At 69.8% G+C, this 53749-nt stretch carries 57 protein-coding genes and 3 pseudogenes (1 of these 60 cut by a window edge); 42 read left to right on the top strand and 18 right to left on the bottom strand.

Annotation, left to right across the window (positions count from 1 at the left end; genetic code table 11):
• Positions 1-350 precede the first annotated feature (350 nt).
• Positions 351-1244, bottom strand: coding sequence for an NADP-dependent oxidoreductase (locus ABZ923_RS12245; protein ID WP_361470097.1), 894 nt, complete (start codon positions 1242-1244; stop codon positions 351-353).
• Positions 1245-1313: 69 nt separating this feature from the next.
• Between ABZ923_RS12245 and ABZ923_RS12240 the strand changes: the two genes are divergently transcribed.
• Complete coding sequence (locus ABZ923_RS12240) at positions 1314-1919, top strand: helix-turn-helix domain-containing protein (RefSeq protein ID WP_361470096.1); 606 nt, start codon at positions 1314-1316, stop codon at positions 1917-1919.
• 389 nt (positions 1920-2308) lie between these two features.
• Here the strand turns inward: ABZ923_RS12240 and ABZ923_RS12235 are convergent, their stop codons facing one another.
• Entirely contained in the window at positions 2309-3160 is an 852-nt protein-coding gene (locus tag ABZ923_RS12235; RefSeq protein ID WP_361470094.1) for a LysR substrate-binding domain-containing protein, read from the bottom strand.
• 81 nt (positions 3161-3241) lie between these two features.
• On the opposite strand from ABZ923_RS12235, the gene ABZ923_RS12230 reads away from it, so the two are divergent.
• From ABZ923_RS12230 to ABZ923_RS12215, 4 genes and pseudogenes are all read left to right on the top strand, one after another.
• Positions 3242-3736: a cupin domain-containing protein gene (locus ABZ923_RS12230; protein ID WP_361470092.1), complete on the top strand. Its 495-nt coding sequence runs from the start codon at positions 3242-3244 to the stop codon at positions 3734-3736.
• 176 nt (positions 3737-3912) lie between these two features.
• Positions 3913-4272: a DoxX family protein gene (locus ABZ923_RS12225; protein WP_361470091.1), complete on the top strand. Its 360-nt coding sequence runs from the start codon at positions 3913-3915 to the stop codon at positions 4270-4272.
• 287 nt (positions 4273-4559) lie between these two features.
• On the top strand, positions 4560-5090 hold the full coding sequence (locus ABZ923_RS12220) for a DUF6584 family protein (RefSeq protein WP_361470089.1): 531 nt from the start codon (positions 4560-4562) through the stop codon (positions 5088-5090).
• 43 nt (positions 5091-5133) lie between these two features.
• Positions 5134-5217: pseudogene (locus ABZ923_RS12215) on the top strand (IS5/IS1182 family transposase); the annotation flags it as partial.
• Positions 5218-5437: 220 nt separating this feature from the next.
• Here the strand turns inward: ABZ923_RS12215 and ABZ923_RS12210 are convergent.
• Together ABZ923_RS12210 and ABZ923_RS12205 are read right to left on the bottom strand one after the other, a co-directional pair.
• Positions 5438-5923, bottom strand: a complete 486-nt coding sequence (locus ABZ923_RS12210) for a GNAT family N-acetyltransferase (protein WP_361470101.1) — start codon at positions 5921-5923, stop codon at positions 5438-5440.
• Positions 5924-6253: 330 nt separating this feature from the next.
• Positions 6254-7477 carry a saccharopine dehydrogenase C-terminal domain-containing protein gene (locus ABZ923_RS12205; RefSeq protein ID WP_361470087.1) on the bottom strand — a complete coding sequence of 408 codons (1224 nt, stop codon included), beginning with the start codon at positions 7475-7477 and terminating at the stop codon, positions 6254-6256.
• 132 nt (positions 7478-7609) lie between these two features.
• Between ABZ923_RS12205 and ABZ923_RS12200 the strand changes: the two genes are divergently transcribed.
• Entirely contained in the window at positions 7610-8332 is a 723-nt protein-coding gene (locus ABZ923_RS12200; RefSeq protein ID WP_361470085.1) for a TetR/AcrR family transcriptional regulator, read from the top strand.
• Between the two features lie 250 nt (positions 8333-8582).
• Here the strand turns inward: ABZ923_RS12200 and ABZ923_RS12195 are convergent, their stop codons facing one another.
• On the bottom strand, positions 8583-8723 hold the full coding sequence (locus ABZ923_RS12195; RefSeq protein WP_361470083.1) for a hypothetical protein: 141 nt from the start codon (positions 8721-8723) through the stop codon (positions 8583-8585).
• 235 nt (positions 8724-8958) lie between these two features.
• Here ABZ923_RS12195 and ABZ923_RS12190 point away from each other — a divergent pair, with 235 nt between their 5' ends.
• Positions 8959-10368, top strand: a complete 1410-nt coding sequence (locus tag ABZ923_RS12190) for a hypothetical protein (RefSeq protein WP_361470081.1) — start codon at positions 8959-8961, stop codon at positions 10366-10368.
• Positions 10369-11464: 1096 nt separating this feature from the next.
• On the opposite strand, the gene ABZ923_RS12185 is transcribed toward ABZ923_RS12190, so the two are convergent.
• Positions 11465-11863 carry a VOC family protein gene (locus ABZ923_RS12185; protein WP_361470080.1) on the bottom strand — a complete coding sequence of 133 codons (399 nt, stop codon included), beginning with the start codon at positions 11861-11863 and terminating at the stop codon, positions 11465-11467.
• Between the two features lie 93 nt (positions 11864-11956).
• Here ABZ923_RS12185 and ABZ923_RS12180 point away from each other — a divergent pair, with 93 nt between their 5' ends.
• Positions 11957-12946, top strand: coding sequence for a YafY family protein (locus ABZ923_RS12180; protein WP_361470078.1), 990 nt, complete (start codon positions 11957-11959; stop codon positions 12944-12946).
• Between the two features lie 561 nt (positions 12947-13507).
• Positions 13508-14146 carry a transglycosylase SLT domain-containing protein gene (locus ABZ923_RS12175; RefSeq protein WP_361470099.1) on the top strand — a complete coding sequence of 213 codons (639 nt, stop codon included), beginning with the start codon at positions 13508-13510 and terminating at the stop codon, positions 14144-14146.
• A gap of 779 nt (positions 14147-14925) precedes the next feature.
• On the opposite strand, the gene ABZ923_RS12170 is transcribed toward ABZ923_RS12175, so the two are convergent.
• Positions 14926-15258, bottom strand: a complete 333-nt coding sequence (locus ABZ923_RS12170) for a putative quinol monooxygenase (protein ID WP_361470076.1) — start codon at positions 15256-15258, stop codon at positions 14926-14928.
• A gap of 261 nt (positions 15259-15519) precedes the next feature.
• On the opposite strand from ABZ923_RS12170, the gene ABZ923_RS12165 reads away from it, so the two are divergent.
• The 4 genes from ABZ923_RS12165 to ABZ923_RS12150 all read left to right on the top strand — a co-directional run bounded on the left by ABZ923_RS12165 (position 15520) and on the right by ABZ923_RS12150 (position 19028).
• Positions 15520-16554, top strand: a complete 1035-nt coding sequence (locus ABZ923_RS12165) for an NAD(P)-dependent alcohol dehydrogenase (RefSeq protein ID WP_361470075.1) — start codon at positions 15520-15522, stop codon at positions 16552-16554.
• A 131-nt stretch (positions 16555-16685) separates the two neighbouring features.
• Positions 16686-17411: an MIP/aquaporin family protein gene (locus ABZ923_RS12160; RefSeq protein WP_361470073.1), complete on the top strand. Its 726-nt coding sequence runs from the start codon at positions 16686-16688 to the stop codon at positions 17409-17411.
• Between the two features lie 172 nt (positions 17412-17583).
• Positions 17584-18384, top strand: coding sequence for an IclR family transcriptional regulator (locus ABZ923_RS12155; RefSeq protein ID WP_361470071.1), 801 nt, complete (start codon positions 17584-17586; stop codon positions 18382-18384).
• Positions 18385-18479: 95 nt separating this feature from the next.
• Positions 18480-19028: a hypothetical protein gene (locus tag ABZ923_RS12150; RefSeq protein ID WP_361470070.1), complete on the top strand. Its 549-nt coding sequence runs from the start codon at positions 18480-18482 to the stop codon at positions 19026-19028.
• A 12-nt stretch (positions 19029-19040) separates the two neighbouring features.
• Here the strand turns inward: ABZ923_RS12150 and ABZ923_RS12145 are convergent, their stop codons facing one another.
• The 3 genes from ABZ923_RS12145 to ABZ923_RS12135 form a co-directional block, all read right to left on the bottom strand.
• On the bottom strand, positions 19041-19907 hold the full coding sequence (locus tag ABZ923_RS12145) for a hypothetical protein (protein WP_361470068.1): 867 nt from the start codon (positions 19905-19907) through the stop codon (positions 19041-19043).
• A gap of 294 nt (positions 19908-20201) precedes the next feature.
• Positions 20202-20747: a hypothetical protein gene (locus ABZ923_RS12140; protein WP_361470066.1), complete on the bottom strand. Its 546-nt coding sequence runs from the start codon at positions 20745-20747 to the stop codon at positions 20202-20204.
• A 184-nt stretch (positions 20748-20931) separates the two neighbouring features.
• Positions 20932-21519 carry a GNAT family protein gene (locus tag ABZ923_RS12135; RefSeq protein ID WP_361470064.1) on the bottom strand — a complete coding sequence of 196 codons (588 nt, stop codon included), beginning with the start codon at positions 21517-21519 and terminating at the stop codon, positions 20932-20934.
• A gap of 147 nt (positions 21520-21666) precedes the next feature.
• Between ABZ923_RS12135 and ABZ923_RS12130 the strand changes: the two genes are divergently transcribed.
• The 8 genes from ABZ923_RS12130 to ABZ923_RS12095 all read left to right on the top strand — a co-directional run bounded on the left by ABZ923_RS12130 (position 21667) and on the right by ABZ923_RS12095 (position 29632).
• Complete coding sequence (locus ABZ923_RS12130; RefSeq protein WP_361470062.1) at positions 21667-21789, top strand: hypothetical protein; 123 nt, start codon at positions 21667-21669, stop codon at positions 21787-21789.
• A gap of 278 nt (positions 21790-22067) precedes the next feature.
• On the top strand, positions 22068-22223 hold the full coding sequence (locus ABZ923_RS12125) for a hypothetical protein (RefSeq protein ID WP_361470060.1): 156 nt from the start codon (positions 22068-22070) through the stop codon (positions 22221-22223).
• A gap of 148 nt (positions 22224-22371) precedes the next feature.
• The gene (locus tag ABZ923_RS12120) at positions 22372-24084 is read left to right on the top strand and encodes a serine/threonine-protein kinase (protein ID WP_361470058.1); all 1713 of its coding nucleotides are present in this window, start codon (positions 22372-22374) and stop codon (positions 24082-24084) included.
• 103 nt (positions 24085-24187) lie between these two features.
• Positions 24188-24907 (top strand): FCD domain-containing protein, encoded by a 720-nt coding sequence (locus tag ABZ923_RS12115; RefSeq protein ID WP_361470056.1) that lies wholly within the window; start codon positions 24188-24190, stop codon positions 24905-24907.
• A complete protein-coding gene (locus tag ABZ923_RS12110; protein WP_361470055.1) occupies positions 24904-26352 on the top strand; it encodes a hypothetical protein in 1449 nt (482 codons plus the stop codon). Before ABZ923_RS12115 ends, ABZ923_RS12110 begins: the two co-directional genes overlap by 4 nt.
• The gene (locus tag ABZ923_RS12105) at positions 26349-28196 is read left to right on the top strand and encodes a GMC family oxidoreductase (RefSeq protein ID WP_361470053.1); all 1848 of its coding nucleotides are present in this window, start codon (positions 26349-26351) and stop codon (positions 28194-28196) included. Before ABZ923_RS12110 ends, ABZ923_RS12105 begins: the two co-directional genes overlap by 4 nt.
• 493 nt (positions 28197-28689) lie before the next feature.
• Positions 28690-29205, top strand: coding sequence for a GNAT family N-acetyltransferase (locus ABZ923_RS12100; RefSeq protein WP_361470051.1), 516 nt, complete (start codon positions 28690-28692; stop codon positions 29203-29205).
• Positions 29206-29446: 241 nt separating this feature from the next.
• Entirely contained in the window at positions 29447-29632 is a 186-nt protein-coding gene (locus ABZ923_RS12095) for a hypothetical protein (protein ID WP_361470050.1), read from the top strand.
• Here ABZ923_RS12095 and ABZ923_RS12090 read toward each other — a convergent pair.
• A complete protein-coding gene (locus ABZ923_RS12090) occupies positions 29572-30186 on the bottom strand; it encodes an isochorismatase family cysteine hydrolase (protein WP_361470048.1) in 615 nt (204 codons plus the stop codon). The two genes, ABZ923_RS12095 and ABZ923_RS12090, sit on opposite strands and share 61 nt — an antisense overlap.
• A gap of 112 nt (positions 30187-30298) precedes the next feature.
• Between ABZ923_RS12090 and ABZ923_RS12085 the strand changes: the two genes are divergently transcribed.
• Together ABZ923_RS12085 and ABZ923_RS12080 are read left to right on the top strand one after the other, a co-directional pair.
• Positions 30299-31000 (top strand): GntR family transcriptional regulator, encoded by a 702-nt coding sequence (locus ABZ923_RS12085; protein ID WP_361470046.1) that lies wholly within the window; start codon positions 30299-30301, stop codon positions 30998-31000.
• Positions 30997-32367, top strand: a complete 1371-nt coding sequence (locus tag ABZ923_RS12080) for an FAD-linked oxidase C-terminal domain-containing protein (RefSeq protein WP_361470044.1) — start codon at positions 30997-30999, stop codon at positions 32365-32367. The genes ABZ923_RS12085 and ABZ923_RS12080 overlap by 4 nt, the downstream gene beginning before the upstream one ends.
• A gap of 5 nt (positions 32368-32372) precedes the next feature.
• On the opposite strand, the pseudogene ABZ923_RS12075 reads toward ABZ923_RS12080, so the two are convergent.
• Positions 32373-32453 (bottom strand): annotated as a pseudogene (locus ABZ923_RS12075) (IS5/IS1182 family transposase); the annotation flags it as partial.
• A 106-nt stretch (positions 32454-32559) separates the two neighbouring features.
• Between ABZ923_RS12075 and ABZ923_RS12070 the strand changes: the two are divergent.
• Positions 32560-33672: a catalase family protein gene (locus tag ABZ923_RS12070; RefSeq protein ID WP_361470043.1), complete on the top strand. Its 1113-nt coding sequence runs from the start codon at positions 32560-32562 to the stop codon at positions 33670-33672.
• A 203-nt stretch (positions 33673-33875) separates the two neighbouring features.
• On the opposite strand, the gene ABZ923_RS12065 is transcribed toward ABZ923_RS12070, so the two are convergent.
• The 3 genes from ABZ923_RS12065 to ABZ923_RS12055 all read right to left on the bottom strand — a co-directional run bounded on the left by ABZ923_RS12065 (position 33876) and on the right by ABZ923_RS12055 (position 37132).
• A complete protein-coding gene (locus tag ABZ923_RS12065) occupies positions 33876-34970 on the bottom strand; it encodes a DUF3533 domain-containing protein (RefSeq protein WP_361470041.1) in 1095 nt (364 codons plus the stop codon).
• 454 nt (positions 34971-35424) lie between these two features.
• The gene (locus tag ABZ923_RS12060; protein ID WP_361470040.1) at positions 35425-36198 is read right to left on the bottom strand and encodes a hypothetical protein; all 774 of its coding nucleotides are present in this window, start codon (positions 36196-36198) and stop codon (positions 35425-35427) included.
• 52 nt (positions 36199-36250) lie between these two features.
• A complete protein-coding gene (locus tag ABZ923_RS12055) occupies positions 36251-37132 on the bottom strand; it encodes an alpha/beta hydrolase (protein ID WP_361470038.1) in 882 nt (293 codons plus the stop codon).
• Positions 37133-37407: 275 nt separating this feature from the next.
• On the opposite strand from ABZ923_RS12055, the gene ABZ923_RS12050 reads away from it, so the two are divergent.
• The 11 genes from ABZ923_RS12050 to ABZ923_RS12000 all read left to right on the top strand — a co-directional run bounded on the left by ABZ923_RS12050 (position 37408) and on the right by ABZ923_RS12000 (position 48057).
• A complete protein-coding gene (locus ABZ923_RS12050) occupies positions 37408-38607 on the top strand; it encodes an acetyl-CoA C-acyltransferase (protein WP_361470036.1) in 1200 nt (399 codons plus the stop codon).
• Positions 38608-38729: 122 nt separating this feature from the next.
• Positions 38730-39359 carry an HAD family phosphatase gene (locus ABZ923_RS12045; RefSeq protein WP_243769022.1) on the top strand — a complete coding sequence of 210 codons (630 nt, stop codon included), beginning with the start codon at positions 38730-38732 and terminating at the stop codon, positions 39357-39359.
• 183 nt (positions 39360-39542) lie between these two features.
• Positions 39543-41069 (top strand): AMP-binding protein, encoded by a 1527-nt coding sequence (locus tag ABZ923_RS12040; protein ID WP_361470034.1) that lies wholly within the window; start codon positions 39543-39545, stop codon positions 41067-41069.
• A gap of 127 nt (positions 41070-41196) precedes the next feature.
• Positions 41197-41394 carry a hypothetical protein gene (locus ABZ923_RS12035; RefSeq protein ID WP_361470033.1) on the top strand — a complete coding sequence of 66 codons (198 nt, stop codon included), beginning with the start codon at positions 41197-41199 and terminating at the stop codon, positions 41392-41394.
• A 32-nt stretch (positions 41395-41426) separates the two neighbouring features.
• The gene (locus tag ABZ923_RS12030) at positions 41427-42113 is read left to right on the top strand and encodes a TetR/AcrR family transcriptional regulator (protein ID WP_361470032.1); all 687 of its coding nucleotides are present in this window, start codon (positions 41427-41429) and stop codon (positions 42111-42113) included.
• A 236-nt stretch (positions 42114-42349) separates the two neighbouring features.
• On the top strand, positions 42350-43168 hold the full coding sequence (locus ABZ923_RS12025) for an SDR family oxidoreductase (protein WP_361470030.1): 819 nt from the start codon (positions 42350-42352) through the stop codon (positions 43166-43168).
• Entirely contained in the window at positions 43165-43977 is an 813-nt protein-coding gene (locus tag ABZ923_RS12020) for an enoyl-CoA hydratase-related protein (protein ID WP_361470028.1), read from the top strand. Before ABZ923_RS12025 ends, ABZ923_RS12020 begins: the two co-directional genes overlap by 4 nt.
• Positions 43964-45193: an acyl-CoA dehydrogenase family protein gene (locus ABZ923_RS12015; RefSeq protein WP_361470026.1), complete on the top strand. Its 1230-nt coding sequence runs from the start codon at positions 43964-43966 to the stop codon at positions 45191-45193. The genes ABZ923_RS12020 and ABZ923_RS12015 overlap by 14 nt, the downstream gene beginning before the upstream one ends.
• Before the next feature lies 1 nt (position 45194).
• Positions 45195-45977, top strand: coding sequence for an SDR family oxidoreductase (locus ABZ923_RS12010; protein ID WP_361470025.1), 783 nt, complete (start codon positions 45195-45197; stop codon positions 45975-45977).
• Positions 45970-47004: a phosphotransferase family protein gene (locus ABZ923_RS12005; RefSeq protein ID WP_361470023.1), complete on the top strand. Its 1035-nt coding sequence runs from the start codon at positions 45970-45972 to the stop codon at positions 47002-47004. Before ABZ923_RS12010 ends, ABZ923_RS12005 begins: the two co-directional genes overlap by 8 nt.
• A gap of 219 nt (positions 47005-47223) precedes the next feature.
• A complete protein-coding gene (locus tag ABZ923_RS12000) occupies positions 47224-48057 on the top strand; it encodes an acyl-CoA thioesterase II (protein ID WP_361470022.1) in 834 nt (277 codons plus the stop codon).
• 280 nt (positions 48058-48337) lie between these two features.
• Here the strand turns inward: ABZ923_RS12000 and ABZ923_RS11995 are convergent, their stop codons facing one another.
• Entirely contained in the window at positions 48338-48778 is a 441-nt protein-coding gene (locus ABZ923_RS11995; protein WP_361470020.1) for a MarR family transcriptional regulator, read from the bottom strand.
• 120 nt (positions 48779-48898) lie between these two features.
• On the opposite strand from ABZ923_RS11995, the gene ABZ923_RS11990 reads away from it, so the two are divergent.
• Together ABZ923_RS11990 and ABZ923_RS11985 are read left to right on the top strand one after the other, a co-directional pair.
• Positions 48899-49882, top strand: coding sequence for an SMP-30/gluconolactonase/LRE family protein (locus tag ABZ923_RS11990; RefSeq protein WP_361470018.1), 984 nt, complete (start codon positions 48899-48901; stop codon positions 49880-49882).
• A gap of 274 nt (positions 49883-50156) precedes the next feature.
• Complete coding sequence (locus ABZ923_RS11985; RefSeq protein WP_361470017.1) at positions 50157-50339, top strand: hypothetical protein; 183 nt, start codon at positions 50157-50159, stop codon at positions 50337-50339.
• 330 nt (positions 50340-50669) lie between these two features.
• Here the strand turns inward: ABZ923_RS11985 and ABZ923_RS11980 are convergent, their stop codons facing one another.
• Complete coding sequence (locus ABZ923_RS11980) at positions 50670-50885, bottom strand: hypothetical protein (protein ID WP_361470016.1); 216 nt, start codon at positions 50883-50885, stop codon at positions 50670-50672.
• A 200-nt stretch (positions 50886-51085) separates the two neighbouring features.
• On the opposite strand from ABZ923_RS11980, the gene ABZ923_RS11975 reads away from it, so the two are divergent.
• The 3 genes from ABZ923_RS11975 to ABZ923_RS11965 all read left to right on the top strand — a co-directional run bounded on the left by ABZ923_RS11975 (position 51086) and on the right by ABZ923_RS11965 (position 52369).
• The gene (locus ABZ923_RS11975; RefSeq protein ID WP_361470014.1) at positions 51086-51334 is read left to right on the top strand and encodes a hypothetical protein; all 249 of its coding nucleotides are present in this window, start codon (positions 51086-51088) and stop codon (positions 51332-51334) included.
• A gap of 43 nt (positions 51335-51377) precedes the next feature.
• Positions 51378-51764, top strand: a complete 387-nt coding sequence (locus tag ABZ923_RS11970; protein ID WP_361470012.1) for a TraR/DksA C4-type zinc finger protein — start codon at positions 51378-51380, stop codon at positions 51762-51764.
• A gap of 284 nt (positions 51765-52048) precedes the next feature.
• Positions 52049-52369, top strand: coding sequence for a DUF2795 domain-containing protein (locus ABZ923_RS11965; protein WP_361470010.1), 321 nt, complete (start codon positions 52049-52051; stop codon positions 52367-52369).
• A gap of 59 nt (positions 52370-52428) precedes the next feature.
• Here the strand turns inward: ABZ923_RS11965 and ABZ923_RS11960 are convergent, their stop codons facing one another.
• Positions 52429-52554 carry a hypothetical protein gene (locus tag ABZ923_RS11960; RefSeq protein WP_361470107.1) on the bottom strand — a complete coding sequence of 42 codons (126 nt, stop codon included), beginning with the start codon at positions 52552-52554 and terminating at the stop codon, positions 52429-52431.
• A gap of 28 nt (positions 52555-52582) precedes the next feature.
• Between ABZ923_RS11960 and ABZ923_RS11955 the strand changes: the two are divergent.
• Positions 52583-52714: pseudogene (locus ABZ923_RS11955) on the top strand (IS5/IS1182 family transposase); the annotation flags it as partial.
• A 250-nt stretch (positions 52715-52964) separates the two neighbouring features.
• Positions 52965-53749 carry the 5' portion of a Vms1/Ankzf1 family peptidyl-tRNA hydrolase gene (locus ABZ923_RS11950; RefSeq protein ID WP_361470008.1) on the top strand. Its footprint extends 358 nt past the window's final position, so 785 of the gene's 1143 nt are visible here — the first part of the coding sequence; the start codon lies at positions 52965-52967; its stop codon lies beyond the right edge, outside the window.

Genomic DNA, 53749 nt, shown 5'->3' with positions numbered 1-53749 from the left:
CGGGCGCCGGTGTCGGCGTTGGCCGTGCCGAGGGTGACCAGGACCTTGGCCCGGCCCTGGTCCAGCCGTTCCCAGGGGAAGTCCGGTCCGGCCGGCACCGGGGTTCGCCTCGGGTGACGTAGGCCCAGACGAAAGCGGAGGCCTCCCGACGCTTGCCGTCGTCCATATTGGTGTGGACGGGCCCATGGGCTGGCGGCAGTTCAGCGATGACCGAGCCGGCGAGGTTGATTCCATGAGAGTCGGCGGCGTGACAGGGTGACCAGTTGGCGCCACCAAGCGCGTCCCACCGACCAGAAACCACCCGCCGGCGTCACCGTCACCTTCTCCTTGAGGGCGACGCATCGCTGGCTTCAGACGACCAGAACCCGGCGCCCGCGGGTATGTCCGGCCTGGCTGTCGGTGTGCGCCGCCGCGGCCTCGGCGAGCGTGTACGACCTCTCGACCGGGATGTGGAGCCTTCCCCGCGAGATGAGGCCGACGGCCTCGGCGAGCGCTTCCGGCATGCTCCCGGCGACGCCGGAGAAGCGGACACCGAACTCCGGCGCATCAAGATCGGCGATGGATACCACCCTCTGCGCATCCCCGGTCAGCTCGACGAGCTCGCGGATCACACCCGAGCCGGCCACGTCGAGAGCCGCGTCGACATGGCCGAGCTCCCGCACCCGAGCGACCCATCCCTCGCCGTACGTCGTGGCGACGGCACCCAGGCTCCGCAGGTAGTCCTGGTTCGCGGCGCCCGCCGTGCCGATCACCCTGATGCCGCGGTCACGGGCGATCTGCAGCACCGCCGATCCGACTCCACCGGACGCACCGCTGACCAGCAGTGTCTGCCCGGACTGCACACCGACCTCGCGGATGATGCGCAGCGCGGTCTCCACCACGGAGGGATAGCCGGCCGCCTCTTCGAACGTCAGCCCCTCGGGCATACAGGCCCAGGCCGACAACACGGCGAACTCGGCATACGTGCTCGAACCTTCGCCGAACACGCGGTCGCCGACCTCGACCCCTTCGACGCCTTCACCGACCTCGTCCACCACCCCGGAGGCGTCCAGTCCGACTCCGGAGGGCAACTCGGTCGGATGGGCCCCCAGGACCTGGCCTTCACGGATCCTCCAGTCGACGGGATTCACGCCAGCCGCCCGCACGGCGATGCGTATCCGGCCGGGGCCCGCGTGGGGCTCCTCGGCATCTATGAGGTGCAGGACGTCCGGACCGCCGAACTCGGCGAAGCTCACCTTCTTCATGCGGCGACCGTAGCACTAACGGATAGTCTTTTGAACCTGTTATGGATTTGCACCTGATAGCGTCGTAGCATGACCGTTCCGACCGGACGCCGTGAGCGCAAGAAGGCCCTGACCCGTCAGAAGATCGCTGACGCCGCCCTGCGGCTCTTCCTGGAACGCGGGTACGACGCGGTAGGCATCCGTGACGTGGCTGCCGAGGCCGACGTAGCGGTCACCACGCTCTTCTCTCACTTCGCCTCGAAAGAGGCCCTGGTGTTCGAACAGGACGAAGACTTCGAGCAACGCCTGACGCGAGCGGTCACCGAACGGCCGCCGCACGAGCCGCTCATGCCCGCACTGCGCCGTGAGATCCAGGCCCTGGTGCGTCACTGCACGGCGGACAGCGCCGCCCCGATCTGGCGCATGATCGACGAGTCACCCGCCCTGCGGAGGTACGAGGAGTCGATGAGGCTGCGCCACGCGGAGTCGTTGGCAGCGGCCATCGCCGCCGATCCCGACCTGTCACGGACCACAACGGCCTGCCGGGCGATCGCGCGGTTTGTGATCGACGCCTATTCGCTGGCCCGTGAGGCGGCCGATCCGAAGGCCGCGGTGGACGAGATCTTCCAGATGATCGAGGCGGCCTGGGAGGTCACCTGCCCCTCTACTAACTCCACCGGTACGGCCGCACCGTAGTCGGGACTCGACCCCGTCCGGCGCCGAGGTGGTCGGCGTCAGCTCGTCGTGCCGGTGGGCTAAGGGCATACGCGTCTTCGCACCGCAGGCAGGAGTCACGACCCGGGACGCGGGCAGTTGCTGGGCGGGGGCTGGGACGATTACGCCAACTGGCCCGGCTGCCGCCGCCTTGACGCGGACGACCGCACAGTGCGCCCGGCTCGCGTAGGCGAGTTCCATGCCATCGACCACGAACAGTGGCTGGGGCGCCGGGTTCACCGCCGATCGGCCGAGACGCTCGTCGACCGTCATCAGGGCGTCGGCGCCATCGGCGATGAGCGGATGTGCGGAGAGGGTGGCGCGACGACTCCGAACCGTTCGCGAGTTGGGGCGACTGTGGTTGCCGTTGCTCAGTGACGGTACGCGGCTGTCGCGATCTCGACGAAGGATCGGATCAGCGGATTGGTGTCTCCCTCGTTCCACACCGCCACCACTCGGCTGGGCGGCATGTCGATCAGCGGTATCACGGCGAGCTCCGCGGGCAGGTCGTGTCCGAGGGGGGCCAGGCCGACCGTACCGTTCCACAGCACGGCCTGCAGGCACTCCTGGACGGCGCGCACCACAGGGCCTTCGCGCGGCCTGCCACCGTTCCAGTACGACTGCCAGACGGGGTCGGTGCCCTGCGGGAACTGGAACCAGCGACGATCGCTCAGCTCGGCCAGCCGCAGCCTGTCGCGGTGGGCCAGCGGATCGTCGGCGCGCAGGACCACGCCGACCGGATCGGTCCGCAGTGCACGCACCGTCAGAGCGGTCTCGTCGAACGGTGATCGAGTCAACGCGACGTCGACCAGTCCGGCGCGCAGTCCGCACGTCGGATCGGTCAGATCGGTGTCGCGGATGCGGATGTCGATGCCGGGGTGGCGTCGGCGGTAGGCGGCGGCCAGCCTGGCGACTCCCGGGTCGGTGCCGTCACCCAGGATGCCGATGGTGAGGGTCGCGCCGCCGGCCGCCGTGCTCACGCGTGCCCGGACCCGGTCGGCATGGTCGAGTAGAGCCCGCGCCTCGTCGAGCAGCACCGAGCCCACCGCAGTGAGGGTGACCCCCGTGGGTGAGCGGGAGAAGAGCCGGGCCCCGACATCGGCCTCCAACTGCTTGATCGCCCGGCTGAGCGGTGGCTGACTCATGTGCAGTCGGGCGGCGGCCCGGCCGAAGTGGAGTTCCTCGGCGACCGCCACGAAGTAGCGCAAGGTCCGTAACTCCACGCTGCAACGATACCCACGAGGTATCGGCGCCGCGGGATGGGTCTTGGACACGGGCAGGCCCGCGGCGGTGCACTCGTGAGCATGACCGAGGAAGCGAAGAACAGCGAGCCGCAGACCGACCCCGCTGTGTCGGTGGTGGGTCCCGGCGACGGCGAGACGATCGTTCTGGGCACCACGCACATGCGCATCCTGGAGGACGGCAGCCACACCGGACACCGCCTCGCGATCGCGGAGTCCGTCCTCGCCCCGCACACCCAGGGACCGCCGCAGCACCGCCATGCCCTACACGACGAGGGCTTCTACGTCCTTTCCGGCACCGTTCGGTTCACCGTCGGGGACGAGGACTACGACGCCACCACGGGCACGCTCGTGATGGTTCCGCCCGGTACCCCGCACACCTTCGCCAACCTGACCGACCAACCCGCCGTCCTGCTCAGCACCTTCACCCCCGACCTGTACGTGCAGTACTTCCGAGAACTCCAGGAGGTGCTCGTCAGCGGCCGGCCGCTCACGCCACAGGCCAACATCGAAGCGATGAGCCACTACGCGACCGAGCCCGCCGCCGACCCCGCCTGAAGCCGACGGCACACCACGGCCCGGCCGGGCCGTCCCCCTTGCGGTCGGCAAGGCGGTGACACCGTCGCTTTCCGGTGTCCGCCGTCCCTCGGACGACGGACCGGGCCTCCAGGGCTGTTGTGGCAAGCGAAGCAATCGACGGGCCGCCGTGAACCGGTGGCCCATGAACGGAAACCATGAACATCGCCTACTGGATCGTCGCGGCACTGCTCGCCCTCTTCTACTTCTACGCAGGCACACTGAAGATGATCCGCAGCCGCGATCAACTCCGACCGATGATGGCCTGGGTCGACCGCATACCCCTGCCTGCCATCAGGGCGCTGGGAGCGGTCGAGATACTCGGCGCGACCGGCCTGATCCTGCCACCGCTCACCGGCATCGCTCCCTGGCTGGCGCCGGCCGCGGCCATCGGCTTCGTACTCCTGCAGACCGGCGCGATCGCCGTCCACCTGACCGGCGAGGACCGCCGGATCGCACTCAACGCCGGGCTCACCGTCACCGCGGCGGTGACCATCTGGCTGGCCACCGGGCTGTGACCGAGCCCAGTCCCTCGATCGCTGGATGCGAATACAGGGCCGGCCGCTTAACGGCCGCCCCCCTCACCGACGGCTTGTGGACATCGGTGATCCTTGTGAAGACCACGCCCTCCACCCGGATTCCGAGCAGCCGTCGACACGACAGCGACGAACGGCTCGGTGGCAGTTGCTTTCGTGGGTGTCGGCCGACTGAGAGCTGCCGGTTCAGCCGACGCCGTTGTGAGCGAGCGGGTGCTGAGCGGCAAACCAGGTCGACGTGGATCAGTGCGGTACCTGATCATGTGTTCATGCCTTTGGGAGAGACTCTTGCCCGCGTCGACGCGGACCTGGCCGCCGGCCGGGTTCCCCTCGCGCGTCAGCGTTTGCGCGGTCTCGTGTCGTCCTTCCCGTACGACTTGACGCTGCGCCGGCGTCTGGCCGAGGTGTACCGGCTCTACGGCGATGCCGCCGAGGCTGGACGCTGGATGTACCTCGAAGAGGACCGCAACGCCGACGAGACCGCCGCCTTCGAGGCGCGGTACGGATCTCCCGGGTGGCGGATGAAGGCCCTGGCCTGGCGCGGCCCCGAGGCGTTGGCTGCCACTTCTTTCGCCGAAGGGCAGCTCGTCGCGGTGCGGACCGCCTGCGCCGAGGAGTTGGGGCACCCCGTCGACTGGGACGACCCTGCCTCCTACCGGGACGGCCTGGAGGAAAAGTACGAGGAGGCGCCCTCCGAGCCGTGGACGGTCGGCGGTGTACTGGCGGGCAGCGGCTGCCTGGTGGGCGCCCTGGCGTTTCTCGCGATCTGGGTGAACGGGGTCGTTGCTCTGTTCGACTGAACCAGGTCACCGAGGGGCCGGCGAGGGCGCTCGAGGTTCTGTACTGCGGCAGCTCGTCCCGCTCTTCGGTGTCTCGCAGTCCGCGGCTGTCCGGATCATCAGCCACCTTGGTCCCCTGCTCGTGCTCAAGGCCGGACGAGATCGGGTGCAACGGGTGCGGTGCCGTCGCTGAATCGAGCGACGGTGCCTTCCTGTTGAGACCACGTCCTCACATCACTCGGCGATGTCCGGACCGTTGGTAGGCTCGGTGGCGCGGTTGGTTCCTGAGCGGTGGGATGGTCTTCGGCTCCCGGGTGGCTGGCTGAGCGGGTACCACGGCGGAGCCGGGACGCACGGCAGCGCGTTTCCTAGGGCAGGGAACGAGTGAGCCACACCAGTTCGCCACTGTCGTCAACAGAGACGTGATCGCGCTGGAATCCAAGCTTTTCGAGGACGCGAAACGAGGGCGCGTTCCAGGGACGCACCGTCGACCAGAGCCGTTTCCGCCCAGTCGCGATCGCCGCGTCGAGCACCGCGGACGCCGCCTCGGTGGCATAGCCCTGCCCGTGCACGCGCCGGAACAGCTCATAGGCTATCTCCGGCTCGTCAACGGAGGCCCGACCGACAGTGAGCCCGCAATACCCGATGAAGTCACCCACATCGCGTCGGATGACGGGCAGCAGAGCGATTCCTGTCAGCGCCGAGGCGGCCAGCTGATCCTCGATCATCCGCCGGTTGTCCTCAATGGACGGCATGCCACCACCACGTTCGGCGACGAGCACGCGATGGGCGTCGATGTCGGATTCGGTCCACTGACGTAACGTCAGCCGAGCGGTTTCGAGTTGGAGCGGCATCGGAGAATAGAGCACGGCGACACTCTATCCACGCGCCGCTTCCCGAGATGGGGCAGCCGAAATCTACGTTGCCCCCTGTAGGGGCTGAATGAGACGGCTGCTGGACGGCGAGATCGTCGCCGTGGTGCGCGGGAAGGTCCCGTTCGCGGCGGCGCCTCCGTCGTTGCTTTCCGGCGGGCTTCAGCCTGTCGTCATCTCGGGATCCGGGCCGTACCCGTCGTCTGGTCACCCGACTGGCTGCCCCGGACCCCACCATCGGGCTGGCCCCATCGCGCGGCCACCCCGATTGCCGCCCGGGTGTGGTCGTCGGGGCCCGGTGCCTGCGTGGTGTCAGCCCTGCTCGCGCAGGCCCCAGGGAGAGCCGTATTCGGTGAGCAGGTCCAGGAAGGGGCGGGGCGGGAAGGCCTCGGGACCGAGGACGCCTGCGCCCGTCCAGACGCCGGTGGCGAGCAGTTCGAGGGCGACGACGGGGTTGACGGCGGTCTGCCAGACCACTGCCTGGGAACCGTACTCGCGCATGGACCACTGGTTGTCGACCACGTGGTAGAGGTACACCTCGCGTGGAGCGCCGTCCTTGGTGCCCTTCACCCAGGTGCCCGCACAGGTCTTCCCCGTCATCCGCTCGCCGAGCCCGGCGGGGTCGGGCAGGCAGGCGGCGACGACGTCGCGCGGGGACACCTTGACGGGCCCGTCCTCGCCCGGGACGGACACCTTGGCAGTGGAGTCGAGGCCCAGCTCGTGCAGGGTCTTCAGCTTGGCGATGAAGTCGTTGCCCAGGCCGTACTTGAAGGTCACCCGGCGAGCGTCCACCCAGCGGGGGATCAGCAGCACCTCCTCGTGTTCCACGTTCACGCACTCGACCGGGCCGATGCCCTCGGGGAAGTCGAAGACCTCGGGTTCGCTGAACGGCGCGGTGGTGAACCAGCCGCGGTCCTTCTCGTAGACGACCGGGGGATTGAGGCACTCCTCGATGGTGGTCCAGATGCTGAAGGAGGGGGCGAAGTCGTAGCCCTCCACGGTCAGGTCGGCTCCGTCACGCACACCGATCTCCTCGATCTTGTCGAAGAGTTCGTCCGCGGCGTACCGGGCGAAGACGTCGGACAGGCCGGGTTCCACGCCCATGCCGACCAGGGCCAGACGGCCGGCGTCCGCCCACCGATCGGCCAGCTCGAACTGGTCGTCGCCGAGCTTGACTCCGCAGTCCTCGTGCGGGCGTTCTGCGTGCGGGGCGGACAGGGACATCGCCATGTCCAGGTAGTGCGCGCCCGCCGCGAGCGCCGCGCGGAACAGGGGCATCACGAACCGGGGGTCGGTCGCGTTGAGCAGAACGTCGCAGCGCTCCTCGGTGAGCAGCCGGCGCACTGCCTCCTCGTCGGAGGCGTCCAGGCGCCGGGCGCTGAACCGGTCGCCGTGCTCCTCGAGCGCGGCGACGGCCGCCTCGGCCCGGTGCGGGTCGTAGTCGGCCACGGTCATGTGGGTCAGAAAGCCGCGACGGGCCGCGATCCGGGTGACGGCCGTGCCGACACCGCCCGCGCCCACCAGGAGTACACGCATGTCAGATCAGACACCTTTCCTGTGCAAGGGCACGAGCCCTGGGATGCCCTGATGCAACGGGATGGCGCGATGTAAGGTCAACAGTGTTGGCATAAGAGTCGCCGTCGCGGCGGTGGAGAGGGCGTGGTCCGCATGGCCAAGCAGGTGGTGCCGGAGTCGGCGCGACGCAGGCGCCGGCCGACCCGGCAGGGCACCGTGCTGTCGGAGAAGCTGATCGTGGAGACCGCGTTGCGGGTGCTGCGCGAGCACGGCACCGCCGGCCTCACCGCGCGTCGCCTGGGCAGGGCCCTCGGCGCCGACCCCAGCACCCTCTACCGGTACTTCTCGGGCATGGACGACTTGATTCGGGCCATCGGTGAGGAGCTGATGGGACGGGCTTGGGACAACTGGTCCGCCACCGGTAGGTGGCAGGCCGACCTGCGGTCTCTCGGGCTGGCCATCCATGCCTCGTACCTCGCCCACCCGCAGGCCGCTGCGCTGACCGCGAGCCGGGTCACCGGCCGGCCGCGGGAGATCGCGGTCGACGAGACGATCCTCGGCATCCTGCGCACGGCCGGCTTTTCGGACGCCGCCGCCGTCCGCCTCTACCACGCCTTCATCGACCTGAGCCTGGCCTTCGCCGCCCTCGATGCCGGAGCACTTGTCCTGACGGAGGAGGCCCGGACGAGGGACGAGGAGATGTGGACCTCCACGTACGCCCGGCTGCCCGCCGAGTCCTACCCGAACATCGCCGCGACCGCCCCTCTCCTGGCCGCCCGCATGCCCCACAGCGCCTATCCGGTGGTCCTGGACACCCTGCTGGAAAACGCCGCCGCACAGCTGGCCGCCGCCCCGGGCGCGGGCTGCGGGAGATAACGGGGGGCCGCCCGGGGCGGCGCGTGTCCGCCCCTCTCCGGGCCGAGGCGCCACCCTCGTCGACCGCGCGCCTCACCAGAACCTCGTCTACCGCCTGCCCGTTCTCGTGTGGCGGCCATACCGAAACCAGACCCGGACCTGGGCGAGCGGGTGTGCGTGGTGGCGGTGGTCGAACCAGGCACTGACCTGACGGTCGTGGACGAACCTCCACGACTCCTCGTCCAGTCCCGCTGCCCGGAAGCGAGCCGATTCAGTTGATCGGTTTGCCGTTGTAGTCGCCGTCAACGCAGATCCAGGAACCTTTGGTGGACTCGTACTCCACGGTTCCGCCGCCGTCCATACACGTCTGCCCGTCGATGGTGGGCACGGCAGCGTGTGCGACAGGGGTCATGGTGCCAAGAGCGGCCAATATCACGGCGGTGACGAATCCGAGAAGTCGTGTACGCATCAGGACCTCCGACAAGGACGAGCGACACGGTCGTGACGAGCTTCTCCCGAACGGTTTCCAGGTGCGCACCCGGTTACTCCATTCGGGTGACGGCTACGTCCCCGTCATTGCGCGGTTGGGCACTCCCGGGGCACGTGCTCCAGGCGCATTCGTCCAAGTGCGGGGGCAGGCTGATGTCATGGAGACCAAGCCCGCTGTGATCGTGCAGCCACCGGACGACATCGGCCTGCGGAAAGTTGTGATTGACGGCAAGATCGAGGGAAAGGTGTGGTGCCCCCACGAACTGCACCAAGTCCTGCATCGTGCCGGTGTGCCATCCGAGGTCGACATCGAATGGCGCGGTGGAGACAAAGATGTCTGGCCGGCTCGCAATTGGAGGCGGCGGATCAGCGGCACCCTCATGGCGGTTGGCTTCCTGGCGACTGCGTGCATATGCACCTGGATAGGCGTGAAGGACTCCCTTGATGCTCTCACCTTCGCTGGTCGGGTAACGGGAGTCCTTTTCCTGTGCATGGCCGTCGTGGAAGTGATCGCCTTCGTGGCTGTTTTCGACTATTGGCGTAAGCGGAGAGTAATATACTCCGGTCCGGCCCTTATGCTCGGGGCGTTGGTCGAGCTGTTGGTCGGTTTGGTGCTGTTCGCGATGTACTTCGTCAACAAGGACAGGCCGACGTACGAGCCGCGTTTGGTATTGTGGTCGGTCCTCCTGATCTCCTCTTCCTTCGCTCTGTGGATGCTCTGGCGCCGCCGGGTGTGGAAGGTGCTCCGCTACCCTGGACGAATTGCCGTTGGGGCGATCGTCTCCACCGTCCTCGTGATCACCAACTTGGCGTATACGCAGGTCTACCTTCCCTCTGTGTCGCGTCCGCTGGTGCAGGGCGCAGCTGAAATAGGAAAGCCGAGTTTGAGTGAGGACGGCAAGAAGATGTACGTGCCGATCCGTCTACGCCTCAAGAATTCCGGCCAGGTTCCGGTCAACATCCTCGGCAGCATCTATTGGATCCATGTCAAGCTCGCGAGTGATCCGAAAGACAAGTACCAACTGCTCAAACCTGGCGAGCTGGTCAAGCCGCCGGGGCGGGAGTTGAGTCCGCAGGAGGAAATTTCGGAGGATGTGGTAGCTGAGATCACTGACCCAGGAAGCCGTCACTATGAAGCAGTGGCGGCCCAGGTCGAAGCTTACGCGGTCAGGCAGGACAGAATGATAATAGAGGCCAGTTATGAAAGGTCCGGAGAATGGCGGGGCAAACTCAAGAAGGAGGGAAAGGATGACGAGCCTCCGGCGCCTCCGCCCGTCGACAAGGAATACTTGAGATATCAGTCCGTCATATCCCAAAGCAGTGAGCTGCTGAATTTGACTCGAGGTCGGCAGCGTGTGACGGTCTGGTGGTTGTATCGTCCCAGGCCGGTCGTTTATGTGAAAGTCGCGAGTCCGGATGACAGGAAGGACTTTGACCTCAACAATCCTGAAGAGCAGAGGCAGGCTGCCGACCGATACGGTCTGGCATTCGTACGTGGCGCAATGGTCCAGACACCGTACGCGCAACTCCTGAAGGAGGCTGAGGAACAGCGCCCACGCTCACGATGACCACCGGCAGGCGGACGGCGCTGCGGCGGGGGCGTGCCGCACACACCGCTCGCAATGGGTCCAAGGAGCCCGCAGAGTTCTCCGCGTCCCTTTGTGGGAAGCCGTCTCCGCCGTACGCTCCCAGCGCCGCACTGGTCCTGTCGCCGACGGGCTGAGCTGGACCGTCGAACGGCGTGGCCGACTCCGGGACCCCGGCACACCTCGCCTTCGCCGGCGCGCGAAGGGCCCCTGGGCTTCCCGTTAGCTGGCACACGTCCCGGTTCCCTGCCCAGGCCCTCTCCCGCTGTAGGACGGCCTTGGTGTCTGCCTGCAACGGGAGAAGGAGGAGGTGAGCGTCCCTGGTGCCGGCTTGACGGTGGGCTCCACTCTCATGCGCACCACGATGCCCGCCTCCGCATCGGTGCGCGCACCGTCCCGAGGGGATGCCTGCAGGGGCCCGCCGCCGCGCTTCGCGCGCCTGGCGCGGTGCGACCTTGCGCGATGCGGAGTGCGCATTGAGGGCCTGACCCACACCGACGGCCTGCAGCTGCTCCAGGACGTCGGCGACGTTCTCCTGGTCCTCGGTGAGGATCCCTTAGTGAAGCCGATGATGGCTCCAGCGGTGCCCTTCGCTGTTCTTGGGCGGGACCGCTCCCAGGCGCGCAGGGTGCGGATGAAGATGCGTCCGAGCGCCTCCAGGGCGAAGGTGTCCGCGCAGGGTTCGCCCGCAACTTGGCAGGGCAGCGCGGTGACTGGGGCTGCCTCACCCGTGGATGAATTCCGCCGCCGGGCGGGGGAGGGATCACCCCTCCACCTGCGCTGTGACGACGACCGATACGGCCCGTCTGAGAGAGATGGCCTACGCGAACGCTCGCCACCCTTTGGTCTGCGTGCTCGTGGACGTCCTGGGCCGAAGGGCGGTACCTGAAGCCCGTCAACGGGCCACCGCCGATACGGATGGCAAGGGAGTGCCGGCTGGCGCGAAGGAGAACAGAAGGCCCGAGAGCTGTTACGACAGCCGCCCGAGCTCCCATAGCCCCAAGGAGAGGACACGGTGGCCGCGTTCACGGGGAGCCGTGGGGCCTCAGGGCTTCCGCGTGAGCGGCTGTGCGGGGCGTCAGCGCGCGAACTTCTCGATGGCGGCCGGGGAGACGGGGGTGAAGAAGTTGACGAGGTTGCCGTCGGGGTCGCGGAACAGCAGCGACCGGTTGCCCCAGGGCATCGTGGTGGGCTCGGTGACGAAGTCGGTGACGAAGCCGGTCAGGTTCCGGTGAACGCGGTCCACGTCGTCGACGAGGAACTCGGTGATCACGCTGTGGTTGTCCGCCGGTCGGGCAGAGCCCGGGGCGAACAGCGGGACCGTGCGGGTGCCGGCGATCGCGAGGGTGGCGCCCGCGGTCTTGAGTTCGGCGAAGTCCTCGGTGGCCCACGTCGCCGGCGCCCCTGTGGCTCGCTCGTAGAAGTCCACGAGGCGTGCGACGTCGCTGGTGATGATGCGGATCGAGACGAAGTCCATGGGAATCTCCTTGGCTGTGCTGGAGGCGTGCACGTCGCAGGCTAGGAGAGATAGTGGACAGAATCGGTCCTGTATTCGCATTAGGCTGCGGACATGTCTCGACCCACTGGCCGCGTACTGACACTCCTGGAGCTGTTGCAGTCGGGTGGCACCCGGACGGTGGCCGAACTCGCCGACCGGCTCGGTGTCGAAGGGCGCACCGTGCGCCGCTATGTGGACCAGCTGATCGATCTCGACGTGCCCGTGGAATCGGTGCGCGGCCGCTACGGCGGCTACCGGCTCGCCCCCGGCTACCGCCTGCCTCCGCTCATGCTCAGCGACGACGAGGCACTCGCCGTGCTGCTCGGCCTGGTCGCCGGCCGCCGGGCAGGGTTGACAACGAGGGAGCACACGGCAAGCGAGACGGCATCGGCGAAGATCCGGCGGGTGCTGCCCCGGCACATCGCCCGCCGGCTCGACACACTCCTGGAAGCTCTCGCCTTCACGGACCAGCCTGGCGAGTTCGACACCCCTGACGCTGGGCTCCTGCTCACGATCGCCGATGCGGTGCGCCACCACCGACCGGTTTCGATCCGTTACACCGACCGTGACGGACGGCGCAGCGAACGCACGCTGCACGCTCACGGGATCGTCGCCCATGCCGGCCGCTGGTACGTCACGGGCAAGGACGCCCAGATCGGCGAGGACCGAACCTTCCGGCTCGATCGCATCGCGGACGCGCGGACCCTGCCCGGCTCGTTCGAAGCGCCCGTGGGTCCCGGTCCGGCACAGCGGGTGTTGGCAGGGTTCGCCACGGCCGAGTACCGGCATGAGGTGACCTTGCGGATCCACGGGACGATTGAGCAGATCCGTGAATATCTTCCGGCCGGCGTTGCGAGCCTGGAGGAACACGACGCCGCGGGCGGCGGGGATCGGGCGGCCGAGCGCTGGCTGCGCGTCGAGCTGAGGGCGGAGCGGCTCGACTGGTTGCCTCCGGTACTGGCATCGCTCGACCGGCCGTTTGTCATCGAGCGCCCCGATGAACTCCGCGACCTCGTCATCGCGCTCGCCGATCGCCTCACGTCCTGCGCCCGCCGAGCCTGACAGCGAGGAACCAATGTCGTGAGACGGCACAACGGGGTCGGGTGTGACACCTGGCGCACCGGCATGCCGGCCTACGGCCCCTCGCTGCGACCGCCGGGTCCCGGTCCTCCTGTCAGAGCCGAGAGTCGAAACCGGACAGAATCGGATCATTATTCGCACGCATGTACATCGGCACGGGCCGGCCGGGCTGGCGGGTGGCGCCGCCTCGCCACCCGGTGTGGCAAGACCGCCACCGTCTACCTGGCAGCACTGCGCATCACGGCGTCTTCGTCTGGTCCGCGCGGTGATCCAGACGGGGTGGGGAGTCCGGCTCGCTCGGGGGGGCGAGGGGCCGGATCGGGGGCGGATTTACCCGGGCAACGGGTGACGCGGCCCATAGGGCCCATGTCACGTCCTAAGGGGGATCGTAGTGGCGCGCTCCGGCAAGCAGGCATGAAAGCCGCTAAATGCCCGCTTTGTCTCATTTCTCCGACGCTGGATAGTACGTCACATTCTTGCCTTGGCCTCGGCGGGCCCCTAAACATGTTTCTCGTTGCCGCAAGCCGCGGGGCCGACCGGGCGTTGATCGCCGGACGCGCCCGCTGCGCCGTGCAGCACAGGGCCTCACGCCGACGCCCTGCAGGCCGCGACCGGGTACTTCCGGCCGGCGCCTCGAAAGACGTCCTACAGGAGAGTCCCTTTTTCATGACCGCGATCACCGCCACCCGCCGCCTTGCCCGCCTCCGCTCCCTCGCGCTGACCGGCATCGCCACGACCGGCGCCGCGGCCGCTGCCCTCACCCTGATGCCGGCCTCCGCGCATGCCGCCGAGGCACCGCAGGCCGCCCACGGCGTCGCCGCTCCCTCGCGGGACAGCCGCACCGACTCCGCCGCCGGTGCCGCGAACAACCTCGATGGCTGGATCAAGAAGTCCCTGGCCATCATGAAGGCGAAGGGCATCCCCGGCAGCTACGAGGGCCTGCACCGCAACATCATGCGTGAGTCCGGCGGCAACCCCAACGCCCAGAACAACTGGGACGTCAACGCGCAGCAGGGCACTCCGTCCAAGGGCCTGCTGCAGGTGATCGAACCCACCTTCAAGGCCTACCACGTCGACGGGACCGCCAACAGCCTCACCGACCCGGTCGCGAACATCACCGCGGCCGCCAACTACGCCGCGGACCGCTACGGCTCCATCGACAACGTCAACTCCGCGTACTGAGCCACTTCCTGGACCGCCACGCCGGGCTGCGCCAATGCACGACCGGCCGGCTCCCCGCGCCACGCCCTGACGCCCACGGACCAGACATCCGTGGGCGTCAGCACGTACGCATGCGGGCATGTCGCACTTGTGTCGCGTACGGGCCAGTCAGGTGACAGGTGGTCAGGTGCACGGCCGGTGCCTCGGCCTGCCTGAGGTCGATCTGCTCGAGTTCACAGTGTGGGAGTTCCAGCGTGCACGACAGCTTGGTGGAGCGAAGATCCAGGTGGCCGTCGATTCGTGCATTTTTGAGCCGAAGCCGATAGGGCGCCCCCACGAAGCCATTCCCCAGGACGACATCCCGGATGAGGCCGGCGCGCACCCTCGACCTTCAGCGGCGTGCGGGCGGCGACCCTGATGCGGGCGAGCCAGGTCTGGCTGGGCATCAGGATCGCCAGCTCTGCCTCCGGATGGGGTGCGGACCAGCCGCCCCTGCCCAGCTAGGGGCGGAGGCCACCGCACGTGCCGGGTCACCGAGCAGGCTCGCCGGGCGGCCGCAGTGCGGGTCGGTGCCGCCGACCGGCGCCTGCGGGACGCTCTGCAGCAGGCACCGGAACGGCAGGCTCTGAGTCGCCGGTTGCGCGTATGCGCCGGCCGTCCACCACACCGTGCCGCCCGGGCCTGCACGTGGGTGCACACGCCCGTGGAGGATCCACCCGGTGAAAGCCGGGATGTGGTCGGGCTCGCGGGCCGCCTTCCCCGTAGCCGATCCTCAGCCGGGGCCGGCTGGAGGACTTGACCTAGTCCTGCTCGGCGACGGCCATCTCACCGAGGAGGGACCAGTCGTCCTGCGGAACCGTCGTGTTCACGATGCGAGGGGTCTCCGCCAGGTGGCGCGGCAGCGTCTGCTGCGCGGCCTTGAAGTGCGCGGACTGCACGTGAGCGGCGCCCGCCTCGTCATCGCGGAAGGCTTCGATCAGGACGTACTCCGTCGGGTCCGCCAGGCTTCGCGACCATTCGAACCACAGGCAGCCGGGCTCGCCGCGCGTGGCCTCGGTGAAGTCGGCGGCGATCTGCGGCCACCGGTCGGCATCGTCGGGAAGGACTCGGAACTTGGCGGTGATGAAGATCATCGTGCTCTCTCTTCGATGCGTGCGTGCTCTGCGGGCCCCTTCTCGTGCCGGGCCCCGTCGCGACACGAGCGTACGGCGCCGGACGAGCCCCGCAGGCCCCCACGCGCCCGATGAATCACCGATCGATGCGCTCTGTGGTGATCTGTCTGTTTTCTCGGTGGGTGGAAATCTGCGAGATGCCACCCCGTTGACCGTGTGGCCGAAAAAGAATGACCATCTCTTCGCACCGCTTACGGGATTCAGACACAAGGAGTGTGCGAAATGAAGGCAGTACGTGTGCACGAATATCATGGGCGGCCCATTGTCGAAGACGTGCCGGAGCCCCGGATCACTTCTCCGCAGGATGTGATCGTGGAAATCGGCGGGGCCGGTCTGTGCAGAACCGACCTGCACGTCATCGAGGGCCAGTGGCGGGAGAAGTCCCAGGTGTCCCTGCCCTATACGTTGGGCCACGAGAACGCCGGATGGGTGCGGGAGGTCGGCCCCGGTGTCTCCCACCTGGCAGTCGGCGACCCCGTGATCCTCCATCCGCTGATGACCTGCGGCCTGTGCCGCCCATGCCGCTCCGGGGATGACGTGCACTGTGCGAACAGCGCCTTCCCGGGCATCGACTGCGACGGCGGCATGGCCGAGTTCATGCGCACCAACGCGCGTTCCTGCGTGAAGCTCGACCCCGGCCTCCAGCCCGCCGACGTGGCCGCCCTGGCCGACGCCGGTCTCACCGCGTACCACGCCGTACGGAAGGCGGTGCCGCTGCTGTACCCCGGTGCCTTCGTCGTCGCCATCGGCGCCGGCGGCCTCGGGCACATCGGCATCCAGGCCCTGGTGGCCCTCACCGCGGCCGAGATCGTCGTCGTGGACACCTCCGAAGCGGCCCTGGAACTCGCCAAGAGCCTGGGTGCGCACCACACCGTGCGCGCCGACAGCGACCCGGTGGCCGCGGTACAGGAGATCACCGCAGGCCGAGGGGCCCATGTCGTCATCGACTTCGTGGGCGAGCGAGGCACCGAGGACCAGGGGGTCGCCATGCTCCGCAGAGCCGGTTCCTATTTCGTCGTCGGATACGGCGGACACGTCCACGTGCCGACCATCGACATCATCTCGAACGAGATCAACGTCATCGGCAACCTCGTCGGCAGCTACAACGACCTGGACGAACTCATGACGCTCGCCGCCCAGGGCAAGGTGCGGCTGCACACCACGACGTATGCGCTCGACGCCGTGAACGACGCCGTGGCCGACCTCGACGGGGGACGTCTGCAGGGCCGCGGGATCCTCGTGCCCGGCGCTCGGTGACACCCCTTCCGCACCCCATGCGGCGCCCGCCGCGCAGGTCGTGAACAGAGTCCCGGAGCGGGCCCGCTGAACAACCGGACGCACACACAACAGAGGGGTTGGGGTCGGGGCAGCTGCCTCCGGCGAAATCCATGAAAGAAAACACTTATATCCAACGGCTGCTCGCAGAATTCCTCGGCACTGCTTTTCTGGTCTTCCTCGGGGTCGGCTCCATTCCGGTCACCCTCATGCTGCAGAAGACCGGGAAAACCAGCTTCACGATGGCCGACCTCGGCGTGATCGCATTCGCGTTCGCCATGGTCGTGGTCGCCGCCGTGTTCGCGATAGGCCATGTATCGGGCTGCCACATCAATCCCGCCGTCACCCTCGCCCTCGCCGCGACGGGCAGGATCCCCCGGCGCGAGGTGGCGGGCTACGTCCTGTCCCAGTGCGCGGGAGCGGTGGCCGGCGCGGGCGCCATCGTCGCCGTGCTCGGCACCCGGGCGGTGCACCTGGGCCTCGGTGTCGCCGCCTACGCCCGTCCCACCTCCGCCTCCCAGGCGTTCCTCGCGGAGGCGCTGGGCACCTTCATCCTGGTCTTCGTCGTGTTCGGGGTCGTCGACCAGCGGGCCCCGGGCGGCTTCGCCGGCCTGCCCATCGGCTTCGCGGTCTTCGCCATCGCCGTCGCCGTGGGCCCGGTCACGGGGGCGGCGCTCAACCCGGCACGCACCATCGGGCCCATGCTGGTGTCCGGCCCGGCCGGGGGACCGGTGGACTGGTCCCAGCTGCCCGTGTACCTCGGGGCGCAGGTACTGGGGGGCCTGCTGGCCGGTCAGGTCTACGTGGCTATGAACCGGTTGCGTACCATCGCTGCATGACCGTCGCACGACAGACAGGCTCCGGCCGCCCGGGGCGGCAGACCTGTCCGGCCCGGCAGAGCGCCGGCGCCGCCTCCGTACGGCCGGCTCCGAGGCATCTTCCGCCCGGAGCCGGCCGCCCGGGTGGCGGTACGGCGATACGGCTCGCTTCCCCGAGCCGCACAGGAGACGCATGATGCACGGCAACGAGATGCACGCCGCCGGTGCCGGAGACCTGCTCGGATCGGTCCGGCGGGCGCTGAGGGTGCTCGAGGCGGTCGCGGCCGGCGGTGACGGCATCACCGCGAAGGCCGTCGCCCGGCGCGCAGGCCTCACGCTCCCGACGACGTACCGCCTGCTGAACACCCTCGTGCACGACGGCTACCTGGTGAGGCTGAACCAGTCCCGCGGGTACGGCCTGGGCTACAAGCTCACCGGGCTGCACCGCCGCTTGTGCCAGCAACTGGAGGTGACCCCCGGCCTGCTGGGCGTGCTCCACCAGGTCCACGACGAGTGCGCCGCCGCCGCGTACTACACCGTCTTCCGGGACGAGGAGATCGTCGTCGCCGAGGTCGTGGACTCGCCCTCGGCGCCCCGGGCACAGCCGCTCGACGTCGGCTTCCACCAGGCCCCGCACGCCACGGCCTTCGGCAAGGTCATGCTGTCGTCGCTGACCGCCGCGCGGCGCCATGACTACCTGCGGCAACAGGGGCTGACCCGGCTCACCGACCGCACCATCACCGCGCCCGATGTCCTGGAGGAGCATCTGGAGCGGGTCCATGCCTCCGGCGTGGCGGTCGAGGTGGGGGAGTTCCAGGGCGGTCTGTCCTGTCTCGCCGCCCCCGTTCTCGACGCGGACGGGAGGGTCGCGGGAGCCGTAGCCACCTCCGTCCCCGTTGAGCTGTTCGAACAACGGCAGTCCCGGCTGGAAGACGCCGTACGCGTGGGCGCCGCCCGCGTCTCACGCCTGCTCGCCGCCACCGCGTCGCCCTAGGACAGGCATCGACCTCGCGTCCGCGGGTGGGTTCACCCTCAGAAGACCGGCTGAGCGACGCCCATGACGACCGGCCGGCCCGGGAGCCCGACGCCGTGAGAAGGCTCGCAGCCCTGTGCGGTTGCCTGCCGTTGTCCCTGCGCATGGTGGCCGGCGTCCTCCGGAAGCAACGCCATCGTGCGCTCTCCTCGCTGGTGGAGGAGATCAGCGTCGCGAGCGACTCGACCCGAGCCCTCGGCGTCCGCTCGGTCCTCGACATCTCGTACGCCCGGCTGCCCAGGGCGCAGGCCCGGCTGCTGCGGCTGCTCGCACTCGCGCCCGTCGCCGACATCTGCACGGAGGCAGCGGCCGCGCTGGTCCGCCGACCACCCGATCTCGTACGCGGTCTGCTGGAGGAGCTGGCCAACGTTTACCTGATCACTGCCGTCCCGGACGGCGCGCGGGACCTGAGGTGGCGGTCGCACGACCTCGTACGCGCCTCCGCAGGCGCCTGGTACGCCTCCGCGGCCATCGGTCCGGCTCTGAGCCTGGCACCGTTTCTGGCCTTGCGACGGCACTTCAGGGCTCTGGGCGAACGATGCCTGAGCCGCCGGGGCCCGGCCGGCCGCCGCGAACCGGACCCGCAGGCGCCTGCCATGGAATGACCGAGGAGTACGTCAGGGGCGCCAGTCCGCCTCCATGTCGTGGGAGTCGGTCTTGGTGAGCTTGGTCGTTCCGGTGCCGTCCGCGCGGACCAGGTACAGGTGTTCGGGGTCCGCGTCGTCGCCCCCACCTCGGGTGAAGACCAGACGGCTGCCGTCCGGGGACCACGAGGGGTACTTGTCGTTGAAGCGGGCCGAGGTGATGCGGTGCACTCCGGTGCCGTCGGGGCGGACGAGGTAGAGATGTGCGAAGCCCGAGGAGTCGACCCGGCTGAAGACGATGCGGTTGCCGCGCGACCAGTCCGGCGTCCAGTCGTGGGAGCCGGAACCGGTGACCGCCGTCTGCGCCAGGGTGGACAGCCGAATCCGCATCACCCTGCTGTGTCCGCCGGCGTCCGCCCGGTTGAACGCGAGGTACTTGCCGTCCGGGGACCACGTCGGATGGAGGTCGTCCGCCGCGGTGTGGGTGAGCCGGGTGGCGGGAGTGCCGTCGATGTCGGCCACGTAGATCTCGCGCTGGGTGCCGACGGGCTTGGCATAGGCGATCCGCTTGCCGTCCGGGGACCACGCCGGGTCGGATGCGCCCTTGGTGCCGGGGACGGCCTTCAGGTCGCCGCCCGTGGTCTTCATCGTCCAGACGCCGTCGATGGCGCCGCCGGATCCGTAGCGCACGAAGGCCACCCGCTTGCCGTCCGGGGACCAGCTGGGCATCACGTCGCTGACGGTGGAGGTGTGGGTGAGTTTGACCGGCGTGCCACCGCCGGCCGAGATGGCGTAGAGGTCCTCGACGGGAGCTCCCGCGGTGTAGCGGGCGAAGACGATGGGGTGGTCCGCCGCCGCTCCCGCGTCTCCTGCCGCGTTGAGCGTCAAGGGCAGGGTCATGGCGAGCGTGATGGCGGTCACCGCCGCCCGGCGATGCCGCGTCGCGCCGGCTCCGCCCGTCCTGACGGTTCTTCGTGCCCCTCCGGCGCTACCGCCGCTGCCGGTTCCGTGGTGCAGGTGCGTCAAGGTGTCCCCCCGATGGCTGTCCGCGGCCCGCCGCGGGCCGCTCCGGCGGGTAAACATCCCACCCGGCGGAGCTCCGGGGAAGCGACGGTGGCCGACGGTACGAGCTCTGTGACATGTTCCGTACGCCGCTGTCACACGCGAGCGGTGCGGACCGGCGGTGACCGGATGTCAGGGCGCCTCCGCCATGAAGTCGGCGACCAGGTCCGCCGGATTCGCGCTCGACGTCAGCTCGAACATCGCGTCCGGGTCGAACATGTCGTAGAGGACCACCGGCACCGGCCGCCCCAGCACCGCCACGATCCGGCCGCTGTCGTGGAGGCGCCTGGCCGCCGCGACGCACACCTCGTAGAACCACTCGACCAGCCGTTCGTCGCGGCCGTCCGCCTCGTCGTCGTCCTCGTACCAGAGCCCCCGGGACTCGGCCTCCCGCCGGTGCGACCGCGCGCCCTCAGGGTCACGTCCGACGGTCCTCACCCCTTCGAGCCCCGTCTCCGGGAAGAACGCATAACTCCACCGTGCCTCCCAGGCATCCGGCGTCTGCTGCGCCGCCGCCGTAGCGTCGGCCTCGGTCGTGTAGCCGATCGCCACGTACGGAAACCGCGGATCCTGGTCGACGCTGTCGATGCGGAACGTCACCGCGTAGATCCCGCTGTCCGCCGGGAACTCACCGACGATCTCGCCGACGACTCGTTCCACATGTTCTGCAAACGCCATACGAGCCCCTCCTCGATGAGGTCGAAGATCACAGAGAACGCGAGGAGCGGACCGGCGTCGCCGCCCGGCTCCGGCGGTTCGCCCGGGGGCGCGACCAGGGCCGGACCGGACGGCCCGATCTGCCCGCCCGGCAGGGTGGGGATCCACGGGTGGTGGCCGGAGCGGAGGCCGCCGCCCGTTCCCGCTACAGCTCGGGGTCCGTCGCGAGTCGGGCGTGCAGATGGCAGTCACGGAAGGCGTCCCGACGGCCCTCCTCCCACATGGCCCCGCGCAGCGTGCCCTCGTAGCGGAAACCGCACCGCTCGGCGACCTTGCACGACGCCTCGTGGCCGACGGCGTGGTCGAGTTCCAGACGGTGCAGGCGCAGACCCGTGAACACCCAGCGGGCGGTCAGTGCCAGGGCGCGGGTGGCGACGCCCTGGCCGCGTGCCTCGGGCAGCACCCAGTAGCCGACGCACGCCGACCGCATCGTGCGGTCGATCCGGGCCACGCCGACGTGCCCCAGCGGTGTGCCGCTGTCCGCGTCCTCCACGCAGAAGGAGGCCCCGGTCCCGGCCTCAGCCGCCTCGGCCTTGCTGTGCAGGGTGGCGCGGGCGGTCGTCAGATCCGTGATGGGCCACAGGGGAGTGTTCCAGCGCTGGAACTCCGGGTCCGAGCAGCCGCGCAGAAAGGACTCGACATCGGCCTCGTCGGTGGGATCCCAACGACGAAGCCGCAGGCCGCGGCCGCGTATGGGCGGAGTGAGGGTGGGTGCGGTGGTGTCCGGTGCCATTCGGTCATTGAACAACACAGAGCAGGGTGGACGCCCTGGGGTTCTCCGGGGCGCCGGGACGGTCCCGGTGCCGACGACGGCCGGTTCGCGGCAGCGTGGCGGCGGGGACGCCTCGGGGGCGCGCTGCCAGCCTCCGACCAGGCGCTGGTGGAGTTCTCGGCTCTGCTCGCCGACGCCCTGGCCCGTCACCACCTTCAGGCCGCCGCCAGCCCCGATCCCGACGCTCCGGACACCAAGTGCTCCACCGCTGCTTCCGGACAGGCGAGCTGAGCATGGCCCAGTCTCGGCGCAGTGCGTGGAGGAGGAGGCCCATCAGGCTGCCGTGGACGGCGCGTTGCTGCCCTGATCACCCCCAGATCGCCGGGAGATCCTGACCCCGGTCGGCCGGCAGCTGTCCGTCGCCGTCCGCGCGGCCGATGACAGCGGCGTGACGCCCTCAACGCAGTGGAGGTCCTGGGCAGTGGACGGCCATCGATGCCCTCACCCGCCTGCCCGCTTCCGTCACCACCCGCGCCGGCCACAGTCTTCGCGCCTGGGGCCAGCGGCCCATGGGCGAACTGACCCGCCGCGAGCTCGCCGCCCACCTCGCCATGGTGCGCACCCGGATCCGCCGCGCCCAGACCAGCCAAACGTCGCTCTTCGACACGGCCCGGCACGTGATCGCCGACCAGAGGGCCTACGTCCCCTGGTGGACGCGGTCCTGAGCGCGATGCCGGAGGGCCGCTCAACGGTGCCTCGGGCAACGGCTGGAGGACTGTCTAACCGTACTTCGTCGAACAGTTCTGACCACCCCGACGGCCGTGCCGGGGGCCGTCACCACGGTCGGCGCCGACGGCAACTATGCTCCCGCGCATGAGCGATGCGGGCGACGGCAACAGCGGCAGACGGGTTGTCGACGGGCGGTTCGAGCTGCGGAAACGGCTCGGCGGTGGTGGTATGGGCATGGTCTGGACGGCCCAGGACCTCGTCCTGCACCGGAGCGTGGCCGTCAAGGAGGTCCGGCCGCCCGATCCGGACCTCGCCGAGTACGACCCGGAAGCCGCCCGGATGCTGCGGGAACGGGTCCTGCGGGAGGCGCGCGCCCTGGCCCGGGTCGACCACCCCAACGTGGTGACGATCCACCACATCGTGGACGGCGGCCCGGGGACCTATCCCTGGATCGTCATGGAGCTGGTCACCGGTGGCTCCCTGGCCGACCGTCTCGCCCGCGGGCCCATGGAGCCCCGGGAGGCGGCGCTGCTCGGCCGCGAGGTACTGGCCGCGCTGCACGCGGCGCACGAGGCGGGCATCCAGCACCGCGACGTGAAACCGGCCAACGTCCTGCTGCGCCCGGACGGCCGTCCGGTGCTCACCGACTTCGGTATCGCGGCGATCCGTGAGGCGACCACGCTCACCGCGACCGGTTCGGTCATCGGCACCCCCGACTACATGGCACCGGAACGCGTCGCAGGGCACGAAGGCGGACCCGCCTCGGATCTGTGGTCGCTGGCGATGATGCTCTACACCGCTGTGGAGGGCCGTCACCCGCTGCGCAGGGGCACCACGCTGGCCACGCTCGCGGCCGTCCTCAGCGAACAGGTTCCGCCACCGGTCCGGGCCGGTGCGCTGGGCGACGTCCTGATCCGGGTCCTCGTCCGCGACGCCGCGGCACGCCCCGGTGCCCAAGAACTGGACCGGATGCTGGAGGCCGCGGCCCACGAGCCCCGCACACCCACCTCCTACCCCCTGCAACCCCCGCCCGCCGTACCGGCTCCGGCCGCGGTGACCACGGCGGCACCCGGCTTCGGGCCGCCGCCCGCTGTGCCTCCTGGACCGTACGACGCCCGACCCGCGCACACGGTGCCGTCGAGGCCGGAGGACGCCCGTCTCTCGTCCGCGACCGTGCCCGTGCGCCGCGGCCACCGGCGGCGCTGGGCGCTGGCAGGGCTGCCCGTCGCGGTGGCCGTACTCGCCGGCACGCTCATATGGACGCTCTGGCCCGATGGCCGTACCCAGGCCTCCGGGGCGTCGGGGCCCCCGGCCTCCACCGGTCCGGAGGCCAGGACACCGTCGCCGAGCGGTTCGGCTTCCTCCGCGTCACCCGGGAGGGACGCGGGGACCGGAGGAACGAGGGACCTGCTGAGTCCGGCCGGCATCCGCACCGCCGTCCAGGCGTTCAAGAAGGAGACCGGCCGGGACCGATTCGGCAGCCTCACTGTGTACCCGGATTACATCGACGCCGAATTGATGGTGAAGGGCAGCGCCACCAAGTACGACACGTACACGTACCGTGCAGGGGAGGGCGTGCAGAAGGGCATCATCAGCTCCACGTTGCCCGGCAACAGGACACCGGTCACCCTGGACGGGTTCGACTGGGACGCTGTGCCCGCCCTGTTGCGCGAGAGCGAGAAGAGGCTGAAGGTCGACCACATCACCTCCCGCTACCTGCTGCTGAACCCGCCGGACAAGGTCTTCGGCACGCCCGCGGGGATGTCCGTGTACCTCAGTGACAAGTACGGCGAGGGCGGCTATCTGCAGGCGGATCCCAAGGGCAAGGTGCTGAAGGTCATGCCCAGCGGCAGCTGAACGGGGTTACCCGACCGCACCCTTCACCCCCCTCCCCGCAGACGGTGGAAGTCCGGCGGCGGGCTCGCCGAGGTCATTGACTCGACGGACCCGCACTGGTTGAGTGGCTCATCCACTGAGCCACTGGGAGGACGGCGTGGAGTCCCTGCCCCGCGAAACCCTCGTAGACACCCTGGAGAGCCGGCTGCGTGAGGACATCCTCACCGGGCGCCATCCGGCGGGCAGTTACCTGCCGCCCGAGCGCACACTGGCCGACGGCTACGGCGTCACGCGCACGACCCTGAAGCACGCGTTCGGGCGTCTGATGCAGGCGGGCCTGCTGGAGACCCGGCACGGCGTCGGCACCCGTGTGCGCGACTACCTGCGCCTGGGCGGCGCCGACCTGCTGCCGATGCTCGTACGGCACAGCCCCGACTGGATCGGTGAGGTGTTCGAAGTGCGGCGCAGCATCGGAGCGTTGATCGCCGAACGGGCGGCGGGCCGAGCGAGCGAACGGCAACGGCGCGAACTGGCCGCCCTGTTGGCGGCCGTGGGGGAGGCGGCGGACGCGGACGCCGTACAGCTGGCGGACATCGAGGTCCACCGGGCCCTGGCCCGCGCCACCGGCAACCGCGTCTACGTCCTGCTCACCAACACCCTCTTCAACGCCTACCTCCCCGTGCGCGCCGCGCTCCAGGGACCGTTCACCGATGCCGGGGTGGCCCGGGAGCGCCTGGAGCCGGTGGTCGCCGCGGTGCGGTCCGGTGACGAGGCCGGCGCCCGGCGAGCGGCCGAGCGGTACCTGACCGTCACCGAGCGGATCATGCTGGAGGGCCTCGCATGAGCGCGGCCACGACCTCGCGCACCCACCCGGGCAGGCGCTCGATCGCGCGCGGCACCGTCTTCAGCGAGACGATGCTCGGCGTGCTGCGGCTCGACGGCGAACACCGCGACCGCCGCGTCCGCCTGGACCTGACGGTCTCGTCGGACCGTGTCATGCGGCTGCGGGGCACGACGGAGGCGCGCGCCGCAGGCCGTGTACGGATCACCGGCTGGGCCGACGATCCGGACGCGGAGGGAGAGCTGGAGATATCCCCCCTCGCGCGACGCCGTATCCGGTACCGCCTCGCGTTCACCGCCGGCGGCCGCCGCCTCACCCTCGACGGCTGGAAGTCCGTCTCCCCGCGCAGGCCCGTGGCCTCGATGACCGTGCTGCCGTTCACCCTCCACGAGAACGGCGCGCCGATCGGCACCGGCACTCTTCGCTTCCCGCTGCGTACGCAGCTCCTGCCGTTCCTCGCGAGTTTCCGTTTCCCGCGGTCCCGGAACCCGGGCGCGTTCCTCGCGTCCCGCTGGCGCGGGGAGCCCGGCCGCACGGAGGTCTGGTACACCACCGTCACCGACCCGGACACCGGCAGCGGGCTTTGGCTGCACCATGAACTGACCGCGCCCGCCGACGGGTCGGAGCCGTACGCGCACGGCTGGGCCGCGGTGTTCCCCGAGGACGGCCCCGTGCGGCACGCCCGCTTCGGCCCCGTGCCGTGGTCCGGCGCCGAGCCGGGCAAGCCGGGCTTCAGCGCCGGCGAGGTCACCTCCCGCCCCGGGCGCCTGTCCGGATCGGCGGACGAGGGCGCCCTGCACTGGGACATCGCGGAACGCCCCGCCGGCGAGCCGCTGTTCACCTTCCCCCGCTGGTCCTGGAACCGCCCGCTCCTGCCCGCCGCCCACATGCTTCCGGCAGCGCGGTCCCGGTACGACGGGACCTTCACGCACGACGGCAGGACGCTGACGCTCACCGGGGCCCCGGGCGCGTCGGCCCGCATCTACGGTCACGGCAACGCCCGCCGCTGGGCCTGGCTGCACGCCGACCTCGGCGACGGGGACGTGCTGGAGGTCGTCGCCGCGGTCTCCACACGTCCGGGACTGAGCAGGCTGCCCCCGATGGTCTTCCTCCGGCTGCGCCACCACGGCCGCGACTGGCCCCGCCGCCCCGAGCGCGGGGCCGCCGGCTGGGCCGGAGCTGGGCGCTTCCGGGCGGACCCGGCCCTGCCCACGTGGACGGTCACCGGCCGCACCGCCCTGCGCCGCATCCGGATCGAGGTCACCCAGCCCGCCGACCGCACCCTCGCACTCGACTACACCGACCCCGACGGCCGGCACGCGACCTGCCGCAACAGCGAGCGCGCCGACGCGCACGTCCTGCTGGAGAGGTGGTGGTTCGGCGGCTGGCGCACCGAGGCCGAGTGGACACTGGACGGCACGGCCCACGCGGAGGTGGGCACACGATGAGTCTCACCGGCCTCGTCGCCGCCCTCATCGCCGACGACGGCACGACCGACTGGCCCCGCCGGGTTCCCGACCGCCTCGAGACGGTCCTGTCCGCGATGCCGGCGACCGCCCGGGCGGGCATCCGGGCCGCCGCTCGCGCGGTGGACGCCTACGCCCTGGCCCGTACCGGGCGCACCCTGGCCGGGCTCACCGCGCACGAACGGCAGTCCGTTCTGGACGGACTGGCCGCCCGCCCCGCGCTCCTGCCGCTGCTGGACCTCCTCAAGGTGCCCGTCCTGCTGTCGGCCGGAACCGAGCGCATGCTCCACGAGGGACCTGCGACGAGCGTCCTCACGCGCAGGGACCCCCCGCTCGACCTGACGCCCGCGTCCGCCTGGCCGGCCCGCTCCACCGCCGATGCCGTGGTCGTCGGCTCGGGAGCCGGCGGGGCCGTGGCCGCGCGGACCCTGGCCCGGGCAGGACTCGACGTCGTCGTCCTCGAAGAGGGAAGCCACCACTCCACCGAGTCCTTCGGCCGGCGCACGCCCCTGGACCGGTTCACCGAGCTGTACCGGGACGGCGGCGCCACCTTCGCCGTCGGCACACCGCCGCTGCTGCTGCCGGTGGGCCGAGCCGTCGGCGGCACCACCCTCGTCAACTCCGGCACCTGCTACCGCACCCCGGACCACGTCCTGTCCCGGTGGAGCAGGCACTTCGGATGGACGGCGGCCGACGACTTCGACCGTCACCTGGACGAGGCCGAACGCATCCTGCGGGTGGCCACCCAGCCCCTCGACGTCCTCGGCGCCAACGGACGAGTCGCTCTCGCCGGCGCCCACGCGCTCGGCTGGCGGGCCGCGCCCCTGCGTAGGAACGCGCCCGGCTGCCAGGGCTCCTGCCAGTGCGTGGCCGGCTGCCCGACCGGCGCCAAACAGAGCGTCCAGCTCTCCGTGCTGCCCGAGGCATGCGCCGCCGGGGCCCGCATCGTCACCGAGGCGCGGGTGGAGCGCGTACTCGTCGACCCGGACCGCCCAGGAGGCGCCCGTGCGGCGGGGGTACGCGTACGACGGGAGCGGGGCGGCGCATTCGACATCCTCGCCCCCCTCGTCGTCGTCGCGGCGGGCGCCCTGCAGACCCCGCAGCTCCTGCGCCGCTCCGGACTGGGCGGACACCCCCGCCTCGGGCACAACCTCAGCGTCCACCCGGCCACGAGCGTCGCAGGACGCTTCGCCGAACCGGTCAAGGCCTGGCAGGGCGTGCTGCAGAGCGTCGGCGTGGAGGAACACCACGGCGCCGGCATCCTCATCGAGGCCACCGCCACCCCGCCCGGCATGGGCTCGTTCGTCCTGCCCGGGGCGGGCGGCGAGCTGCGCCGCGAACTGGAGGGCGCGGACCGGCTCGCCACGCTCGGGGCGATGATCGCCGACAGTCCGGCCGGCCGCGTCCTGGGCCGCCACCGCACCGTGATCCGCTACGACCTGGACCGCCGCGACGCCGGCCGTCTCCTGCGGGCCGTCCTCGCCATGGGCGAGCTGCTGTTCGCCGCGGGCGCCGAGGAAGTACTCACCGGCATTCCGCGCACGCCCCGCGTGCGCAGCCTCACCGAACTGCGTGACGTGCTGGCCGGCACGAGCGCGCGGCAACTGCACCTGTCGGCCTACCACCCCACCGGCACGGCCGCCGCGGGTGCGAGCCCGCAACGTTTCCCGGTCGATCCGCAGGGCCGGCTCCGCGGCGTGCACGGCGTGGTGGTCGCGGACGCGTCGGTGCTGCCCAGCTGCCCGCAGGTGAACCCCCAGCTGACCGTCATGGCGGCGGCCATGGCGATCACAGAGAATGAAGCAAAGGCCGTTACGTCCCAGTAGGTTACTTTTGCGATCGGCGTCGGACGGTGTCGTAGCGGGCTTGTTGCCGGGCGTCCTTCACGGTGGGGTCATGGCCACGCGGCCTCGGCTGGGTGTTCCGGCGGAGTGGGTCGATGGACTGGGGCACAGGGGAGTCGTCTGTGGCTTCGGGGTGAGGGAATGTGGGTGGACACCCAGTCAGAAGTGTCTCGCTTATGCAAAGTAGGGACGTTCATCGGCCTGTCCTGGGCGTCAGGGTCGGGCGGTCCTCCGTGTAATTCTTCGAGCGATGACGAGAGCGATGCTCAGGATCAGCGTCTACGACGACCGCGATTCCTTCACATCTTCGTTCCCCTCCGTGGTTGAGCATGAGCAGAGCGCAACCAACGTGGCGCGAAGTCCCCTTGAATCGGCCTGCAGGCAGAAAAAGACTACTGCGGAGCAAGGCCGCGCTCGTGCCCCCCCCCGGGACCCGTGGCCCAGCAGTCACGATCGCAATGTGAGGAGAACGCTGATGTCCGACGCCGGCCGTCGAGACGCCGCACAATCGATCACGCTGCCCGACGGCACCGCGATCCGAACCCGGGCGGCGGCCCCCGCCGACCTGGTGCCGGTCCAGGAACTGCATCGCCGTTGCTCGCCGGACAGCCGAGCCCTGCGCTACCACGCGGGCAAGTCCGGGCTCTCACCTGCCGAATGGCGTCAGTTGTCCGCCCCGGAGCGCGGCACCACGTTGGTGACCACTCCGGCCGAGCGCACAGACCACATCATCGCCATGACCAACGTCATGCGCACCGATCAGCGAGGGGTGGGGGAACTCGCGATCCTGGTCGAGGACGCGTGGCAGGCCAGGGGGCTCGGCACCGCGCTGGCGGAACACGCGGCGACCGTCGCCCGCCGCGAGGGACATCACGAGCTGGCCGCCGCGGTGGCGGCGAGCAACAAGCCGATGCTCCATGTCCTGGAGAAACTGGACGCGACGCTGGTCGACGCCACCGGCCCCGTGCTCGACATCCGCATCCCTCTCTAGCCTCTCCGTTCCGGTTGGGGCGATGAGGCGTTGCTGAGGGGCGATTTCGGGACGGCCGGGCCCGAGTGGTCACAGCCCGGGGCCGCGCGGCGAGGACGGAGGTGGCACAGGTGTCGTCCGACCTCATCAGGGGGCCGGCACGAGGTGCCTCCGAACGGGCGACGCGGCCCCACGCGCGGGGCCGAGGAGCCAGGGCGTGGCAAGTCCCGTGTGGAGGGCCCTCCATGCGGCGGGAGCAAGGGTGCGACGCATTCTCGTCATCGACGGCCCTCCGGCCATCGGCAACTACTGCGCCGCCCTGGCGGACGCCTACGCCGAGGGCGCCAGGGCGGGCGGGCACGAGGTCCGGCTGCAACCGCAGGCGGACTACAGGGCGGCGATGACGTCCGCAGAGGTCCTCGGCAGCGAGAACATCGGGAAGTCGTAGGAGATGGCGTTGTCGTGCTCCTCCTGCGATGTGGCGGCGACGCAGTCGGTCAGGGTGATCACCCGGAAGCCGTGCTCGTAACCGGTGCGCATGGTCGACTCGACGCAGCAGTTGGTGAGGAAGCCGCCGAGGATGATCGTGTCGATGCCCTTGCTGCGCAGGATGAAGTCGAGGTTGGTGCTGGCGAAGGTGTCGAGCCCGCGCTTGCCCTCGATGACGATGTCCCCGTTCGCCGGCGTGAGCTCGTCGACGATGGAGGCACCCCACGTGCCCTTGACGAACGCCTTCCCGTCGACGACGCCTTTGAGGATGCCGTACGGGTGGCGGGTCAGCTCGCCGTAGCCTTCCGCGAACGTGATCGGCGCGTGCATGATCGACACTCCGGCCCGCCGGGCGGCGTCGACCAGGGCGACGGTGTTGGCGAGCATGCCGGTGCGCCGCATGACGTCGGCGACCGCGTCGTGCAGCACGCCTCCGACGCTGGTGAACTCGTTCTGGTACTCGATGAGCACGATCGCGGTCCTGGCCGGGTCGAGCTGGAGCTTCTCGGTCATGGCGACACCTGACTTCCGCGTCCTTGAGGGAGTGGCCCTCTGTGTCCTGGGGCACAGCGAGAAGCACCCTAGTTGCTTGTCCGACAAACAGACAAGTAGCTAGGGTGTGGCCATGACGATCTCACCGGTCTCGCGCGTGCCCCTGAGTCTGGAGGTGGCTCAGCGCCTGCGGGCGGCCATCCTCGACGGCACATTCCCCGCCGACACCGAGCTGCCCACGGAAACGGAACTCGCCCAGTCCTTCGGTGTCGGGCGGTCCACCATCCGCGAGGCGCTGCGGGTGTTGCAGGCACACGGTCTGATCAGCGGAGCGGACACCGTTTCCACCGCGCGTCCGCGCGTCACCCACGAGCGCACGGCGGGTGCGGCGGGCCTGGCGCTGAGCACCGCGCTGCAGGTCGGCGCGATCCCGCTGGCCGACCTGGTGGCGCTGCGCACGCTGCTGGAGGCGGAGGCGATACGGCAGACCACGTCCGTGCCGGAGGCGGCTCGGTCCTGTCTGCTGACCATGGCGACAGCGGTGGACAACGCCGACATCCACACCTTCCACGCCGCGGACGTGGACTTCCACGTGCAGCTCGCCTATGCCGGTGGTAATCAGGCGCTGGGGTTCGTCATCGGGGTGTTGCGCGACTGCATCGCCGGCTACCTGCTCGACGCGCTCGCCGCGGTGGCCGATCGAGGAACGGTGCTCGCGCGTCTGCTGGCCGAACACCAGGCGATCGTCGACGCGCTGGACGCGGGGGAGACCGACCGTGCCGCCGAGTTGGTCGTCGCTCACATCCGCGGTTTCTACGAGCCGGAGACGCCATGACCGAGGTTGCCGATGACGTCGCCGCCGCCCTCGCCGCCGCGCTGCCGGGCCGGGTGGTCACCGACCGGGACGCTATGCAGGCCTACCGCCGTGACCAGTGCCTGTTGGCTCCCGCGGGACGCCCGGCGGCGGTGGTGCGGGCCCGCTCGACCGATGACGTGATCACCACGCTGCGCACGGCCGGCGACCATCACGCCCCGGTGGTGACCCGGGGGGCCGGCACCGGGTTGGCCGGCGCGGCCAATGCGATCGACGGCTGCGTCGTACTCTCGCTCGCCATGATGGACCGGATCCTCGCCCTGGACGTGCCCGGCCGGACGGCAACCGTCGAGCCGGGCGTGCTCACCGGCGATCTCGACGCCCGCGCCCGCGAGCACGGCCTGTGGTATCCGCCGGACCCGGGAAGCAAGGCGATCTCCACCATCGGCGGCAACCTGGCGACCAACGCAGGCGGCATGTGCTGCGCCAAGTACGGGGTCACCGCCGACCATGTCGCCGCGCTGACGGCCGTACTCGCCGATGGCCGCGTGATCCGGACCGGTCCGCCGACCCGTAAGAACGTCACCGGGCTCGACCTCACCCGGCTCCTCGTCGGCTCCGAAGGCACCCTCGCGGTGATCGTGGACGCCACCGTGCGACTGCGGCCGTTCCCGGCGGCAACCGCCACCGTGGTGGCCTCGTTCCCGACGTCCCAACAGGCGGTCGACACCGTGCTGCGGATCGCGTCGGTCGCCGACCCGGCGGCGGTGGAGCTCATGGACCGCACGTGCATGCGCGCCGTCAATCGCCTGACGCGCATGGGACTGGACGAGTCGGCCGGGGCGCTCCTGCTCGTCCAGTGTGACGGGCCGTCCGCCGATCAGGAGGCCACCACCTGCGCCAGGCTGGCCGAGACCGGCGGCGCCACCGAGGTGCTGCACACCGCCGACCCGACGGAAGGCGAGATGTTCATGCAGGCCAGACGAACGGTGTACCCGGCTCTGGAGAGGCTGGGTACCACGTTGCTCGACGACGTCGGTGTCGCGGTCCAGGACCTTCCCCGACTGCTTGACGCGATCGAGCGGATCGCCGCCGACCACGGCGTGCTGATCGGCACCTTCGGCCACGCCGCCGACGGCAACCTGCATCCGACCGTCGTCTACGACGCCACCGACCGTGACGCTGCCGACCGCGCCGGTGCCGCTTTCGACGACATCGTGGCCGCCGCCCTCGCGCTCGGCGGCACGATCACCGGCGAGCACGGCGTGGGCTCGCTCAAGACACGCTACCTCGACGCACAACTCGGCCCCACCGAGCGGGAGTTGATGACCGGCATCAGGGCCGTCTTCGACCCCGGAGGCATCCTCAACCCAGGACGTGGGTACTGAAGCGCGTTCTTCATTCGGCCGATGGCATGTTCCGTGCGGGTACGGACTGTGCGGTGGGCGGTGCAGTCGTCTTCCTCGCCCTTCGGCGGAGCGAACCGTAACCACCACGTGTGATGGCCCACAGAAAGATTGTGCACAACTGAATTGCGGGCTACGTTTGCTGTCAGTACCCCACGACAGGGAGGCGGCACAATGAAGCCCGTCCGCTACGAGGAATACCGTCCCACCGAACGCCCGTCCTACCAGGAGGAGATGGAGGCGGTTGTCGCCCAGGTGGCGCGCCGTACGCGCGCCTCGGTCGAGCGCGAGGCTGTCGGCCGAGCTGTCCGCGCTGCCCATGGAAAGACCTACGGCCTCCTCAGGGCCACGGTCACGGTGGGTGACAACGCAGGCTTCTACGGGCAGGGAATCTTTGCCCGGCCGACCGTGTACGACGCCGTCGTCCGTTACTCGAACGGCTTGGGCCACGACCGCCCCGACCACCAGCTGGGCGCGGCGTGCGGAATGGGCATCAAGTTGTTCGGAGTGGCCGGCCCCTCGCTGCTGGACGACGAGCGAGACAGCGGCACCTTCGACCTCAACCTGATCAACAACGAGGTCTTCTTCGCGAACACCGCCTACGACTACATGGTGATCGAGGATCTGTTCGCCGAACTGCCCGAGGCCCTGGTGGACCCGGCCCGCCGCAAGACCTGGATGGCGGATTTCCTGACCCGCCGACAGACGCTCACCGATCCCGACAGCTGGCTGTGGGACGAACTGCTCGCCATGCTGTCGTTCACTGCCGTCCCGCGCAGGAACCTGCTGTCGTACACCTACAACAGCATGGGCGCCTTCCGGCACGGCGACCACATCGCCAAGATCCGTACCGTGCCGACGGCCGAGTCCCTGGCCTCCCTGACGCACCAGATCGTGGACGTGCGCGCGGACAACGAGGCCTTCCGTCGCACCCTGGTGGCCGAGGCCGTGGAGCGAGACCACTCCTTCGAGCTGCAGGTCCAGCTCAACACCGATCTGGCCCGGATGCCGGTGGACAACACGTCCGTCAAGTGGCCCGAGGACCTGTCCCCCTGGGTGACGGTCGCCCGTGTGGATCTCCCGCGCCAGGACATCGGCGGGAACGACAACCTGGCGGCCGCCGACGCCACGTCGATCACGCCGTGGCGATCACGCGAGGAGCACCGGCCCATCGGCGAGATCCAGCGGGTGCGGCAGGAGGTGTACCGGCGCTCGTCCATCGAAAGGCACCGCATCAACGGACAAGAGCGGCGTGAACCGGCGGGCAGCGCCCAGCTGCTGGACTGAGCTTTCCACTCCGGCCGTGCCCGGACGGTCCGGGCACGGCCGGCGTCGGCCCGGTGTACCGCGGTGCTCGCCCCCATGCGGGGGCAGTCGCCGTTGCCGTGCCGCAGAAGCGCCTTGGCTGTCGGCTCGACGAGGACGACGGCTCGCACAGCAGCCACATCGCCACCTGGTTCCTGGGGCGGTCGCACCGGTCGGCACGGCCGTCACCCTGCAGGTGCGGGGGCCGGTCCGCTGCGGTCCGATCCAACGGCGCCGATGGCCGCCTTGCGCCGCTCCCGCCACCAGGCCGCGACCAGCGCGACCGCGGTACCGCCCACCGCGTAGGCGGCGAGCACCCACCAGGCGATCGATGTGGCGTGCGCGTCGAAGTACACGGTGTTGCGGACCAGCGTGGTGCCCGCGCCCGGCGGCAGTGCCTGTCCGATCGCGCTCCAGAACCCCGGCAGCAGCACCGACGGGTACACCCCGCCCGAGCTCGGGTTGCCCAGCACCACGAACAGCAGGATGGTCACCCCGGTGCCGAGCATGCCCAGCAGCGTCTGCAGCGCGAGTGAGGTCGCCGCCGACGCGAACACCACCAGCGTGCCGATCCCGGTCAGCGCCCAGAAGTGACCGCTCAGTGCGTCGAACACCGGCCCCACGATCACCGCGCCGGCGACCCCGGACACGATCGCGTACAAACCCAGCACCGCCAGCCTGATCGTGATCCGGTGCTGGTTGGCCGGTCGTGAACCGGCGGACATATTCATGATCGTCGCCGTCAGATAGCCGCCGATCACCCAGCCGAGCACCAGGTAGAAGGAGGTCATGCCGCGCCCGTCGCCGCTGTTCGGGGCTCGGATGTCGGTGACCGCGACCTGCCGCTTCTGCCCGGCCTCGATCCTCTGGGCGAGCTGTGAGGCGGTCTGTGACACCGAGGGGCCGCCCGCCGAGGCGACCAGCAGGGTGTCCTTCGTGCCGGTCGCGTTGAACAGGAACGCGGCGTCCGCCCTACGGTCCATGATCCGCTGCCGGGCGGCGGACTCGTCGGCGGCGGCGGTCGCCTTCACCGGGTCGCCGTCGAGCCCGTTGAGCTTGGCCACGATCTGCGCTGACGCCTGCCCCGGGGCCACGACCGCCACCGGAATCCGGTGCGGGGTGGGGGAGTGGAACGCGCCCAGGTAGGAGACGGTGAAGGCGAGTTGGATCAGCAGGCCGCCGAGTACGAGCCCAAAGGCGCGGAAGCCGATGGCGTCCCGCAGTTCGGCCAGGAAACCCCCGGCTGGGGCGGCGGAGGTGGAGGGAGAATCGGCGCTCATGGCGCGCATGTACCCCGAATGACCCAGAACACCGAACGCGCAGTGCATGTCACGGGACTCACCTGACAACGGCTGACACGGTGACGACGGCGCAGACCGCTCCGCTGGAATCGGCCTGCAGGCACAGCTGAACATCGCCGTACGTCCGCTGACCGTTGCCGTAGAACCGGGCCAGTGCTGCGCTCTTGGGTGGCTGCCGGTGCGGCGAGGGACGCACCGGTCAGGGCGATGGCCGCAGCGCCGACCCCGATGGCGACGCGACACCTCAACACCAGGGCCTCTTGCCACTCGCTGGACTCGACAACCGCGAGCTACCAGGAGGCCCTTCCTTCATGCCTCCGCACCGGGCAACTCACCCGAACCAGCACCCCGTTCGCAGCGAACCGACCACGCGGGCGGATGGAGAACAGCCAGTGAGAGCACGACGCCTGCTTCGGGGGTACGCAGGGCTCGGTCAGCCGACCTTGAGGAGGCCGGCGTCGACGACCTTGCGGCCGAAGGGGCTCGCGAGTTCGGCGAGGCGTTCGCAGTCGGCGTCGCCCAGCGCGGCGTAGGCGGGAAGGGCCAGGCGGTCGGTGCGGTCCTCGATGTGCTGGCGCAGGCGACCGCCTTCCGGGCTGAGGGCATCGCCGTCGAGGAGACCTCGCGAGCGCAGGCGCTCCGCGGTGTCGGCCCACTCGTCCGCGGGCCATGCGCGGCTCGCCTTGAGGAAGTCGACGGGAACCTCACCAGTGGCAGCGTGCAGAATCAGAGACTCCAAGCCCCCTAGGCCCTCGCTCAGCAGGCACGCGACGTGGCCGTCTCCACGGAACTCCCGAAGCAGTGTCTGGGCGTGCCACAGTTGCAGTACCGGTTCCTCCGGCCAGGGCAGCGCGGCATGTGCGGCGAACAGCGGGCGGCCCTGTACGTGTTCGCAGGCGGCCTCGACGGCCCTGCGGGTCAACGCCACGACCTCGCCCAGGGCCGGGAGTTCGTGGATCTCCGCGCGTCGCAGAGCCTCGCTCGCGGCGGCGTGCCGCGCGTCCAGCACCTGCTGCGGCGTCGCCGCATCCCAGGCCCCGTCGATCGCCTTCCGTACGAAACCGGGGTTGAAGTTGTAGAAGGTCGAGATCACCAGATCGGCAGATGCTCGGCCGAAGGCGGCGCTCCGGGAGGCGAAGTACCCGGCACGTCCGCTGAGTCCGAGGTCCGCGTACCGTCGCCTTGCCTCGGGGGCGAAGTAGATCATGGCGTGTACGGGCTCGAGTCGGCGCCAGGCTGCTCGCGCTGTCTTCACAAGGTCACCTCTTCTGAGAGTCGACAGACGTGGTACTCGCTGTTGTTCCGTGCTCGCCGTGCGCTCGCAGATGTTCGAGCAGCAGGCGGCTCAGCGTCTCGGGCGCTTCCTCGGGGACCCAGTGGCTGACGCCCTTCAGGATTTCGAATCGGTACGGCCCGTTGACCCACCGCCCCGTCTCCTGCGCGGCCACTGGGCCGAACGCGCTGTCCTCCGTGCTCCAGACGTACAGCGTCGGCACGTCGATGACGCCGATCGCGTCGTCGGGGCGGCCGGCCCGGTACCAGTTCAGCGCCGCGGTGAGAGCGCCCGGCTGGGACAGGTGCCGCACATAGGCCTCGGCACTGTCCTGCGGGATCTTTCCGGCGTAGGCGGCGCGAAGCGCCTCGGCATCGCCCGCGAGCATGCGCTCTTCGGTAGCGGGCGTTTCGCGCCAGTCGATCATGTACCGCGATCTCTCCCGCTGGTCCGGGTCGGTGCGCAGGGTGCTGGCCAGAGCGCCGGGGTGCGGGGTGGAAACAACCGTCAGAGTACGCACGCGGTCGGGGTGGCCATCGGCGGCCCACCACGCCACCGCGCCTCCCCAGTCATGGCCGACCAGGTCGAAAGCCGCCCAGCCCAGTTCCTCTGCGATCGCGACGACATCCTCGACCAGGAGGCTGATGCGGTAGGCCTCGGGCCGCTCGGGCCGGGCCCTGGGGGAGTACCCGCGCTGGTCGGGTGCCACCACCCGGTAGCCGTGCTCCGGCAACGCCGCGATCTGCCGTCGCCAGACGAGCCCGGTCTGCGGGAAACCGTGCAGCAGCAGCACGGGGCGGCCCTCGGGCGGACCCGCCACGATCGCGTCGAACACGCCCGCAGCAGTGGAGATGCTCAGCTCGGTCATGTGCTTCGACCCTTCGTACCGACTGGTCGGTCAGCTTTCAGTCGTGGAAGTGGATTGTCAAGGTGAGGGGGTGCGAATCCCCGGCAACCGCAGCCGTGCGCCGTATGACTTCCAGACATGGTTGAACTTGACGCCGACTTCAACTATAAACGGCCGGGAGGTTGGCTCCCGTCCGCCGCACGGGCCGCGGCGCCCGTCGGCGCGCCTCACGGTGCTCCGGATTCCAGCCCTGAAGCTCCCGGACGACCGGGACGGACAGGAAGAAGTGAGGCGACATGAGGGAAGCAGTCATCGTTTCGACGGCAAGGACGCCGATCGGAAAGGCGTACCGCGGTGCGTTCAACGACACCCAGGCGCAGCAACTTGCCGCCCACGCCCTCTCGCACGCGGTGCAGCGCGCCGGGCTCGAGGGGGGCGAGGTCGAGGATGTGATCTTCGGCTGCGCCGTGCAGCAGGGGTCCTCAGGTGGCAACGTCGCCCGCCAGGCGGCCCTCCGTGCCGGTCTTCCGGACACCGTGTCCGGGATGACGATCGACCGGCAGTGTTCGTCGGGCCTGATGGCGATCGCGACGGCCGCCAAGCAGATCGTCGGCGACGGCATGCAGGTCGCTGTCGGCGGTGGTGTCGAGTCGATCTCCTTGGTGCAGAACGACCGGATGAACACCCACCGCATGGCGGACCCCTGGCTGGTCGAGCACAAGCCGAGCATCTACATGCCGATGTTGCACACGGCGGAGATCGTCGCCGAACGCTACGGCGTGAGCCGGGAACGCCAGGACGAGTTCGCGCTGGTGTCACAGCAGCGCACCGCAGCGGCGCAGGAAGCCGGGCGGTTCGACCAGGAGATCGTCCCGCTCACCGGTGTCAAGAAGGTCCTGGACAAGCAGTCCGGGGAGGTGCGGGACGAGGCCGTGACCCTGACCCAGGACGAGGGCAACCGCCCGTCGACCACCCTCCAGGGCCTGGCAGCACTGGCGCCGGTGCTGCCGGACGGCCAGGTGACCGCGCAGTCCAGCGTGACGGCGGGCAACTCCTCGCAGCTGTCGGACGGGGCTTCGGCGTCGGTGTTGATGGAGTCCAAGGAAGCCGAGCGCCGCGGACTGGAGCCGCTGGGCGTGTACCGGGGCATGGCCGTCGCGGGTTGCGGGCCGGACGAGATGGGGATCGGTCCGGTGTTCGCCATTCCGAAGCTGCTGAAGCAGCACGACCTCACCATCGACGACATCGGTCTGTGGGAACTGAACGAGGCGTTCGCGTCCCAGGCGCTGTACTGCCGCGACGAATTGGACATCGACCCGGAGCGGTTCAACGTCGACGGCGGCGGGATCTCGGTCGGCCATCCGTACGGAATGACCGGCGCCCGCCTGGTGGGGCACGCCCTGATCGAGGGCAAGCGTCGCGGCGTCCGGTATGTGGTGATCTCGATGTGTGTCGGTGGCGGAATGGGCGCAGCCGGGCTGTTCGAGGTCGCCTGAGGTCCGCGTCCCGCCGGCTGCGCGCCGGCGGCAAGGGCTCCGATGGTGAAGCCGACGGAACGCGGCTGCCGTTGGCCGGTGGGAAGTCGGCCGCGAGAGAGGGTGTGACTACTGTGTCCAGCGTGACGGAAAAGGCCCGAACCGCGGTCCTCGTGGACTTCGGCGGGGTCATCACTTCCAGCGTGTTGCGGGCTTTCACCGACTTCGGCGCCTCGCTCGGCGGTGACCCCCGCCTGCCGCTGGACCTCCTCAGCCGGGACCAGGCATCACGCACCCTCCTGGCCGACCACGAGTCCGGCCGCATCGACGCGGAAGCCTTCGAGCGAGGGTTCGCCGAGCGTCTCCGTGCCCACGGCGCCGATGTACGGGCGGAGGGGCTCACGGCCCGGATGCAGGCGGGAATGACGATCGACCAGGACATGCTCGCCCTGCTCGGTGATCTCCGCGCCGCCCGGTACCCCGTTGCGGTGGTATCCAACTCGTTCGGAACCGGAACCTACGACGGCGTCGACCTGGCCGCTGTGGCCGACGCGGTCGTCATCTCCGGGGAGGTCGGGATCCGCAAGCCTTCCCGGCGGATCTACGCGATTGCCTGTGAACGCCTCGGTGTCACCCCGGAGGAGGCAGTCATGATCGACGATCTGCAGCAGAACCTCGACGGAGCGGCACGGATCGGAGTCGGGGGCGTGCTGCACACCAGTGCCCCCGACACCCGCCGCCAACTCGCCGAACGCTTCAGGATCACCGTCTGACCGATCGACGGATCGACCCGTCGCGGGAGATCCCGTCATGCCCCGGATCGACACCGTGAGCAGGTCGAGGACAGCGGACTTCCGCTCGATCCGAAGACCTGAACCGACGCCCTCGTCACGCCTGCTGACGGACGGTGGGATCCGTACCGAATCACCTGCTCACTTCCCCGGAAGGCACCGCCCATGGTCAGTGTTCTCCACCCGGTCTGCCGCCACGCGGCTGCGACTCCCGACGCCATCGCGCTGCGCGGCGGCGCGGATCAGTGGACCTACCGGCAGTTGCGCGACGCGAGCGTTCGCTACGCGGGCGCCCTGACCGCCGCGGGTCTGTCGCCCGGGGACCGGGTGCTGCTGGCCGCGCCGTCGGTGCCCGAGTTCGTGGTGGCCTACCTCGGGATACAGGCCGCGGGCTGTGTCGTGGTGCCGGTCAACACGATGTCCACCCGTGCCGAGGCCGAGTACGTTCTCGGCGACGCCGGATGCTCCTTGGCGATCACATGGCACGCCCTGGGCCCCGCCGTCGCGGAGGCCGCCTCGGCGCTCGAGGTGCCCTCTTGGACGCTGTCGCCGGGCGCGACGGTCACCGAGACCGCCCTCGGCCGCGTCGTCGACCGGGACCGCGACGAGACCGCGGCCATTCTGTACACCTCGGGTACGACAGGGCGACCGAAGGGTGCCCAGCTCACGGTCGGAAACCTGTTGTCCGCAGGGGAGATCGGCGCGGAGTGCAGCCGCGCATCGAGCTCCGACCGTACGGGCACCGGACTCCCGCTGTTCCACGTGTTCGGGCAGGCGGCGGTCATGATGGCGACGTTGACCGCGGGCGGTTCCATGTCGTTGCTGGCCCGATTCGACCCGGTGTCGATGCTGGAGATGCTGCGTCGCGACCGGCTGACCATCATGGCCGGCGTACCGACCATGTGGAACGCGATGCTGCACGCCGCGGGCGATGCGAACCCGGCGGACTTCGCCCAACTCCGTGTCGCCGTCTCCGGTGGCGCGTCGCTGCCCGGAGAGATCGCCCGGGCTTTCGAGGCCCGCTTCGGCTGCACCATCCTCGAAGGCTACGGACTCACCGAGACCACCGCGTTCGGCACCTTCAACGACCTCGACCGCGGTGGCAAGACCGGGTACACCGGCCGGGCGGTCCCGGGGATGCAGGTCCAGGTGCGCGACATCGAGGGCGACGAGTGCCCGCCGGGCACCGTCGGCGAGGTGCACATCAAGGGACCCACGGTGATGCGCGGCTACTGGAACCGCCCCGCGGACACCGCAGCGGCAATCTCCCCCGACGGCTGGTTCCGGACCGGCGACCTGGGCGAAACCGACGCAGACGGCGACCTGCGCATCGTCGACAGGGTCAAGGACCTGATCATCCGGGGCGGCTACAACGTCTACCCCGGTGAGGTCGAGGAAGTTCTCTACGAGCACCCGGACATCATCGAGGCAGCCGTGATCGGCGTTCCCGACGACCACTACGGCGAGGAGGTCGCCGCGCTCGTCGCCACCAGGCCCGGTTCCGATCTCAGTGCCGGGGAGCTGTCGGCCTGGACACGAGAGCGACTGTCCGCCTACAAGATCCCGCGCATCATCCGGTTCGTCGACGCGCTGCCCAAGGGCCCGAGCGGGAAGATCCTGAAGCGTTCCATCGACCGTACGGAGCTGACCCGCGACCCCGCGCTCGGTGACGTACCCGCTCGCCGGCACTGACCGTCGGTCGGCGTGCGCGGCGCCAGTCGGCGCTTGGCGACTGGCTGCAGCGCATAACGGAGACGTTGGCCAAACACGACGCCGACCGCCCCGAGGCGCCGTCCGCGCCGTTCCGGTCAACCTCATCGTGCACAGGACCACCTCACGCCTGGCGGAGGACCTCTCGACCGTCGCGGAGTTCGAGGTGCCGATCGGCATCGCCTCTCTCGGCGTCCGGGCCGATGTCAACGGCGCGGTACGTCCCGCGGCAGCGGTCGTCGAGCGCCTCGCCCGTGAGTACGCCGAGGCGAAAAAGCGGTTCCACGAGGGTGTAATCGAGTTATGAGGCCGGCGTCGGATTCAAGTATCCTTCCGAGGATGGACACCACTGCGCCCGAGGACAGCGAGAAGGCACCTCCGGTGGCGCCCCCCACGCCACTTCGCGAGCCGCCGACGACGACGCGCGGAGCACGGACACGCGCCGCATTGGTGAAGGCCGCGCGCAAGGTGTTCGAGCGGGACGGCTACCTCGACGCCCGCCTCGCCGACATCACCAAAGAAGCCGGATGTGCGTCGGGGTCCTTCTACACCTACTTCACCAACAAGGAAGAGGTGCTTGCCGCCGTCCTCCTGGAGGCGCAGGAGGACATGCTGCACCCCGGCATGGGCCGGGTGGAGGATACCGACGATCCGTATGCGGTGCTCGAGGCGAGCAATCGGGCCTATCTCAGGGCGTACCGCCGGAACGCCAAGCTGATGGGACTGCTTGAGCAGGTCGCACAGGTGGAGCCGGAGTTCCGAGAGTTCCGAAGCCGCCGCTCGGATGCGTTCATTCGCCGCAATGCCCGCGGCATCGCGGACCTGCAGGCGCGGGGTGTCGCAGACCGTGAGGTCGATCCGATGATGGCCTCCCGGGCGCTCTCGAGCATGGTCAGCGCCATGGCCTACAACGCCTTCGTGCTCGGCGACAGGCAAGAAGAAGGTACGTCAGTGGACTTCGAGGAACTCGTGTCCACGGTCACCCGGCTCTGGGCGAACGCCCTCCGGTTCCCCGGCCACCGCTGATCCCGCCGTAGCGCCTGCCGCGGGGAGCGCCGCCGGCGAAGGCCGGGCGGCGCTGGTCCCGGCGCCAGGGACCGGCTGCAGCCGTTCATCCTGCCCGACCTCTGCCGTGTAGTGATTCACGCCCTACTGTTGAAGTTGACGTCAGATTCAATTATACAGTGGGACGGAGACCACGGTCGCGTCAGCACCAGGGACGGGCCCCGGCACTGCACACCCCGCCATGGAGAGGGTTCGCTGTGAACGTTGCACAGAGAGTCGCCATCGTCACCGGTGGGGGCGGCGGCATAGGCGGCGCGCTGGTAGAACGACTCGCTCGCGAGGGTGCCCGGGTCGTCGTCGCAGACCTCGACGCCGACACCGCGCGGACGGCATCCAGGAGAGTCAACGCCCACCATCCGGGAAGCACCGTCAGCGCCGGCGCGGACGTGTCGGACACCGCCCAGATCCAGCAGTTGATCGACCTGGCGGAGAGCGCGTTCGGTCCGGTGGACCTCTACTTCGCGAACGCGGGCGTCGCCGGGGCACCGGGCCTCGACGCGGGCGAGCAGGACTGGGACCTCTCGATCGACGTGAACCTGCGAGCCCACATCCGTGCGGCGAGGCTGCTGGTGCCGCGGTGGCTCGAACGCGGCGAGGGCTACTTCGTCAGCACCGCCTCGGCGGCCGGGCTGCTCACCCAGATCGGTTCCGCCACGTATGCCGTCACCAAGCATGCGGCCGTCGGCTTCGCCGAGTGGCTGAGTATCACCTATGGCGATCGCGGGGTCCGGGTGAGCTGTCTGTGCCCCATGGGGGTGAACACCAGGATGCTGTCTTCCGGGAAGGACTCCGGGGAGGCCCTGGGCAGAGCGGCCACACAGGCCGTCACGTCCGCGGGTGACGTCCTCGAACCGGCCGAGGTCGCCGACGCCGTCCTCGCCGCGATCGAGGACGAGCGCTTCCTGATCCTGCCGCACGAAGAAGTCCTGGACATGTACCGGCAGAAGGGCTCGGACTACGACCGGTGGCTGCGCGGGATGCGGCGCTACCAGAGCTCCCTGACGGCGCAGGCATGACCGGCGTGCCGGGCGAGCTGGTCCTCGCCGAACACCGCGGCCCCGTGCTGGTACTCACGTTCAACCGCCCTGCCAAACTGAATGCCTGGACCGACGAACTCGAAGACCGCTACTTCACGCTGCTCGACTCCGCCGAGGACGACCCGGACGTACGCGCCGTCGTGGTCACCGGCTCCGGACGTGGATTCTGCGCCGGAGCCGACCTCCAGCGGCTGCAGACGGCCGGCGAGGTCTCCGAGGCCGACACGGCGCGACGCCGGCCGCGCGACGTACCGCTGACCCTGCGCAAACCGCTGATCGGTGCGGTCAACGGGGTAGCCGCAGGTCTGGGCATGGTGGAGGCGCTGTACTGCGACGTTCGCTTCGGCTCGCCTTCGGCCCGGTTCACCACGGCATTCGCCCAGCGCGGGCTGATCGCCGAGTACGGGATCTCCTGGCTGTTGCCCCGCCTGGTGGGGCACAGCCGGGCAACGGACCTGTTGCTGTCGAGTCGCATGGTGGAGGCCGAGGAGGCACTGCGTATCGGTCTTCTCGACCACCTGGTCCCCACCGGCAGTGTGGTCGATGCCGCTGTCGCGTACGCCACCGATCTGTCGACGCGCTGCTCCCCGGCATCCATGGCCACCATCAAGAGGCAACTGCGCAACGACGCGGACGGCACCTACGCCGAGTCGGTGACCCGGGCGGAAGGACTCATACTCCAGGCCTTCCGCGGGGCCGATCTCGTCGAAGGCGTGGCCAGCCACCTCGGCAGGCGCCCACCGAATTTTCCCTCCCTCCCAGTCAGGAGTTCAGATGTCCCTGTTTGAGATGTCGGACCGCGCCAAGAAGTACCAGGCGGATCTGCTCGAGTTCATGGACTCGCACATCTACCCCGCAGAGGCGGTGTACCACGAGCAGATGCGCGCGTCGGGCGACCCGCACTTCCAGCCGCCGATCATCGAGGAACTCAAGGCGGAGGCGCGCAAGCGCGGACTGTGGAACCTCTTCCACCCGCACCCCGAGTGGGGGCCGGGGCTGACGAACCTCGAGTACGCGCCGCTGGCGGAGATCATGGGGCGCAGCCACATCGCCCCCGAGGCCTGCAACTGCAATGCTCCCGACACCGGCAACATGGAGGTGCTCACGCTCTTCGGCACCGACGAGCACAAGGAGAAGTACCTCAAGCCCCTGCTCGACGGGACGATGGCCTCGGCCTTCGCGATGACCGAGCCGCGTGTCGCCAGCTCCGACGCCACCAACATCGAGTTGCGGATGGAGCGCGACGGCGACGAGTACGTGCTCAACGGCCGCAAGTGGTTCGCGTCCAACGCCCTGCACCGCAACTGCAAGGTGCTCATCGTCATGGGCAAGACGGATCCCACCGCTGCCCCGCACCGGCAGCAGTCGATGATGGTCGTCCCGATCGACGCCCCCGGGATCACGGTGATGCGCAATCTGCCGGTGTTCGGCTACCAGGACCGTGAGGGCCACGCCGAAATCGACTTCGCCGACGTACGGGTGCCGGCCAAGGACGTGCTCAAGGGCGAGGGTGAGGGTTTCGCGATCAGTCAGGCCCGGCTCGGACCCGGCCGTATCCACCACTGCATGCGGGCGATCGGCGCGGCCGAGCGGGCGCTGGAGCTGATGTGCCGGCGCGCCCAGTCGCGGGTGACGTTCGGCCGTCCGGTTGCCGACCGGTCCAACATCCAGGACTGGATCGCGGAAGCGCGCATCGACATCGAGATGATCCGGCTGCTCACCCTCAAGGCCGCGTATCTGATGGACACGGTCGGGAACAAGGAAGCGCGCACCGAGATCGCCGCCATCAAGGTCGCCGCCCCGAACATCGCGTTGAAGATCGTCGACCGCGCGATCCAGGTGCACGGGGGAGCCGGAGTGACCGACGACTTCCCGTTGGCGATGATGTACGCGCATCTGCGGACGCTGCGGCTGGCGGACGGTCCCGACGAGGTCCACAAGCGGGCCATCGCCACACGCGAACTGCGGCAGTACCGCGACGCCGCCACGGCAGAGGTGAGTTGAGATGGCGGGATTCGATCTCACCGGTCGCACCGCGGTCGTGACCGGAGCCTCGCGCGGTATCGGCCTGGCGATCGCCCAGGCCATCGCCGCGGCCGGCGGAAACGTCGTCCTCACCTCCCGGTCGCAGGAGGCGGCGGACGCCGCAGCGGCCCAGGTCAAGGGCACGGCGATGGGCGTCGGTGCGCACGCGGTCGACGAAGAGGCGGCCCGGCGTTGTGTGGATCTAACGCTCGAGCGCTTCGGAAGCCTCGACATCCTTGTCAACAACGCGGGCACCAACCCGGCCTACGGGCCGGTCATCGACCAGGACCACGGTCGGTTCGCCAAGACCTTCGACGTGAACCTGTGGGCGCCCGTCCTGTGGACGGGTCTGGCCACGCGGGCCTGGATGGGCGAGCACGGCGGAGCGGTCGTCAACACCGCATCGGTGGGCGGCATGGCCACCGAGGCGAACATCGGGCTGTACAACGCCTCCAAGGCCGCACTGATCCATCTCACGAAGCAGCTGGCCCTGGAACTCTCTCCGAAGGTTCGCGTCAATGCGGTGGCACCGGGTGTGGTGCGCACGAAGCTGGCCGAGGCCCTGTGGAAGGAGCACGAGCAGGCCGTGTCCGCCTCGATGGCGCTGGGCCGCATAGGGGAGCCCGCCGACATCGCCTCGGCGGTCGCCTTCCTCGTCTCGGACGCGGCGAGCTGGATCACCGGCGAAACCCTGGTGATCGACGGTGGGCAACTGCTCGGTGACGCGCTCCCGTTCAGGCAAGGTGCCGGCACCGGTGTCTAGCGCGGACATCGTCGGAATCGACGCCGGGGCGGTGAGCCGCTGGTTCGAGACCCTCGGCGTCGACTTCGCCGGGCCGCCTGTCTTCGACCGGATCGGGCTCGGTCAGTCGAATCTGACCTACCTGGTACGGGACCAGGACGGCCGCAGGTGGGTGCTGCGGCGCCCACCGCTGGGTCGCCTGCTGGCGTCGGCGCACGACGTGGCCCGCGAGGCGCGGATTCTGACCGCGCTGGAGGACACCGCCGTCCCGACTCCGCGGGTGCTCGGTCTGATCGACGATCCTGCCGTGACGGACGTCCCGCTGCTGCTCATGGAGTTCGTGGACGGCCAGGTCGTCGACAGGATGTCGATCGCGCGGTCGTTGACGCCAGACCACCGCCGGGCGATCGGGATGTCGTTGCCGCGGACGCTGGCGAAGATACACGCGGTCGATCTCGACGTGACCGGGCTGACCGGTCTGGCCAGCCACAAGCCGTACGCGCAACGTCAGCTCAAGCGGTGGTCGGCCCAGTGGGAGAGGTCCAGGACCCGCGAACTGCCCGCCCTTCAGGACCTCACCCGGCGCCTCGTCGCGGCCGTCCCGGAGCAGCGTGAACTGACACTCGTGCACGGCGACTTCCATCTGCGCAACGTCATCACCTCCTACGACAGCGGGGAGGTGACCGCGGTGCTCGACTGGGAGCTGTCGACGCTGGGGGATCCACTGGCGGACATGGGCAGCCTGCTCGCCTACTGGCCGGCCAAGGGTGAGAACACCTCGGGCGATTTCGTCGCGACCGCTCTCGACGGCTTCCCGACCCGCGAGGAACTCGTGGCGGTCTACTCGGCGGTGTCGGGACGCGACCTGACGGCGCTGGGCTACTGGCACGCGCTGGGACTGTGGAAGGTCGCGATCATCGCGGAGGGCGTCATGCGCCGCGCGATGGACGAACCGCGGAACAAGGCCGCGTCCGGGACTCCGACTGCAGAGCGCATCGACGCACTGGTGGCGAAGGCCCACGAGGTGGCGGACACGGCAGGTATCTGACCCGACCGCCTGCCCACCGGGCTTTGACACTCACGCCTACAGGAAAGAAGCGGTGATGAGGCAGACAGTCATCCTGTCGACAGCGCGTAAACCTGGCCGCCTACGAGGCCCCGCGGACCGTCAGCATCCGGACGTGCTGCCTAAGACCACCAGCGGCAAGATCCTGCCCCGTGAACTGCGCGGGGCGACGTCCGCGTGACCAGCGAGAGGAGCCGAAGCATGGCCGGCCTGCCAGAGGTCCTGGCCCTCGACGAGATCGGGCCGGACCGGTTCCGTTCCGGCCCGATCCCCAGCGAGTGGACGCGGACGTTCGGTGGCCAGATCGCCGCCCAGTCGCTGATGGCCGCGGCGCGTACCCTCGACCGGTCGTACTCGGCTCACTCGCTGCACGGGTACTTCCTGCGGCCCGGCCGTCCTCACGAGCCGACCGACCATCTGGTCGAGCGGATCCGCGACGGCGGCAGCTTCTGCACCCGCCGGGTGACCGCAGTTCAGGCGGGGGAGGCGATCTTCACGGTGACGGCGTCGTTCCATCGCGGGAACGAAGGGTTCTCCCACCAGGTGGGCATGCCGGTGGTGACGGCACCTGACGACATCCCGGAGTCCGACCACATCAACGGCTGGGGCATGCCGCGGCCCGCGGAGTGGGGCGACTGGGAGATGCGATGGGTGCCGAGGGGCGAGATCGGCCACGTCCCGGGGGCGCCGCCCTGCCAGCGAGTGTGGATCCGGTACGGGCGTCCGCTGCCGGACGACGGTGCCGTCCACGCCTGCGCACTGACCTATCTCAGCGACATGGCACTGCTGGGCTCCGCGCGGCTGCCACATCCCCGAACCGCCGTACAGGGCGCGTCGTTGGACCATTCGCTGTGGTTCCTGCGTCCCTTCCGCGCCGACGAGTGGCTGCTGTACGACCAGGTCTCCCCGTCGGCCGAGCACGGCCGGGCGCTCACCCGCGGAAGGCTGTTCGACACGGGCGGGCGTCTGGTGGCCGCCGTCGCGCAGGAGGGACTCATGCGGCTTCCAGAGCACGTGCGGTCTCGGGGTCGGTGAGGACGTAGTCGGGCGCGACGCAGGTCTGCCCGGCGTGGAGGAACGTCCCGGCCGCCAGGCGGGCGGCGACGCTGTTCAGGCGCTCAGATCCCGCGGAGCAGCATAGAGATCAGCCGGTCGAAGCCGTCATCGACAGCCGCCTGTTCTGAGTCGGTGAGCGCGATTGCTGCCCGCATGCGCTGAAGGTTGTCCTTCACCCCAGGTGAGTCCGGCGCCTCCGCCGGGAACGCGAAGGAACGTGAGGACTGCGCCAACGGCCTCGGTGTAGAGCGCGCGGGCCTCAGGGTCGCTCCTTCTCCAGTAGCGTCACACAGCGTCCCAGCAGGCCGATCAGAGCCTCGCGCTCCTCGTCCGTGAACTCCGCGGCCAGGGCCCGCTCCACCCGAACGGCCCGCGCATCGGCGTCGGCCATCACGGCACGTCCCTGCTCGGTCAGGCGGGTCTCGAGAACGTTGCGGTGCCACTCGTGCGGGGTGCGCTCGATCAGGGCACGGCCTTGGAGGTTGTTCAGCACCGTGTTCATGGTCGGTGGCGTCACCCCGCACAGCCGGGCGAGGGCCGCGGCCGAGATACCCGGGTTACCCGCGAGGTGGACCAGCGCCGAGTACTGCGCGACGGTCAGGCCCGCCGGCTTCAGCACCGCGGTCTTGGTCGCATTGAGGGCCTGCTCGGCCCGCTTGATGTGGGAGCCGAGACGCTCGGACACGGGCATGGACGTCATCCACGCATGGTATCGAGCACTTCATAGATGACCCTCCTCCCATCGGTTACTGCATTGACGATGATTAGAACTCTAATCTACGTTCGTATCGTTGTGGGTAGCCGAACCGAGAGGGCTGTCGTGTCCCATTCGATCCACCGTCGTACGTTCCTGACCTTCGCCGGGGCCCTGGCCGTCGCCGCCACGGCGCCGACCGCACAGGCGGCCACGGTGCCCCGTATCACCACCGCGTTCGCACTCCCCGGCGACCGCGTCTACCCCGAGGGCATCGGTCTCGACCCGCGCACCGGGAACGCGTTCGTCGGCTCGTACACCACCGGTGCCGTCTACCGGGCCGCGCCAGGCCGCCGTACCGCGGAGGTGTTCCTCCCGGCGGGCGCCGACGGCCGGCACACTGCCAACGGGCTGAAGGTCGACCGGGCCGGCCGGCTCTGGGTCATCGACTCCACCAGCGGCGTCGACGTATACGATGTACGCGACCGCGCGTTGCTCGCCCGCTTCCGGGTGCCGGGTGACGAGCCCCGCTTCGTCAACGACCTGGCGATCGCCCCCGACGGCACCGCGTACCTCACCGACAGCACCCGCGCGGTCGTCTACGCGGTCACACCCGCCGACCTGTCCCGGGCCCGCGGCACAGTGGCGTCGCTTCGGGTGGGCCACGACCTGAGCGCGGTACGGGATCCCCGGTCCCCGGCCGCCTACACCCTCAACGGCATCGTCGCCGACCCGGCGGGGCGCTACCTGCTCGTGGTCGACATGACCGGTGGCGGCCTGTACCGGATCGACCTGGCGAGCGGCGCCGTGCGCCAAGTCGCCCTGCACGGCGGGGACCTGAAGCACGGTGACGGGCTGGAGCTGGCGCACGGCACGCTCTGGGTCGCGCACAACACCGTCAACACCGTCAGCCGCTGGCATCTGGACGCGGATGCCCACACCGCGCGGCTCGAGCAGCGGGTCACCGATGCCGCGCTGCAGATCCCGACCACGCTCGCTCGCCGTCATGGCCGGCTGCTGGTCGTCCGCTCGCAGTTCGACAAGGGCGGCCCGATGGGGCCAGGGACGCCCGAGACGCCGTTCACGGTGGCGTGGCTGAGCGGGATCTGACGGCCCTGAACTGTGCCCAGTTGATCAGCCGCTGGCCGGCCCGGAATTCTGGGACGATCCCGACGGCATGCTGCCCGGGAGGCCGGAGCGGCTCTCCGAGCTCCGCTCGAAGCCGCCGACCGTGGCCCTCACCGACCGCTGGGGAGAGACCCGGCACGTCGACCTGATGCCGTACTTGAGGGCCGGCTTCGCGGGCGCCACGGTGCCCGAGCCGATCGACTCTCTGTGCCGATCGACTCTCTGTGCCGATCGACTCTCTGTGCCGGCCGGGAGCATGTCAGTCGGGCTGCGCCCGGAGGCCGGCCGCTGGCTCGCCCTGGCCGTCGGCCAGGGTGACGAGGAGTCGCCGTTCGAACTTCTCGCGGCGGTCGGCGAGACCACGGCACTTCACCCGGCCGCTCATGAGCGGAGCCGGATGACGACCGCGGTGGTCGTCACGGTGCTGAGAGGGACGTAGCCGCGCTTGCCGTATCGGGTGGCCACGGCCCGGAACCGCCTCAGCTCGCTGATCGCTCGTTCCACGACGCTGCGCTTCTTGTACCGCTCGGCGTCGGAGCCCGGCGGCCGTCCGCCTCGCGAGCCCGCAGGCGGGCGGCCCGGGTGTCGGCCTTCTCCGGGAACGGACGTGCCGGTTCCTCCCCGGCACAGGCACATCCGGTAGGGCCGGTTGCTGTACGCCCTGTCCGCAGCCAGGCTGTCCGGCCGCTTGACGAGGACCTCACCGTCCTCGACCGCGAACACAGCAGCTTGCCGGCGAACGCCTTGCGGCATGCAACGCCGAGTGCGACTACTTCTCCACCCAGCTGACCGACCTCACCCAGCAGCTGGACCAAGCACGCCACGGCGCGCCCACCGTCGCCGACCGCCTGGCCGACCTCAGCCGCACCGCCGACCGACTCAGGGCCGCCACCGAAGCCGCCGCCACCAGACCGCCGCCCGCCAGCAGGGCTTCGACACCCTTCAGGCTGCCGAAGACGCCGTCCTGGACGACGACGCACCGCATGCCCTCGAGGACACACGGAAGCGGCAGCCGCCACCAACGCAGCCCAAACTCGCCACGCCAACCTCACCGGGCACACCACCGACCTCACCGCCGGCATCGAGCGCTGCAGCCCCTGCAAGAGGCCTACGACACCGTCCGCCACCTCCAGGAAGTCATCCACGGCACCTCGGTGCGTGTCTGCGTGCTCCGGCGTCGATCTGGTGGATGCCACCAGCGGCGGCGTCCACAACGCCCGTATCGAAGTGGAGCCCGGCTACCAGGTTCCCTTCGCCCGAGCCGTCCGCCAGGGCGCGGCCCTGCCCGTCTCCGCGGTCGGCCTGATCACCGCACCGGAGCTCGCGCGCGAACTGTTGCGCAACCCGACCTGGCCGCTCCGCGCGGCCCACGTGCTCCGTCACGACGTCCCGTGGCCGAAGCGGTACCAGCGTGGCCGCCCACGTCACGGCTGAGGAACCCGGGAATTGGACCCAAGACGAAAAGGTTTCCTCCCATATGAGCGATCCAGGCAGCAATGCCGCCTTTCCCGTACCTCCGAGCGAGTCGATACGTGCGGTGCTGGCGGCCGACCGTGCCAGCACACTGCAGCAGATATCCGCCCTGAGCCGTGAGTTCGAAGGAATCGTCGAGGCGAACGCCCTGGTAGCCATTGACGACGAGCACGACCCGGAGGGGGCGAGCACGGCCTTCGAGCGGGCGCACGTCGCCGCCCTGCTGTCCCAGGCGCGCGAGCATCTCAACGATCTCGATCACGCCCTGGAGCGATTGGAGAGAGGCGACTACGGGCGTTGCGAGCAATGCGGTGAGCCGATCCCGACGGGGCGCCTCGAAGTTCGCCCGGCGGCGAAAACCTGCGTGCGCTGCGCGTCTCTGGCTCGCTGAAGCGTGCATGGTCGAGGGCGCGATATGCCGTCCTGGCCCTCGACGTGTGCACAGCGCAGCGTCCTGGTCGGAGATCCCCCGACCGCTCCGCTTCCTTGTGAGCCCTCGCGCGCTCGGTGTCGTACTTCTTGCTCCCGGGTTCGGGCGCGACGATCACCTCCTGTCGGACCGCCCCCTGGCCCAGACCGACAAACCGGGGGGAATCCGGCGGGTAAAGGAGGTGAGTGAGTGGCCCCCGCCGGTTACCCGGCTGGCCCAGCGGATTCCGATGAGGGAGACAGGCCATGACCCGCAGTACGAGTGCCCGGGACGTGGTGGAGGCCATCAAGGATGTCGACTTCCCCGCCGGCAAGGACAAGCTGATCGAAGCGGCCAGCCGGTCGGGCGCCGCGACGGATGTCGTGAAGGCGCTGCGTGGCATCCCGGCCGAGCAGTATGCCAACCGTGAAGAGGTGGCCCGGTCGGTGCGCGTGGATCCCAGCTCCGACCTGGGTCTGAGCCCGGCACAGCGTGCCGAGCAGGCCCGCGAGGGCGGCAGGCCGGGGCAGTCCCAGCACCTGCGCGATGTGCCGAAACCGCCGATCGAGGAGGAGCTGGAGAGCTGACGGCCGAGGTTTCCCTCGGCCTCCGGGCGGGGCAGTTGCCGGCGCGCCATGCGCACGCACTACCAGCGGCGGCAGTACGGCACGCACCGGCTGGACCAACCGAAGCAGGCGGGCGCGTACACGGTGGTGCGCCGGCGCTCCAGGCCGCCCATGATGCGGGCGGCGACCTTCTCGACGTCGTACACCGAGCGAGCCCGACCGAGCCGCCCTCACCTGCGACGGGGCCGCCGAGGCGGCCGTCCGCCCCGCTTCGGCGCGGGCCCCTGAAAGCAACGGAACACCGTCCGGTGTATCAACCGCCTCAAGCAGTGGCGCGGCCTGGCTACACGACGCGACGAACTCGCCGAGTCCTCTGGCACTGCCCGCAGCGATGGCTGCCGCACGACAGCAGGGCCCCAGCATCCGACGGTCACGGTGCGGCGACCGCCAGTGATACTGGTGCGGGTGCAGTCGAGTCGCGACGGTCTCCAACGGTAGACGGATGTAGCCGACCGACAACGCCAAGGAGAACTCGGCTGACGTGATGCGGTTCCGTGTCTCCGTGTCCCATGCCGACCTCTGGGCACTCGGCTTTCACCCGGGATAGGGAGGAATCGTGCAGCTGACATTTCTTGAGCCACTGCTCGACCGACGCGGTCCGTGGGCCACCGTGTACTTCGGCCCGGCTCAGAACGATGCGTCGGGAGCCAAACGGCGTGAGTTGATCTTTCGGGACGCCTGTCGGACGCTGGAGGACGAGGGCGCTGACCCGGCGACCGTCCAGGCGGTGCGCGACGCTCTGATGAGCATCACGCCCCAGGAAGACCCAGCGGGCCGGGTGATCTTCGCCGCTGGAGGCGAAGTGGCGCTCAGCTGCCGCCTTTCCCGACCGCCGCAAAGCCCGATCGCCTGCTGGGCGCCGTTGCCGCGCCTGACGCCACTGCTGGAGCTGGCCGGGCAGGACCCGCTCTGCCTCGTGGCGTACATCGACCGGACCGGCGCTGACTTCGAACTGCGCGGGGCGGCCGGCCCGAAGGACGCCGGGGGCGTCGAGGGGCGGCAGAGCCCGGTCCACCGTACGGCCTCTGGCGACTGGTCCCAGCGGCATTTCCAGCTCAAGGTGGAGAACACCTGGGACCACAATGCCGGCGAGATCGCCGAGGCTCTCGGCTCGGCTTATGAGGAGTCCGGTGCCGAGCTCGTCGTGCTGGTCGGTGACGTCCGCGAGCGCCCCGCCGTACTGGAGAGGCTTCCCGAGGCCGTCCGCGAGGTGACGGTGGCCACGGAGCACGGCGGACGCGCCGCCGGCTCTTCCTCCCCCGCCCTCGAAGAGGCCATCGAGCAGGCCCGGCGGGAACACGCACATCGGCGCGTGGAGAAGGCACTCGACCGATTCCGCGC

Source organism: Streptomyces sp. NPDC046881, assembly GCF_040645015.1.
Classification (GTDB): Bacteria; Actinomycetota; Actinomycetes; order Streptomycetales; family Streptomycetaceae; genus Streptomyces.
Note: the sequence above shows the minus strand (reverse complement) of the source record. Positions and strands in the feature narration are given on the sequence as shown.

Coding starts and splice junctions, on each gene's coding strand:
- ABZ923_RS12245 (WP_361470097.1), bottom strand. CDS start 1,244: ATGAAGAAGGTGAGCTTCGCCGAGTTCGGCGGTCCGGACGTCCTGCAC.
- ABZ923_RS12240 (WP_361470096.1), top strand. CDS start 1,314: ATGACCGTTCCGACCGGACGCCGTGAGCGCAAGAAGGCCCTGACCCGT.
- ABZ923_RS12230 (WP_361470092.1), top strand. CDS start 3,242: ATGACCGAGGAAGCGAAGAACAGCGAGCCGCAGACCGACCCCGCTGTG.
- ABZ923_RS12225 (WP_361470091.1), top strand. CDS start 3,913: ATGAACATCGCCTACTGGATCGTCGCGGCACTGCTCGCCCTCTTCTAC.
- ABZ923_RS12220 (WP_361470089.1), top strand. CDS start 4,560: ATGCCTTTGGGAGAGACTCTTGCCCGCGTCGACGCGGACCTGGCCGCC.
- ABZ923_RS12210 (WP_361470101.1), bottom strand. CDS start 5,923: ATGCCGCTCCAACTCGAAACCGCTCGGCTGACGTTACGTCAGTGGACC.
- ABZ923_RS12205 (WP_361470087.1), bottom strand. CDS start 7,477: ATGCGTGTACTCCTGGTGGGCGCGGGCGGTGTCGGCACGGCCGTCACC.
- ABZ923_RS12200 (WP_361470085.1), top strand. CDS start 7,610: ATGGCCAAGCAGGTGGTGCCGGAGTCGGCGCGACGCAGGCGCCGGCCG.
- ABZ923_RS12195 (WP_361470083.1), bottom strand. CDS start 8,723: ATGACCCCTGTCGCACACGCTGCCGTGCCCACCATCGACGGGCAGACG.
- ABZ923_RS12190 (WP_361470081.1), top strand. CDS start 8,959: ATGGAGACCAAGCCCGCTGTGATCGTGCAGCCACCGGACGACATCGGC.
- ABZ923_RS12185 (WP_361470080.1), bottom strand. CDS start 11,863: ATGGACTTCGTCTCGATCCGCATCATCACCAGCGACGTCGCACGCCTC.
- ABZ923_RS12180 (WP_361470078.1), top strand. CDS start 11,957: ATGTCTCGACCCACTGGCCGCGTACTGACACTCCTGGAGCTGTTGCAG.
- ABZ923_RS12170 (WP_361470076.1), bottom strand. CDS start 15,258: ATGATCTTCATCACCGCCAAGTTCCGAGTCCTTCCCGACGATGCCGAC.
- ABZ923_RS12165 (WP_361470075.1), top strand. CDS start 15,520: ATGAAGGCAGTACGTGTGCACGAATATCATGGGCGGCCCATTGTCGAA.
- ABZ923_RS12160 (WP_361470073.1), top strand. CDS start 16,686: ATGAAAGAAAACACTTATATCCAACGGCTGCTCGCAGAATTCCTCGGC.
- ABZ923_RS12155 (WP_361470071.1), top strand. CDS start 17,584: ATGATGCACGGCAACGAGATGCACGCCGCCGGTGCCGGAGACCTGCTC.
- ABZ923_RS12145 (WP_361470068.1), bottom strand. CDS start 19,907: ATGACCCTGCCCTTGACGCTCAACGCGGCAGGAGACGCGGGAGCGGCG.
- ABZ923_RS12140 (WP_361470066.1), bottom strand. CDS start 20,747: ATGGCGTTTGCAGAACATGTGGAACGAGTCGTCGGCGAGATCGTCGGT.
- ABZ923_RS12135 (WP_361470064.1), bottom strand. CDS start 21,519: ATGGCACCGGACACCACCGCACCCACCCTCACTCCGCCCATACGCGGC.
- ABZ923_RS12125 (WP_361470060.1), top strand. CDS start 22,068: ATGGGCGAACTGACCCGCCGCGAGCTCGCCGCCCACCTCGCCATGGTG.
- ABZ923_RS12120 (WP_361470058.1), top strand. CDS start 22,372: ATGAGCGATGCGGGCGACGGCAACAGCGGCAGACGGGTTGTCGACGGG.
- ABZ923_RS12110 (WP_361470055.1), top strand. CDS start 24,904: ATGAGCGCGGCCACGACCTCGCGCACCCACCCGGGCAGGCGCTCGATC.
- ABZ923_RS12105 (WP_361470053.1), top strand. CDS start 26,349: ATGAGTCTCACCGGCCTCGTCGCCGCCCTCATCGCCGACGACGGCACG.
- ABZ923_RS12100 (WP_361470051.1), top strand. CDS start 28,690: ATGTCCGACGCCGGCCGTCGAGACGCCGCACAATCGATCACGCTGCCC.
- ABZ923_RS12090 (WP_361470048.1), bottom strand. CDS start 30,186: ATGACCGAGAAGCTCCAGCTCGACCCGGCCAGGACCGCGATCGTGCTC.
- ABZ923_RS12085 (WP_361470046.1), top strand. CDS start 30,299: ATGACGATCTCACCGGTCTCGCGCGTGCCCCTGAGTCTGGAGGTGGCT.
- ABZ923_RS12080 (WP_361470044.1), top strand. CDS start 30,997: ATGACCGAGGTTGCCGATGACGTCGCCGCCGCCCTCGCCGCCGCGCTG.
- ABZ923_RS12070 (WP_361470043.1), top strand. CDS start 32,560: ATGAAGCCCGTCCGCTACGAGGAATACCGTCCCACCGAACGCCCGTCC.
- ABZ923_RS12065 (WP_361470041.1), bottom strand. CDS start 34,970: ATGAGCGCCGATTCTCCCTCCACCTCCGCCGCCCCAGCCGGGGGTTTC.
- ABZ923_RS12060 (WP_361470040.1), bottom strand. CDS start 36,198: ATGATCTACTTCGCCCCCGAGGCAAGGCGACGGTACGCGGACCTCGGA.
- ABZ923_RS12055 (WP_361470038.1), bottom strand. CDS start 37,132: ATGACCGAGCTGAGCATCTCCACTGCTGCGGGCGTGTTCGACGCGATC.
- ABZ923_RS12050 (WP_361470036.1), top strand. CDS start 37,408: ATGAGGGAAGCAGTCATCGTTTCGACGGCAAGGACGCCGATCGGAAAG.
- ABZ923_RS12040 (WP_361470034.1), top strand. CDS start 39,543: ATGGTCAGTGTTCTCCACCCGGTCTGCCGCCACGCGGCTGCGACTCCC.
- ABZ923_RS12030 (WP_361470032.1), top strand. CDS start 41,427: ATGGACACCACTGCGCCCGAGGACAGCGAGAAGGCACCTCCGGTGGCG.
- ABZ923_RS12020 (WP_361470028.1), top strand. CDS start 43,165: ATGACCGGCGTGCCGGGCGAGCTGGTCCTCGCCGAACACCGCGGCCCC.
- ABZ923_RS12015 (WP_361470026.1), top strand. CDS start 43,964: ATGTCCCTGTTTGAGATGTCGGACCGCGCCAAGAAGTACCAGGCGGAT.
- ABZ923_RS12010 (WP_361470025.1), top strand. CDS start 45,195: ATGGCGGGATTCGATCTCACCGGTCGCACCGCGGTCGTGACCGGAGCC.
- ABZ923_RS12000 (WP_361470022.1), top strand. CDS start 47,224: ATGGCCGGCCTGCCAGAGGTCCTGGCCCTCGACGAGATCGGGCCGGAC.
- ABZ923_RS11995 (WP_361470020.1), bottom strand. CDS start 48,778: ATGACGTCCATGCCCGTGTCCGAGCGTCTCGGCTCCCACATCAAGCGG.
- ABZ923_RS11985 (WP_361470017.1), top strand. CDS start 50,157: ATGTCAGTCGGGCTGCGCCCGGAGGCCGGCCGCTGGCTCGCCCTGGCC.
- ABZ923_RS11980 (WP_361470016.1), bottom strand. CDS start 50,885: ATGCGGTGCGTCGTCGTCCAGGACGGCGTCTTCGGCAGCCTGAAGGGT.
- ABZ923_RS11970 (WP_361470012.1), top strand. CDS start 51,378: ATGAGCGATCCAGGCAGCAATGCCGCCTTTCCCGTACCTCCGAGCGAG.
- ABZ923_RS11965 (WP_361470010.1), top strand. CDS start 52,049: ATGACCCGCAGTACGAGTGCCCGGGACGTGGTGGAGGCCATCAAGGAT.